Here is a 57,671-nt window from a genome sequence, read left to right as displayed (position 1 = left end):
GCGTTTAGCTAGATGGCGTAGACGATGCCGATTGGCTGCCATTAAGGCGGTTTCGGTCATTGAAAAAAATGCTGAGCAAAGAATGAGCCCAGCAAGTGTTAGTACTTGTACCCAGAGTGGAATACTATTCACGATGGCTTTGGATAGTCGCGGTGAAAGTGAGTGTGGTTAACCGTTTTAAATAAGTTTTCAATGGTTTTTAATGATTGCGATCGATGGAAAAGCGCGCTAACTGTATTAGAGAATCTTTATAGTCGCTTTCAGGCAAATGCGTCAACGCTTGTATTGCCCGGTCGCTTGCTTGTTCAGCTTGAGCGCGGCTATATGCTAAGGCACCAGATTCGGTGATAGCACTTAAAATTTCATCGAACTTGCTACTATCGCCATTTTCTATGCACTGACGAACCAATTCACACTGATGCTCAGTACCATGCCGCATTAAATAAATTAATGGCAAGGTTGGCTTACCTTCGCGAAGGTCATCGCCGACATTTTTTCCAATGTCCGCTGCGTTACCAGAATAATCCAATACATCGTCGATTAACTGGAATGCGGTTCCGAGTGAGCGGCCATATTCCGCGGCAGCTTCTATTTCTGCCTCATTTGCACCTGCAATGAGTGCGCCTAATCCTGTTGCCGCCTCAAACAACTTAGCTGTTTTAGAGCGTATCACTTGAAGATAGCGCTCTTCAGTGACATCGGGATCATGCATGTTGAGTAATTGCAACACTTCGCCTTCGGCAATAATGTTAGTTGCATCAGCCAAAATTTCCATGATGCGCATGCTTTGCAATTCAACCATCATCTGGAATGAGCGTGTATATAAAAAATCACCCACCAAAACTGACGCTGCATTGCCAAACAATGCATTGGCGGTTTTTCTGCCGCGTCGTAATGAAGATTCGTCAACGACATCATCATGCAATAAGGTCGCAGTATGGATAAATTCAATGATGGCTGCTAAGTTGTGATGCGCTGTTCCCTGATAACCATGCGCGTTAGCGAATAACACGGCTAACACAGGGCGGATGCGTTTCCCACCTGCGTTAATAATGTATTCACCAACTTGATTTACCAGGGGAACCTCAGATTGTAGCTTGACACGAATGACCGTATTTACGGCGTCCATGTCGGCAGCAATAGTGGAGGTAATCGAATTTTGTGTTTGTGGGATTGTGGTGGCTGACAAAGCGTAACCTGCAAAAAAAGCGTGATGGGCGAAATTATACGATGCTTACTCGTGAAAAAAACGATTAGATGAAAATTTTGACATGAATAAGAACACATTTTGTTGCTGAGCAGCATATACGTAATGTTGCTTATGGGGAAAATAATTATCCTGCTTGACAATAAAAAGGATTTGCCATAATTGATTTTGACTGTTTTCTATGGATTGTGTATAATCTAGGGCTTCCTTCCATTTTGGGTGGGCTTATATTAGTGCTAGCTGTAGTAATGCAGTGGTGTCGCGGTGCTTGGTACAGGCTAAGTCAAGGTAGTTGGATTTTAAAAGATTTTTTCATTTTTTTTGATGAGGTTTCATATGTACGCGGTCATAAAAACCGGTGGCAAACAATATAAAGTTGCTGCTGGCCAAAAACTTAAAATAGAACAGATACCTGCAGACATCGGCTCCGAAATCACCATTGACCAAGTGCTCGCAGTGGGTGCTGGAGATACTCTGAAGGTTGGAGCTCCATTGGTTGCAGGTGCTACGGTGGTGGCTACGGTAGTGGCGCATGGTCGTCACGACAAGGTAACAATTTTCAAGATGCGTCGTCGTAAGCATTACCAAAAGCATCAAGGCCATCGCCAAAATTACACCGAGTTGCATATCGTTTCAATTAACGGTTAATAGTTTTTTATTAACCTAAGATTAAGTCAGTATCTGATAGCACTTTGTTCGCAACTGATTTAGCTTATTTTCAGCATAGTAAGGAGTCTTAAATGGCACACAAAAAAGGCGGCGGCACCACGCGCAATGGTCGTGATTCCGAGTCGAAACGACTTGGCGTAAAAGTATACGGCGGCCAAGCAATTAACGCTGGCGGCATTATCATCCGTCAACGCGGTACACGTGTTCACCCAGGTGAAAACGTTGGTATGGGTAAAGACCATACTTTGTTTGCTTTGATCCCAGGTAAAGTTCAGTTTATCATCAAAGGCGCCAAACAAAATCAATACGTTACTATCGTTCCTGCTGCAGCTGTTGCTGCGTAATTCACGGTTTTAATGTAGTGAGGTAGTTGAAAAACTACCTCTTGCCAGGCTGAACTCTTGTGGCTTATGCAATAAGTGTGGCAGCCTTTGGCAATACAAAGGCTCTGCCATTGGTAGAGCTTTTTTTATGGCATTTTTATAAATCTGGACTAAGCTCAGATTTATAAAAGTGCCTTTTTGGTTTAAGTTGTGAAACTTAAATAGTAAATTCAGCAGCAAACTTAGCAGTAAGGGAAGGACAGTAACATGAAGTTTATTGACGAAGCACGAATTGAGATAGTCGGCGGTGATGGCGGTAATGGCATCGCATCTTTTTGCCGCGAAAAATTCCGCCCATTTGGCGGCCCAGATGGTGGCGATGGTGGTAAAGGCGGCAGTATTTTTGCAGTCGCTGACCGTAATATCAATACTTTGGTGGATTTCCGTTTTTCTAAATTGCATATGGCCAAACGCGGTGAAAACGGTCGCGGCGCTGATTGTTACGGCAAAGGTGCGGACGATGTATTTTTACGCATGCCAGTCGGAACATTGATATTTGATCGCAATACCGAAGAGTTAATCGCTGATTTGACTGAGCATGGTCAAGAAGTGTTGCTGGCCAAGGGCGGCGATGGTGGGTGGGGCAATATCCATTTTAAAACCTCAACCAATCGCGCACCACGTCAGCATGGAAACGGTAAAGAAGGCGAACGTCGGGAATTGCGTTTGGAACTTAAGGTGCTTGCAGACGTTGGTTTGTTAGGTATGCCGAATGCCGGTAAATCTACTTTTATTACCGCTGTTTCCAATGCACGTCCGAAAATTGCTGATTATCCGTTTACCACGCTGCATCCAAATTTGGGTGTGGTCAGGGTTAGTCACGAAAAAAGCTTTGTTATTGCCGATATCCCGGGTTTGATTGAAGGTGCAGCAGAAGGTGCTGGCCTTGGACATCAGTTCTTACGTCATTTGCAACGTACAGGTTTGTTGTTGCATATCATTGATTTTTCTCCGTTTGATGATGTTGATCCAGTCAAGGAAGCCAAAGCATTGGCGCAAGAGTTGCGTAAATACGATGAAAGTTTGTTCGATAAGCCGCGCTGGCTTGTGCTGAATAAACTTGATATGGTGCCTGAAGATGAGCGTAAAAAGCGCGTTAAAGATTTCGTGAAGAAATTGAACTGGAAAGGTCCAGTGTTTGAAATTTCTGCACTGAATCGCGAAGGTTGTGAAGATTTAGTGATGGCGATTTATTCGCATTTGGCAGAAAAACGCACACAAGAAATTCGTGCGGAAGAAACTACCATGGAAGAAGCTGCGCATGGAATTCTGTCCATTGAGCCAGATGACCCACGTTTTAAAATCATGGATTAACACTTATTACGTTGGGTCGTTTTCATAAGAAATGAGCTACGGTGTACGCAACATGCTTGCCAATGCGAGCATGTTGCAAACAAACAGACTGCAATACCAAGACTGCAAAATTACTTTTTTTGATACTTATTAAATAGGTTAAAGGTCATGTCCACCGAGCTTCAAAGTAGCAAACGATTAATTATCAAAGTAGGTTCCTCTCTAGTTACCAATGATGGGCGTGGTTTAGACCACGCCGCTATTCAAAATTGGGCAGCGCAAATCGCCAGCCTGCGAAATATGGGCAAAGAGGTAGTGCTAGTTAGTTCTGGTGCTATTGCTGAAGGCATGTTGCGGCTTGGGTTTGTGAAACGTCCGACTGAAATTGATGAGTTGCAGGCCTGTGCTGCAGTAGGGCAGATGGGTTTGGCGCAAATCTATGAGAGTAGTTTTCGCCAGCATAACTTAGGCACCGCCCAAGTATTACTCACTCATGCCGATCTGGCCGACCGCGAGCGTTATCTTAATGCCCGCTCCACATTACGTACCTTGTTGCGTTTTGGCATTGTTCCTATCATCAATGAAAATGACACAGTAGTCACCGATGAAATTAAATTGGGTGATAACGACACATTAGGTGCTTTAGTCGCCAATTTAATTGAAGCGGATGCCTTAATCATTCTCACCGATCAAACTGGATTATTCAGTGCTGATCCGCGTAAAAATCCCGATGCCGAATTTATTCATCGCGCTACCGCAGGAGATCCTAAGCTGGAAGAAATGGCCGGCGGCGCTGGAAGCAGTATTGGTCGTGGTGGCATGTTGACTAAAATTTTAGCGGCTAAGCGTGCCGCTAATTCTGGTGCGCATACCATCATTGCTTGGGGACGCGAGCAAAACGTATTAACTCGCTTGCTGCAAGGCGAATTAATTGGAACCCATTTAGTTGCTCAAACTGAGCCTTTAGCTGCACGTAAGCAATGGTTGCAAGATCATTTGCAAACGAGTGGCCAGTTTATTTTGGATGATGGTGCAGTCAATAAGTTACTTAACGAAGGTAAATCATTGCTGCCGATTGGTGTTTTAGAGGTGCGTGGAGAGTTTGGTCGTGGTGCAGCAGTTACTTGCCTGAATCAGGCGGGCGTTGCGATAGCGCGCGGCTTAAGCAATTACTCAAGCAGCGATGCACGCCGTATTAAACGGCATGCATCCTCAGAAATTATCAACATACTTGGATTTATGGAGGCATCCGAATTGATCCATCGTGATAATTTAGTTCTATTAAATCAGTAGCTTAGAAGTAACTTCATAGTAACTTCACAAAATTTACCGAACTATTGCATCCAATGGCTGTTTTGTTTCAAAGCGCTTGAGAATGCTTTTTAAATCACCGGAAAGCGCATTTCCTGAGCAAAAATAGCCATTCGCCAGATTGGCATGCTGTAGATTTAGGCCTGTTGTATAAATTGCCGCCCATTCTGGTGATCTCGCCCTAGACCAACTGCCATCTGAACGCCCAACCGCATAAATAATTTTTTGCCGGTTGTCGCAGCTGATACCTTCATAACTAATGTTAATCGCTCCTTGCTTGCTGGTAGCCTTTAACGTGTAGCGAACTTCTTTCTGTGCGCCGGGCTGAATCGTAATGGAGTCAGGATCAATCGCAAAATCAAGTTGTAAGCTGGAATAAAAATCAATATAGCGCTGCGCAACCGATGGTAAATTGGGCGGCGCTGGCGCATCATGAGTTTCTTGTTTTTCCTGCGCAACTGCGGCATTCATTAAACTCAAAAAGAGTAGTGTAAATATTGCTCGTTTCGTTTTATTCATGCTGATTTTTTCTTGGTTCCGTGGTTTCTTGAATTGCTTCATCCTCGCCATCAATTTTTTCCGCATGATGAGGTGATTGTTGTTGTCGCAAGTAGCGCCCGGTCTGTCGTTGCTTCGGGTGTTCAGGGCGTGATAAAAACCGTGAAAGTTCTTGTAGTGCTAATTGATACACTTCACGTTTAAATTCAATCACCATGTCCAATGGTACCCAATACTCATGCCAACGCCAGGCATCAAATTCAGGGTGATTTGATGCACGTAAATTAACATCGCAATCACGCCCAGTCATACGTAGCAAAAACCAAATTTGTTTTTGCCCGCGATAATGCCCGCGTATATCACGTTTAATGAAATGATCAGGCACTTCATAGCGCAGCCAGTCGCGGGTGCGACCAATGACTTTGACGTGCTGTGGTAATAAACCGGTTTCTTCCTCTAATTCGCGAAACATCGCTTGTTCTGGGGTTTCACCGTATTTAATGCCTCCTTGCGGAAATTGCCAGGAGTGTTCCCGCACCCGTTTGCCCCACCATACTTCATTCGTAGGGTTGAGCAGAATGATGCCTACGTTAGGCCTAAAGCCTTCACGATCAAGCATGATGTCCTCAAAACTTTCTGCGGCACCTGCACAAACCACTGTATTTCAGTATAAATCATCACATAACTGCAGTTTTGGCACGAGTTTGGATCAAAAATCTGTAAACAATGGGTGCATATGCCAACTAATCCTTTAAAATTGAGTTGATTATAACCTCCTCTATTTAAAAAGAATTCATTGTTATGCGCGCAACCCGATTTTTTATTTCAACCTTAAAAGAAGCCCCTGCTGATGCAGAAATCATTAGTCATAAATTAATGATGCGAGCCGGGCTAATAAAACGCCTTGGCTCTGGGATTTACAACTACATGCCGATGGGTTTGCGAGTTATTCGTAAAGTCGAAGCGATTGTGCGCGAAGAAATGAACCGCGCCGGTGCGATCGAAATGATGATGCCAGTCGTACAACCGGCGGAATTGTGGCAAGAAACTGGCCGTTGGCAAAAATACGGCGCTGAGTTGCTCCGTGTTAAAGATCGTCATGGTCGAGATTTTATTATTCAGCCAACTTCAGAAGAAGTTATTACTGACGTAGCGCGCTCTGATATTAAATCGTATCGCCAATTACCTATTAATTTCTATCATATTCAAACTAAGTTCCGCGATGAGCGTCGCCCGCGGTTTGGCTTGATGCGTGGACGTGAGTTCACGATGAAAGATGCCTACTCATTCGATCGTGATGTTGCTTCCATGCAGGTTTCATACAAGATCATGTTTGATGCCTATGTACGTATTTTCCAGCGCTTTGGACTGCAGTTCCGTGCTGTTGCTGCCGATAACGGTGCAATTGGTGGCACTGGCTCACATGAATTTCACGTTATTGCGGATACCGGCGAAGACGATTTGGTCTACTGCCCAACGTCTGACTATGCTGCGAATATGGAAGCCGCTGTTGCTTTGCCAACTACAACTGAACGTGTAGCGCCAACGCAACAATTAACTAAAGTTTCCACACCTGGCACCGTAAAGTGCGAGCAAGTTTCAGAGTTGCTGGGAATTTCTTTAGATAAAAATGTTAAATCGCTGGTTTTTGCGGTGGATGGTACCGAAGACGGCAGTGTTAAAAAACAACTGTGGTTGTTATTGCTGCGCGCTGACCACCAGTTGAATGAAATCAAAATGCATAAAGTGGCTGGATTGGCGAACGCCCGCATGGCAACTGAGGAAGAAATTGTGGAATGGTTTGGCTGTGTTCCTGGTTACTTAGGTCCGATTGGAACTAAGTTACCGATTAATATCGTCGCGGACCATACCGTTGCCATGATGACTGACTTTGTTTGTGGTGCTAATGAAGCTGATTACCATCTGACTGGCGTTAATTGGGAGCGTGATTTGCCGTTGCCAATGGTGGCTGATATTCGTAATGTGCAGGCCGGTGATCCTTCTCCAGATGGAAAAGGCGTATTGGCGATACAACGCGGGATTGAGGTCGGCCATGTTTTTCAATTAGGTACTTCATATTCCGAAGCAATGAAAGCCACTTTTTTGGATGAAAATGGCAAACCACAGTTCTTGCAAATGGGCTGCTACGGGATCGGCGTTACCCGTATTTTGGGCGCGGCAATCGAGCAGAATTTTGACGAAAAAGGTATCGTTTGGCCAGCAGCGTTAGCACCATTTTCTGTTGTGTTATGTCCAATGAGTTACGACCGTAGCGAACAAGTTAAAACTGAAACGGATAATTTATATGTAGCTTTGCAGGCTGCAGGCGTTGATGTGATTTTGGATGACCGTGGCGAACGCCCTGGCGCGATGTTTGCAGACTGGGAGCTAATTGGTGTGCCGCATCGGATAGTGATCGGTGAACGCGGTTTAAAAGAAGGCAAGCTTGAATATCAAGGTCGCCGCGAAACTGCTGCCACAGCAGTTTCGGTTGATGAAATGGTGGCATTCATTCAGGAAAAATTAGCGGCTTAATTTATCAGCTTAATATCGCACTACTATTTCGTTGAGATTGTTTGGAATGCAGGAGTGGGGGTGCTCCACTCCTTATTTTTTATAGACTGTAAGCATGAAATTGATTCGTTTTATTGTTGTATGTTGCTTGTTTTTTGGTTTCACGAATGCTGTATTCGCCGGTAACCAAAAAGAAGAAGCAATGGCAAATTCAGTGCGCTTGGCATTAGCCAAAGCCGTGACTGATAACCGTCCGCCTAAGCCTAGTTTTACCGTGATGGATGACAGGCTCAATTATCTGCAATGGTTGGGCGAGATGTCGGATCGTTTAAAGAAAAAAATTCCCGATAACCAAACGCGGATCGAATTTTTAGAAACAACTTGGTATGAATCGAAACGCGCAGGACTAGATCCTGCCATGGTACTTGGTTTGATTCAGGTTGAATCTGCCTTCCGCAAATATGCGACGTCCGTTGTTGGCGCCCGCGGCTTGATGCAAGTGATGCCATTTTGGTCGCGTGTGATTGGTGACAGTGATGCGCAAAAATTATTTAATATGGCCACCAACCTGCGTTACGGCTGCTCCATTTTGCGTATGTATATTGATATGGAAGGTGGAAATTTATATATGGCGTTAGGGCGTTATAACGGTAGTCGGGGACAAGCTGAATATCCAAATATGGTCTTGGCATCATGGAAGAAGTGGGAGTATAAAACGCCGATATCAGGTAATTCTTAAATTAATACACAAACAAAAACGCCCGCGCGATGCGGGCGTTTTTGTTTAGGGCATTGCCCTAAAAATATTACGACAAATGTGCAGAAATGAGTTTAGTCATTTCAAACATAGACACTTGTTTTTTACCACCGAACACAGCAACCAATTTAGCATCGCCGTTGATCATGCGTTTGTTTGCTTCGTCTTGCAGTTGATGTTTTTTGATGTATTCCCAGATTTTTTTGGTAACTTCAGTGCGTGGGATTGGTGCTGCACCGATCACTGCTGCCAAAGTTGGGGATAACGTCATTGGTTTCATGAAAGCTGTATTAGCTTTTTTTACCGCTGGAACTTTTGCTGCTACTGCTTTCACTGCTTTAGCCGGTGCTGCCTTAACCGCTGCTGGTTTTTTGACTGCGGCTGCTGGTTTTTTGACTGCGGCTGCTGGTTTTTTGGCTGTTGCCATTGTTAAGCCCCTTGAGAAATGAGTGAATAATCTAGGTTAAAAAGTAGCTTGAATACGCGGTAAAAAATACCGCACGTCACGCACCGCTTATAGTGGTGCGGATTTATTTGCTGCGCAAGTGTTTTTTGATGAATTTGTGCGTATTTTTCACTGAATTTTCATAGAAACGGTTTTTCTGTCGAAAAAAACCGTTTCATTCCTCTGTGTGGGGCTATTTTATGGGTTTTTAGCGGTTAGGCATCATGCCCTTCATGCTGCGCATCATTTTCATCATTCCACCGCCTTTGAGCTTTTTCATCATCGATTGCATTTGCTCAAATTGCGCCAACATGCGATTTACTTCTTGAATTTGCACACCGGCACCGGTGGCTATACGGCGTTTGCGAGAAGCTTTAATCAGGTCAGGTTTAGCGCGTTCTAAAGGCGTCATGGCGTTGATGATGCCTTCCATGCGTCGCACCTGTTTTTCAGCCATGCCCATATTGGCACCGGCGGCGGCCTGTTGCATTTGCGCTGGCAGTTTGTCTAGTAAGCCGGACAAGCCGCCCATTTTTTTCATTTGCGAGATTTGTGCCTTGAAGTCGTTGAGGTCAAATTTGCCTCCGCTCTTCATTTTTTGAGCTAAATCTTGCGCAGCCGATACATCCATGTTTTTCTGGGCTTCGGCAACCAGCGCCAAAATATCACCCATACCCAGAATGCGATTGGCCATACGGCTGGCATCAAACGCTTCCAGACCATCCATTTTTTCTGAAACGCCAGAAAACTTAATCGGCACACCGGTAATATGACGCACCGATAACGCCGCACCGCCGCGTGAATCACCATCTAACTTGGTGAGAATAATCCCGGTCAGTGGCAGCGCGTCATGAAAGGCGCGTGCGCTATTGACGGCATCTTGCCCGACCATGGCATCGACGACAAATAAGGTTTCAATTGGTTTGACAGCAGTATGAACCGCGGCAATTTCTTCCATCATGGCAGCATCGATACCGAGTCGCCCGGCGGTATCAATAATTAATACATCGTGATGATGTTTTTTAGCGAAATCGAGTGCAGCCAAGGCGATATCGACTGGCTTATCTGTGCTGTGACTAGGGAAAAAGTCAGCGCCTACTTGTTCTGTCACGCTTTGTAACTGCGCAATCGCGGCCGGACGGTAAACGTCGGCTGATACAGTCAACACTTTTTTCTTGTGATTTTCACGCAAGAATTTGGCTAATTTACCGACTGACGTGGTTTTACCTACACCCTGCAAGCCGGCCATTAAAATGATGGCCGGTGGCTGGGTGGCGAAATTGAGTTGTGATGCAGCCGCACCTAAATCTGCGCCCATTAACGCTGCTAATTCGCGCTGCACTACACCGACTAAGGCTTGTCCTGGGGTGAGCGAAGAAATGACATCTTCACCTAATGCTTTTTCTTTGACCTTGGCGATAAACTCACGTACCGCTGGCAAGGCAACGTCGGCCTCTAATAAGGCTAACCGGACTTCACGCAGCATTTCGGCGGTATTTGTTTCGGTTAAGCGCGCTTCGCCGCGCATGGTTTTAACTACTTTGGCAAGTCGTTGAGTCAGATTATCTAGCATGGGAATGAGTATCTTGGAAGGATGAATGCGAGCCGCAAAGTGGCATTTTACCTGATGGTGCGCTGTGTGGAGAAATTCGGGACAAATTCGGGCATTATTCTGCTGAATTCAAACACCCACCCCTTGTTTTTTTAATATATGTAATATATTAGCAATGGCTTGATTTTGTTGACAGTAGGGTTGACAACTTTGCCCACGCGTTACCTTCGATCAATCATATCCGCAATTAAAATCCATTGTTTATCAACCGTTACGCGTGGTGCCGCAGGGGTTTTGAGTGGCATGCCACTCACTTGCGTAACGTTCTGCGCGCGCAGGCACAGATTCCCTCCCTATAGGGACACAGGGGGCATGATGAACTTGTGCCCACCCGGCAGGATTTTATTTGGTCACATAAAAAATTATCGAATTATTGCCATTGCCCGCATGTTATGTTTTCATTCGTCCGATCCACATAGTGTAAACTAATGCCATGCAAACATATTTAACAATTACCGCTGCCGTACTCTACGCAAGTTGTCTGTTTTTGCCAACGCGCCTGCGCTGGCTTATCTCCCTCATCATTGTGCTTGGCTGGTCGGTTCATGGCACTGCTTTGTGGTTGGAAATCAGCTCACCCGCCGGTATTCGATTGGGCTTTGCGCTGATGCTGTCGACCGCAACATGGGTCTCTGTGCTTGCGTATTGGCTGGAGAATTGGAAATTACCATTAGAAGGCTTACGCATTTTGGTGTTGCCGGGTGCTGCTATTCAAGTGCTGTTGCCGCTCTTTTTCCCTGGGCAGTTAATTTCAATTGACGGTAAATCAATCTGGTTTACCGGTCATATTGCCATCGCTTTACTTGCATACAGTACGCTAACAATTGCCGCTTTTCATGCAGTGTTAATGGCGATGCAAGAAGCGCGTTTGCATAATCGGGCTTCGATATTTTCCGTTGGCTGGATAGGGGCGACGTTAGAGCGCTTGCCAGCCTTGTTATTGATGGAGAGAATTTTATTTCGCCTGGTATTTATTGGTTTTATTTTACTTAGTTTGACCGTATTAACCGGCGTGGTTTTTTCCGAAGATGTGTTTGGCGTGGTGTTTAAATGGGATCATAAAACCATCTTCACGTTGTTGTCATGGGGTTTGTTTGGAATATTATTGGGCGGACGTCGTTTGCGCGGTTGGCGCGGAAAAACGGCACTTGGCTTGACTTTATCTGGCTTCACAACCTTGTTATTGGCGTATGTGGGTAGTCGATTTGTATTTGAAGTGATCTTGCACAGGAGTTTTTTATGAGATGGTTGGTGTGGCTAGTGTTAGGGTTGTTAGTGTATTTAGCTGTGCGCAGTCGCGCTAAAACACTGCAAGAAAATTTCCGCAATTCAGCACGTGCTGAATTTGATGCGCAAGCCGGTGCATCTGCCCAGCCTGCTGCAAAGCCATCATCTCCAATTGAAAATATGGTGGCATGTAGTTATTGCCAGTTATACCTGCCAGCTTCGGAAGCAATTAGTGCCAATGACCATTATTTTTGTTGTGAAGAGCATGCTCAGTACTATTCAAACGCCTCCTCAAAACCCGCCGCATGAAACAACGCCGCAGTGCTCAAAACCCTAATGAAACGCTCTGGCGCTCATTAAAAACCCTCAGCATTACCCGGGTTTTAATTGCCTTGATATTGTTGATCTTGTTGGGCTTGAACAATAGTAAATATATCTGGTCGATTGATCCGCATTTATATCGTGATATTTGCCTGATTTATATATTTGGCGGACTGGGTTTTGTCGCGCTGCAAACTCAGTTGAAGCAGTATTTTCTGTGGCAGCTCAGTGCTCAAGTCACGTTTGATGTGCTGGTAATCTCAGTTCTGTATTTTTTTGCAGGCGGTATTAATAGCAGTTTAGTGATTTTGTACTTGTTCCCTCTGGCGAGCTGCGCCATTTTGGCGCCGTTAATTTGGGCCTTGTTTCTGGCGTCGGTGGTCGCATTGTATTTGTTGCTTGGAAGTTCTTTTCAAGTTTTACAGACTGGTTCTGAAATTGCCGTTTCCAGCTCTGGCTTGTATGGCGCAGCTTTTTTGGCGATAGTCTATGCCGTAAACCGTTTGGCTAATCGCTTGATACGCCAAGAAGAGCTGGCAAGGGAGCATGGTAAAAATCTACGCATACAGCAAGAAATTAATAAATTAGTTGTAGCCGATATGGGCGACGGGATTATTGTGGTTGATTCTACAAGCCGAGTTTATGCGAGTAATCCGGCGACTAAGCAGATGTTGGGAATTACAATTATTCCTGGAGTAAGCAAGTTGAGCGAAATGCCGAGTTTGCTCCCGATTGCAGACGCTTTTTACTCTTGGCGGAAACAAGTGCCCGACATTGATCCGGTCTGGGCAGATACCATCGCTTTTGCGGCGGTTGATCTGCATGATGACTCAACCATCAGCGACTCTGTAATGGTGAAAGGCGTGCGGCGCGATGTCGTCACGCATTTGAAACTACGCTTTGTGAATGTGAATGCTGAATTTGGCGCCAGTGATGAGCGTTGCATTATTTTTTTACAAGATGCATTCGAAATTGAAAATCAGGCACAGCAATTGAAATTGGCTTCCATGGGGCGCTTAACGGCAAGTATTGCGCATGAAGTCAGAAATCCGCTTTCCTCGATTTCATATGCAGCCGCCTTGTTGGGCGAATCTGATATTAGTCCCGAACAAGGCCTGCGCCTAGTTAAAATTGTGAACGATAACGTGGTGCGCTTGAATCAGTTAATTGAAGATATTTTGCGTTTGTCACGTAAAGCACAAATTAATGTTGAGCCATTTTTATTAAAGCCAGCAGTACAAGAAATTTTGCAGGAATTTCAGGAAACCCACGGATTAGCGCCTGAGGTCATTCATCTATCCGCGCCAGATGCGATGATGATACGCTTTGATCCGCTGCACTTGCGTGAAGTGCTGGTGAATTTGCTGACCAATGCAATCCGCTATGCCAGTGGCGCAGTTAGCAGTATACAACTGTTTGTGGTGGCCGATTTGGCTGATCAACTCGAATTGCACGTACGTGATGATGGCCCGGGGATTACTGCAGAGGTGCGAGCGCACTTGTTTGAGCCCTTTTACACCACATCAAGTCGCGGTACAGGATTAGGCTTATACATGGCACGCGAATTATGTTTGAATAATGGTGCATTGCTCGATTATGAATATCGCGTAACCGAACTCGGTGTTAATAATGCCAACACTAAAGCAAATGGGCGTTTTGTGATTACCTTTGTTAAACCCAAATAAATAATATGCAACAAATCAAAAATCCCTCTGCCAGTGTCCCGCGTATTCTTGTGGTGGATGACGAGGCGCATATTCGTGAGCTGTTAGAAATTACGCTCATTAGAATGGGAATGGATGTAGATAGCGCAGAAAATTTAACTATTGCCCGGCAATATTTTGCGCAAAATAATTACGCCTTAGTGTTGACTGATATGCGTTTGCCCGACGGCTTGGGTTTGGAGTTGGTTGAAGAAGTCGCAAAAAGTAATAAAAATACTCCAATCGCTGTGATTACCGCCTTTGGTAGTACCGATAACGCGGTTATTGCCTTGAAGGCAGGTGCGTTTGACTACGTTTCCAAACCAGTCGCCCTCGATCAGCTCAGAAAATTAGTCAACTCGGCCTTACAGGTTAGTCATATTAAATCGTCGGCTAATCACACTGTGACCAACGCTTCACGGCTGCTTGGTCAATCTCAAGCCATGCAAGACTTGCGAAGCCAAATAGGGCGGCTGGCGCGTAGCATGGCTCCGGTGTCGATTTGTGGTGAATCTGGCAGTGGTAAAGAATTGGCGGCGCGTGAAATTCATGCGCAAAGTGCCCGTGCGAATAAGCCTTTTGTGGCGGTTAATTGCGGCGCCATTCCTGAAGCACTGATGGAGGCTGAATTTTTCGGTTATCGAAAAGGTGCGTTTACTGGTGCAAATGAAGAGCGCGACGGCTTTTTTCAGGCGGCTAATGGCGGCACCTTAATGCTGGATGAAGTAGCCGACTTACCGCTGGCGATGCAAGTTAAATTATTGCGTGCCATTCAAGAGCGAGCCGTGCGCAAGATCGGTGCAACGGCAGAGGAAACTGCCGACGTGCGGATCATTAGTGCGACTCATCAAAACCTGGAAGAATGCGTTGCGAATAAACGCTTTCGGCAAGATTTGTATTACCGCCTGAATGTTATTGAACTTAAACTGCCATCCTTGCGTGAGCGGCTCGATGATGTTGCCTTGTTATCAGAAGGTATCTTGCAGCGACTTTCTGGAAAAGCGGTAACACTTTCGCCGGATGCTTTAAACGCTTTGTTACACTACGATTTTCCCGGCAATGTGCGCGAATTGGAAAATATTCTGGAACGTGCTTTGGCGTTTGCCAATGACGGCATCGTAGAACTCGCTGACTTAGCGTTGAAACAGGCTAAATCTACGCTAACACCGGCGGGATCATTTGCTAGTGTTGATATGTTGCTTGATGTGGCAGAAAAAAATACTGCTGATTCTGTTTCGGTAGCTCCAACACCAGCAACAGCACCAACACCAGCAACAGCACCAACACCAACTCAAGCAGCAACTCAGGCTCCAGCGCCATTACCTGAAGTTCCACCTATCGCTGTGAAGGAGGTTCCTGGGCAAAATACGCAGACCCCAGTTGCAGCAAGCATTCCTCCTGGCGGGTTTAAGCACTTTGACGATGAGCTGCCGAAATCTTTACCCGCATATTTAGAACAGGTCGAGCGTGAAATTATTCTACGTGCCTTGCAAAAAACGCGTTACAACAAAACTCAGGCTGCAGAATTATTGGGTGTGAGCTTTCGCCAGCTACGTTATCAGATTCAAAAATTAAAAATTTATGAGGCGGAGTGAGCGTGTCTAACCCATTATCACTACCATTAATAGCCATGCAAGATGGCTGGGCTAGCCAGGCAGAGCAGCAGGCTTCACCTAATTTTGATGCGCGCCCAACGGCGTGCGCGCCAGAGTTGCTGGTAATTCATGCGATTAGTCTGCCGTTGGGGCAATTTTCTGAGGCAGGTGCTCAAGCATTTTACATCGCTGATTTATTCTTAAATCAACTGGATTATTCCGCGCACCCTGACTTTGAGCAGCTTAAGGGAGTACGGGTCTCAGCACATTTCCTGATTCGGCGCGATGGTAGTCTGGTGCAATTTGTTAGCACTGATCAGCGCGCATGGCATGCGGGCTTGTCTGATTTTATGGGGCGTACACGTTGCAATGATTTTTCAATTGGGATCGAATTGGAAGGGTCTGATTTTGTTCCGTTTGAGGCGGCGCAATATGTCACGTTGACCAGATTAACGGCTACTTTAGTGCAACATTATCCAATACAACATATTGTTGGGCATCAAGACATTGCGCCTGCTAGAAAGACAGATCCGGGTCCATTCTTTAACTGGCAGCAATATCAAGACTTGTTACACCAGCACTTCCCGTTAGTACTCACTAACGCCGCAATACGCTTTCACGCTGATCGTTAAAAAAGTCAATCTCTACGGCAAAAAGTTTGTCTAAAAATACCCAACAAATAAATTAAAAAGCGGTTGCATTGTTAAATGCAGAGCACTAGAATTAGTCAAAATTATGAGGTGGCTTACTAGATATAGTGTTTTTTGCGCATTTACCCCTAAATGTCTGAGCATTGTCAAGTAACAGCAATAGCGTGAGTCGCTCTTAGTTTAGATAGTGTTAATTAGCGTTTTTGACTCGTTACTGATTCTGTATAAAGTAAGCAATACACCCCAAATAAATTATAAATATTAAAGGGACTTACGCAAAACCGCTCCAGCGGCGTTACACCTCCTTGTCGTACAAGTTTACTGCCATCGTCGGCGTGCCTTGCTGGAACAATTTTGCTTAAGTCCTAATCGAATCGAATGGCACGTTACTTATGTGCCATTTTTCACCAATGTCACTCTGGAGGCTAAATGCACTCTTCAATTGAAATCCCTGGCACATCTCACCTAACTCCAACTCAGAACACACCAGTTGGAATTAACCCTTTAGAGCCTGTTCAAACTTACGGCGAATATCGCATTATTCGCCGCAATGGCGCGGTGGTTAGTTTCGAGCCGTCCAAGATCGCGATTGCGCTGACTAAAGCGTTTTTGGCGGTAGGCGGCGGGCAAGGTGCGGCATCAGCGCGGGTGCGCGAATTAGTAGAGCAATTAACTTCTGGCGCGGTTGCCGCATTAGTGCGTCGCCAACCAGCTGGTGGCACATTTCATATTGAAGATGTGCAAGATCAGGTTGAATTAGCGTTGATGCGTTCTGGCGAACATGATGTAGCACGTGCTTACGTGTTGTATCGCTTTAAACGCATGGAAGAGCGCCGTGTTCAGCACGAAGCCAGCCACCCTGAAACAGCTGCAGCAAGCCAGATACAAGTTTTAGTAGATGGTAAAAGCCAGCCTTTGGATGTGCAACAAGTTCGCAGCTTAATTAATGCCGCTTGCGTTAACTTGAATCAATTGGTTGATGCTGAAGCGATCCTGACTGAGACCTTAAAGAATTTGTACCACAACGTGCCGGTGGAAGAATTGTACAAATCCGCTATTTTGGCGGCACGCGCCATGATGGAAAAAGAACCGGCATACAGCCAGGTTACTGCTCGTTTGTTATTGCATACGATCCGTCGCGAAGTGTTTGGACAAGAAGTTTCTCAGCAAAATGCCGCCGCGCGCTATGTGACGTATTTCCCTGAATTTATCGCCAAAGGTATTCAAGCCGAATTGCTGGATGCGCGTTTGGCGGAATACGATTTAGCCAAATTAAGCCAAGCCTTGGTTGCTGACCGTGATTTGCAGTTTGGTTATTTAGGCCTGCAAACTTTGTATGACCGTTATTTCTTGCATATTGAAGGCGCGCATATTGAAATGCCGCAAGTATTCTTTATGCGGGTAGCGATGGGCTTGGCGTTAAATGAAGCTGATCGTACCGGCCGTGCGATTGAATTCTATAACTTGCTGTCCAGCTTTGACTTTATGAGCTCGACACCAACCCTGTTTAATTCCGGCACATTGCGTTCCCAATTGTCGTCTTGCTATTTGACGACAGTGTCTGATGACCTGGAAGGCATTTATGACGCGATCAAAGAAAACGCGTTGTTAGCTAAATATGCTGGCGGCTTGGGTAACGATTGGACGCCAGTGCGCTCTTTAGGCGCACATATCAAAGGCACCAACGGTAAATCACAAGGTGTAGTGCCATTCCTTAAAGTGGTGAATGACACTGCGGTGGCCGTGAATCAGGGAGGTAAGCGTAAAGGTGCGGTATGTGCGTATCTGGAAACCTGGCACATGGACGTGGAAGAATTTTTTGAATTGCGTAAAAACACCGGTGACGATCGTCGTCGTACGCATGACATGAACACCGCAAACTGGATTCCTGATCTGTTCATGAAGCGCGTCATGGAAAAAGGCGAATGGACTTTGTTCTCCCCATCCGATGTACCGGATTTGCATGATAAATACGGTCGTGCTTTTGAATCGGCGTATACAGCTTATGAAGCACAAGCAGCGCGTGGCGAAATTAAAATCTTTAAAAAAGTACAAGCCTTAGACTTATGGCGCAAGATGCTGTCGATGTTGTTTGAAACTGGTCATCCTTGGATTACTTTCAAAGACCCATGCAATATTCGCTCACCGCAACAACATATTGGCGTAGTTCACTCCTCCAACTTGTGTACGGAAATTACGCTCAACACCAATGCGACAGAAATCGCTGTATGTAATTTGGGTTCAGTGAATTTGCCAGCGCACATGAAAGACGGCAAGTTAGACCACGTTAAACTGCAAAAAACAGTACGTACAGCCATGCGCATGTTGGATAACGTGATCGATATTAACTACTATGCAGTTGAGAAGGCGCGTAATTCCAACATGAAGCACCGTCCGGTTGGTATGGGTATTATGGGCTTCCAGGATTGCCTGCACATGATCCGTACTTCCTACGCATCTAAAGAAGCGGTGCAGTTTGCCGATACATCGATGGAAGCGGTGTGTTACTACGCTTACCTGGCTTCCACAGAATTAGCGGAAGAACGTGGCACTTACAGCAGTTACCCTGGCTCTTTGTGGGATCGCGGGATTTTGCCTCAAGATTCATTGAAGTTGTTAGCGGAAGAGCGTGGTGGCTATCTGGAAGTGGATAATAGCTCTGCGATGGACTGGAGTCTGGTACGTAGCCGTATTAAGCAATTCGGTATGCGCAACTCCAATTGCGTGGCGATTGCGCCAACGGCCACGATCTCTAACATTATTAATGTGTCGGCTTGTATCGAACCAACTTATCAAAATCTGTATGTGAAATCGAACTTATCGGGCGAATTCACTGAAATCAACGAATACCTGGTCCGTGACTTAAAAGCGCGTGGCATGTGGGATGAGGTAATGATCTCTGATTTGAAATACTTTGACGGTAGCCTGGCTAAAATTGACCGCATCCCAGCCGATTTGCGTGAATTATATGCAACGGCGTTTGAAGTGGATACGTTGTGGGTCATTGAAGCGGCGGCACGTCGTCAAAAATGGATAGATCAGGCGCAATCGTTGAACATCTACATGGCTGGTGCATCGGGTAAGAAATTAGATGAAACCTATAAAGCAGCCTGGTTGCGTGGTTTAAAAACCACTTACTACCTCCGTACGATAGGCGCTACTCATTCTGAAAAATCAACCTCCAAAACCGGTGCATTGAATGCAGTGGCAGTGGATGGTGCGCAAGGTTCCATGATGAGTTCAGGCAGCACCGCCGGTAGTTATAACGCTGCAACATCAGAAACCGATGGCCCAGCCTGCATGATGCGCCCGGGTGATGCTGGGTTTGAAGAGTGCGAAGCTTGCCAATAATTAATCTGTATTAATCTGCATTACTTAGGACTTACGCAAAACTACTCCAGCAAACGCAACGCGGCTGGGGGCAGTTTTGCGTAAGTCCCTTTACTAAAGGAAATAACATGCTCTCTTGGGATGAAGAAGTAACAACGCCAACGGCGCCCAACCAGCCAGACCGTGCGCCAGAGCCGGTGTTTACACCTGCGGCTGCTGCCGTCGCTGAAGCTCCTGCCGCAGCGGAACAAATTGCGCGCCGAGTGAACGCCGCTGACAAACGTATCATTAACGGAACCACTGACGTGAATCAGTTGGTGCCATTTAAATATAAATGGGCCTGGGATAAATATTTGGCAGGTTGCGCTAATCACTGGATGCCGCAAGAGATCAATATGCAGCGCGATATTGAACTCTGGAAGAATCCAAACGGCTTAACTCCCGACGAACGTCGCCTGGTTATTCGTAACCTGGGCTTTTTCGTTACCGCCGATTCACTGGCGGCTAATAATATTGTGTTGGGTACTTATCGCCATATTACTGCGCCGGAGTGCCGCCAGTATTTATTGCGCCAGGCTTTTGAGGAAGCTATTCATACTCACGCTTACCAATATATTGTTGAGTCCTTGGGCTTGGATGAAGGCGAAGTATTTAATGCTTACCACGAAGTTGCTTCGATTCGCGACAAAGACGAATTCCTGATTCCGTTTATCGATGCGTTGACTAATCCTGAATTCAAGACTGGTACGCCTGAAAACGACCAGACTTTGCTGAAGTCATTAATCGTTTTTGCCTGCTTGATGGAAGGCTTGTTCTTCTACGTAGGCTTCACCCAGATTTTGGCGTTGGGTCGCCAAAATAAAATGATGGGCGCGGCCGAGCAATACCAATACATTCTGCGCGATGAATCGATGCACTGTAATTTTGGGATCGATTTAATCAACACCATCAAGATGGAAAACCCGCATTTGTGGACAGTTGAATTTCGCGAAGAAATTAAAGCGTTGTTTTTACAGGCAGTAGAGTTGGAATATCGTTACGCTGAAGATACAATGCCGCGTGGCGTGCTGGGACTGAATGCACCTATGTTTAAAGGCTATTTACGTTTCATCGCAAATCGTCGCGCACAGCAAATTGGCCTAGAGGCGCTGTTCCCAAATGAAGAAAATCCGTTCCCGTGGATGAGTGAAATGATCGATCTGAAAAAGGAGCGAAACTTTTTTGAGACCCGCGTTATTGAATATCAAACCGGCGGTGCGTTAAGTTGGGAATAAAAATGTTCAACTTTTTTTAAAATAAATGAGCACTTTTTTTAAAAAAGTTTTACACTTCGAGAATTGCAGCGTATTTTGATAAATACGGAAACGAGAATTTAAAATACGCTGCTGAATTTTTCTTGAGGAATTCTAAGAAAAAGCTGGAAAGGTAAATTGAAAAAGCAGTCAGAATAAAAATAATAAAGATACTGTACAAGTAAGTGAGGCCATCATAAACAACAATGAACAGACAAATATCAACTTTGAATTTTGCCGCGCTATCTAATATATTTAACTAATATATTTAGGTAAGGCGGCTTTTTGCTTTGTTCATTCACGTTGTTTTAAAAATACTTTCCTACATGAGTCGGTTGACTGATGTAGGGCGAAACTGCAGAGTGTGTGTCAAAAAATCAGCAAAAACTAATGCTGGCGACCACCTTTATGCAGTAAAGCCGAAGTGTCAAACTGCAGAACCAATAACAATGCCGCAGTTTGACAGGTGCCCAATTCATTAGCGTATACGCAGCACGGGTTTGCGCCGATGAATAATCCGCTTTAATCATTGCTTTTTAGTGATGGCTAAAACGGGTTTTACTCTTGTATGTGATTCTTTCCAACTTTAAGTGAAGGACAAAAAATGTCTACAGCATCTAAACCAGCAAAGAAAGCGGCCGCAGCCCCTAAAAAAGCTGCCGCAGCTCCTAAAAAACCTGTTGCAGTTAAAGCAGCAGCAAAACCGGCAGTGAAAAAAGTAGCCGCTAAGCCAGCAGCTAAAGTAGCAGCCAAGCCAGCAGCGAAAAAAGTAGCCGCTAAGCCAGCAGCTAAAGTAGCGGCTAAGCCAGCAGCGAAAAAAGCAGTAGCTAAAGTAGCAGCTAAGCCAGCAGCGAAAAAAGTAGCAGCTAAACCAGCAGCGAAAAAAGTAGCAGCTAAACCAGCAGCGAAAAAAGTAGTAGCTAAGCCAGCAGCGAAAAAAGTAGCAGCTAAACCAGCAGCGAAAAAAGTAGCAGCTAAACCAGCAGCGAAAAAAGCAGCAGCTAAACCAGCAGCGAAAAAAGTAGCAGCTAAACCAGCAGCGAAAAAAGTAGCAGCTAAACCAGCAGCGAAAAAAGTAGCAGCTAAACCAGCAGCGAAAAAAGTAGCAGCTAAACCAGCAGCGAAAAAAGTAGCAGCTAAGCCAGCAGCGAAAAAAGTAGCAGCCAAGCCAGCAGCGAAAAAAGCAGCAGCTAAGCCAGCAGCGAAAAAAGCAGTAGCTAAGCCAGCAGCGAAAAAAGCAGCAGCTAAACCAGCAGCGAAAGTAGCGGCTAAACCAGCAGCTAAAGCCGCTCCTAAAAAAGCAGCAGCAAAGCCAGCAGCTAAAGCAGCGGCCAAGCCGGCAGCAAAAGCCGCAGCTAAACCTGCAGCTAAAGTAGTAGCTAAGCCAGCAGCGAAAAAGCCCGCAGCAAAAAAAGCGGCGGCTAAGCCAGCCGTAAAACCGGCTGCAGCTAAAGAAGCTAATAGCGTGATTGCACCAACTGCAGCCTGGCCTTTCCCGACAGCGACTCCGCGCCCTCAATAAGCGCTTGTTTTTGTCGCCTGAGTAACTCGGGCACACTGCCTGCTATGTGGTCATGCTGCATAGCAGGTTTTTTTGTGAGTTCCATTAAGTTTCATCAAACCGCTCTTGTTGAGCGCGTGCCTGTTTCTGGAAGCCTGACTTTCCATTTAAATCCATTTAAACGCAATTAAAAATCTATATACTATCGCCTTCATCGGCACACTTGCTGAAATACACTGAGTAGATCCAAAGGGAGTTAATTTTGCTATATAACCTGTTTAGTTTGGTGTTAGATACGGTGGCTGGTTTATTTGCCGGCGTCTTGTTATTGCGCTTTTGGATGCAAATTGTGCGGGTGCGCCCACCGCAACAGATTGCTCAATTTACGTTTCAGCTCACTGATTGGCTGGTAAAGCCTTTGCGCCGTGTAATTCCCGGTGTTGGTGGTTTTGATTGGGCTAGCGTACTGGGTGCATATGCCATCGCTCTTCTTGCGACCGCTATCAAGGTGTGGATGGTGATGGGTTATTTGCCTGCTTCGCTTTTCCTGCTGGCGTTGTTTAGTGTCTTGCAGTGGATTATTTACGGTTGGACAGCGCTGCTTGTTTTTGAAGTTATTTTTAGCTGGATTAATCCGCACGCGCCGTTAGCTCCTTTTGTGCAAGCGTTAAATGCTCCGTTGCTCAGACCAATTCGTCAGGTGCTGCCGTTGTTGGGTGGTTTGGATATCTCGCCGATGGTGTTATTTCTATTGTTGCAATTTGCAGGTAAGATGCTGGCGTATCTTTTTGTCATGAGCGGAATGATTCCGGTTTAATGAGATGTGTTATTAAGTTACGTAAAAAATCATACCCTAGTATTTATTTATAAATATTGTATTGGTATTGAAACACTCCCCCCTATTTTTCCTATCTGGAAACCCATTGGATAGGTTGAAATATCGCGAAAAATAAGGGGGAGATATGGAAGTGGCAGAAAATACGTGATTTCAGCGGTTTATCCATTCCTTTCTCCATGCATTTTTAAATATTATTCACCGCACCCTACCTCTTCTCAGCGTGCTACAGAGCCTCTGTAATGCGCATTACACTTCAAACAGACGGTGACCTCACTCCCGCTTCCTCCGCAGCTGAACTAATTACATTTTGTGATTGTTGATTTCGTTGACTATTATTAACAATCACGTGAGATTTAACCCTACAGTTGGCTAGCAAAAAAACGGTGAGCTCAACCATCGGCGATGCATCTAGAGGAACGCGCAATGAAAAAAATATTAATTGGAATGCTAGCCAGTTTGCTCGCGTATTCAGTTTGTTATTCTGTTTACGCAGATTTTGTGGTGGTGGTAAACGCAAAAAACCCAACGATCAGTATTAGCAAAGAGCAGATAGCGCAATATTTTTTAGGCAGCACCAATACCTTTTCGCCTATCGACTTGGCGGAAGGATCGCCGATTCGGGTTGAATTTTATAAAACCATTACCGACAAAGACCCTTCGCAGGTCCGGGCGATCTGGTCCAAATTGGTGTTTACCGGTAAGGCCAAACCACCTAAGCAATTCAATACCAGTGAGGAAGTGAAAAAGCAAATTGGGAGTGACATCAATGCAATTGGTTACATGGAAAAGAGCGCAGTAGATTCCAGTGTCAAAATTATTTATCCGGTTAATTGACCTGCTAAAACGAGAGGTCAATATGTTGAACAACTACCTTTTGAATAATGATGAACATAAAGGAGAGCATAAAATGAAAAAAATAGCCTCATTGCTGACGCTGATGTTACCGCTACTGCTGCTGTTTTCTGCATTTGCGCAGGCGATAGATCTGGATGGCAGCGGTTCGTTTACTGCCACCGGATTTTATAATTTAACCGGCGCTGAGGTCGTGAATGGCTCCGCGCAGGGCAGTTCTACTCCTTGGATGTATCAACAATGGCATTGCCCTTGCTCGATCCAAAACTGGGAATATGCCGGTGTGTATGAGAAGAGTAAAGGTTTTCGGCTAGACCAGGAATCCTTGTTCGGGTTGCAATTACGTAAGGAATTTACTCCGACGTTATCGGTCACCGGTCAGTTTGTCATGCGTGCGCAAAACCCGAATAACGGTTCCAGTCCTTCGGTCGACTGGCTGTATGCGTCCTGGAGCCCCGCGCCAGATTCACCTTTTACATTTCAAGTGGGGCGCTTGCGGATTCCGCTGTATTACTACAGTGATTATTTATATATCGGTTATTCGTACCCGTGGGTACGGCCGCCGCCGGATGTATATGGCTGGCCTATCTATGAATATGATGGTGGCAATGCGAGCTACCATATTCAGCTCGGTAAATCTGCCTGGACTATGAATGCCAGTGTCTGGACTGGTAATTTTAAGCAAACCTATGACGCTTACGATACCTTGATTTATGACACCAATCCGACCACGGAATCATGGAAAAAAATGTGGGGTAGTTATGTTTCCATGACTAACGGTACTTTTGATGTCAGGGCCATGGCGATGGAATATCGTGATACTACGACGATAAATAATCCTGGTGCGCCAGCTACGACAGTCGTTTCCAATCAATTCACCCGGATTGAAGGCTTGTCGGCCAATATGGATTATCAAAACTGGGTGGTGCGGGGCGAAATTGATCGCTATCAGCAGCAAAGTACTGCGCTGGGGATTAATAACGTCTATAAATATAATTTGTTAGGAGTGGGCTATAAGGTCGGTGATTTTACGCCGATGCTGACGCATTCTCAGTACACGACTGTTGCGCAGCCGATTGAGGCTCAAAAGACTAATTCGATAGTGGTTCGTTGGGATTTCCGACCTAATACGGCGTTGAAAGTGCAATACGATGTGAATATTGATGAGTCGCAATATCCGTATAAGTTCTTTGGGAATTCGCATTTGCTTTCGGTTTCATTGCAGGGGATATTTTAGGTTTGTTGGATTGTTGGGGGGGGGCGAAGCTCCTGTACTGCACTGGTTGTAGTTTGTGTGTGTTGGTGTTGATGTTGCAGTTGTTTTTGAATTTGATTTTGTAGTTGTTTTTGACTTGCCCCCACTTCTAGTTCGGCCGGTTTTTCACAGGGAAAATGGATAAGAAAGGTTCGTTGTCTGAGCCGCAGGCGAGTTTCGAACTTTTCCCATTTTTCCTGTGAAAAATCGGGGTTTCCGAAATAGTGTGGTCGCCTTTTTTGGGTTACCTTTTTTGGCGAAGTGTTTAGACGTGGGACATAGGTAACGGGTGTATCCAGACATGGGTAACACATTTAAGCCTTCGTTATATCGTCCTGGAAGCTGGAGGTACGTCAAAACCAGTTAATTTACGGATAGGTTTTGAATTGCCTGTGGTAATGATTTTAGTTCTGTAGGCCGGTGGTAGACCGGCGGCTACCTACCTTTTTTGCGTCGCCAAAAAAGGTAGGCCAAAAAAGGCGACCACGCTATTTCGGAAACCCCGATTATTTAACGAAAAAATGGGAAAAGTTCGAAACTCGCTGCGCTCAGACAGCGAACCTTTCTGATCCATTTTTCCGTTAAATAACCGGCCGAACTAGAAGTGGTGGTAGGTCAAAATCAACAGCAACAGCAACTTCAAAAGCAACTTCAAAAGCAACTTCAAAAGCAACTTCAAAAGCAACTTCAAAAGCAACTTCAAAAGCAACTTCAAAAGCAACTTCAACACTAACAAGCATTAACTAGCGCACGTTACTTCTTAATCGCCCCCAACTCAATCAAACGCTCCGTCAAATAACTTTGCGCTGTATGCCGTTCTGAAAGCACCACTTCAGGGCGCGGATGCAGAAATAAAGGCAAGGAAACGCGTGATTGTTTGGCTGCTGCTCCGGTCGGGTTTAACACCCGATGTACGGTTGACGGGTAATAGCCCTGCGATGCTTCATCCAGCATATCGCCGATATTGACAATCAACATGCCAAAATCGGAGGGCACATCATGCCATTGTCCGTCTTTGGCGATTACTTGCAAACCTGCCTGGGTTGCGGCAGGCAAAATGGTCAGTAAATTAATGTCGCCATGTGCGGCGGCGCGCATGGCACTGGCATCTTCGTCGCCATGCAATGGTGGGTAATGCAATACCCGCAACAAGGTTTGCTGACTGTCCTTAATCATTTCAGACAACGGCATGGAATAGCGAGCTTGAATTGCTGGCGGTGAATAGGTTTCTACCCACTGCAATAACTCAGCTGCCAATTCCGCGCCTAGTTGGTAATATTGCCGCGCAGCGTTAGATACCTGACTAGGAAAACGTCCCCACGGGTAGATGTGATAAAACTCTTTTAAGTCGCGCTTGCTACTACCTTTGGCTGTTTCCGACATTTCTGTTGAAAAGTAACCGTCTAATTTGTCCGGATCAAAAGTGTAGTCATGTTTCGCTTCACTTTTGAAAAACGCCAGCCATTCGGCATACACCTGCTCCACCAACGCTTGCGACAAGGGGTGATGGGTTAACACCCCAAAACCGGTATTGTGCAGGCTGGCGGCGAATTGCTGCGCCGCCGTTGGGGAGCGATAATCGATGGGCTGAATTAGCATGAGCGATGTATTAAGCTATGAGTTAATTGATGAGTGGTTCTTTTAACCAAGCGCTGCCCAAGGTGCTGTCGATTAGTTTAATACACGCGTCAACATCGACTTGCATACAAACGTGAGTGACTGGTTTTTCTGGTTCCCAGCCTGGTTGTGGGTAAAACAGCTTGCCGTGTTTATCCATCATGGTTTGGCCGTTGGCGATGCCATCGGTTGCTACCCGCACGCGACCTTCTTGCGTTTTAAATAATTCCGGTGCGACCAAATACACAAACGCCAACACGTCATGCGCAAAACAGGCGTGGCCTAGTTCCGGGCGAATTGCGCTGTAGAAATTGCAGTAAAAATGCACCGCATGTTGCAGCGTAGTCATGGCCAGATGGTTTTGTTTTGCGGCTAAGGCATCGAAAAAACTTGACGGTAAAACCACGCGGTGCGTGACATCCAAGCCGACCATGGTTAGATTCCAGCCTGCGGTAAACACTAAATCAGCCGCATCGGGGTCATTCCATACATTGGCTTCTGCGACTGGGGAAACATTGCCAGGTTCCGTTACGGTACCGGCCATTAAAACCACTTGTTTGATTAATTTGGGTAAATTGGGTTCGATTTTTAAAGCTAAACCTAAGTTAGCTAACGGGGCAACCGCTACCAAGGTAATTTCGCCGGGATAGGCGCGCGCCATTTTTACGATGTATTCGGCACCGCTGCAATTTTCGGCCTGGCCTTTGATTGGGCTGCGTTTGGTTAAGTTGCCTAGGCCATCGTCGCCGTGGATGAAGCCGGGTGGGGTTCCGGGGGGTTTGGCTAGTGGGACTGGTGCGCCGTGGGCGACGGGGATTTCATAGCCGGCTATTCTGGTTAGATAGAGGGCGTTTTCTGTGGCTTGTTCTACTGTGACGTTGCCGAAAATGGTGGTTATTCCTAGCACTTCGATGTCTGGGTGGGCCAGGGCGAAGTAGAGGGCCATTGCGTCATCTACGCCGGGGTCTGTGTCGAAGATTACTTTGTGTTTGGTGGACATATTAGCTTCCTTTTATTTAAATAGTTAACTTCGTAGCGTGGGCACAGGTTTGTGCCCACGCTTTTATTATTCGGTGAATTGCTATTGCGGTATTTTATAGGCTTGGGGCCGGTGGTAGACCGGCGGCTACCTGCCTTTTTTGCGTCGCCAAAAAAGGTAGGCCAAAAAAGGCGACCACGCTATTTCGGAAACCCCGATTTTTCTAAGAAAAAAAGGGAAAAGTTCGAAACTCGCTGCGCTCAGACAACGAACCTTTCTAATCCTTTTTTCCTTAGAAAAACCGGCCGAACTAGAAGTGGAGGTAGGTCAAAAGCACCGGCAACTTCAAGAGCAACTTCAAGAGCAACTTCAAGAGCAACTTCAACCCCAATTCACACTTTCAGTTGTTCTACCATAAACCGTTCAACTTCTGCTTTGGTCGGTATTGAGCTTTGTGCCCCGAGTTTGGTGACTGTTAATGCGGCGCTGTATTGGGCTTGTTTTGCGGCTTCTATTGTTGATAATCCTAGTCCGATGGCGGTGGCGAATGCGCCTACGAATGTGTCTCCAGCGGCGGTGGTGTCTATTACTGTTACTTTTATGGCTGGTATGTGCTGGCTGTTATGTTGTTCTGTGATACACACGCCTTGTTCGCCCATCGTGAGTAGTACACAGGCTGCGCCGCGGTTTAATAAATTCTTTGAGGCGGTTTGGGCGGTGGTCAGGTTGGTGACTTTGATGCCGCTTAATTGTTCAGCTTCGGTTTCGTTGACGATTAAATAGCTGACTTTGGCTAACAATGCGTCAGGTAGAGGAATCGCTGGCGCTGGATTGAAGACTACTTTTACGCCGTGCTCATGCGCTATTTGGATGGCAGCGCTGACTGTGGCTAATGGCGTTTCACATTGGCATAGCAGTAGTGTTGCGCTGCTGATGGCGTGTTTGGCGGCGTCGATATGGGATGGGCTTAACTGTGCGTTTGCGCCCGGGGCGATGACGATGCTGTTGTGGCCGCTGTCGTCGACAAAAATACCGGCTACGCCAGTGGCGCAGTGATTGATGATGCTGATGAAGTCGGTGACGATGTCGTCGGCGTGTAATCCGCTTAAGGATTGCTGGCCGTATGCGTCATTGCCTACGCAGGCAATTAAGGTAGTGACGGCGCCCTGACGTGCCGCGGCAACAGCCTGGTTGGCACCTTTTCCGCCTTTAATTTGAACAAATTCGTGGCCGCTAATGGTTTCGCCCACGGCGGGCATGCGCGGGGTGCGAAACACTAAATCCATATTGATGCTGCCAACGACGGTAATGTTTGGGCTGGGCTTCATGTTCGCTGTCCTTGCTTGGCTAGATTGAACTTAGGTTGAAATTTAGCATTAACTCGTCGCTTATTCTAAATTATTATTGATTTTTTTATGCTGGGGTATAGAAACTGAATTTATGCCTGAATTGAATTTAAGTATGTCGAGAATAAAATATACTGTCTGAAAAATGACTTTTCATCGGCGGGAAACCCATTGGAGTGGTCGAAAAATACCTAAGGCGGAGCTATATAAAGTCAGTGATTTTTACCTGAATAAAGCCGGTTTAAGGGTAAAAAGTCGCCACCACATAATCAGATGCTTTCACTTGATCGACTGCAAAATACAGTTTAATGGCTTGCTCTTGATTGGCGGGGAAGCCAGTTGAAACGTCGTGCGGGTTAGGTAAATATTCGTCTGGCGTAAATACGCGCCGCAATACCGCTTGTTTTTTAGCGTCTTTTAAGGTCAGTTCAATGTGCGGCCAAGCTTGCGGCAAGCTGCTGTGATTGCGCATTAATAGGCTGAACTCATAGGTATTTTCATGTGGTAGCGAATGTAGTTCATCAGCTTCGTAACTGAGCGCATCAAGTTGTGCCGGAAGCTGGATTTGACAGCGCGCGTATTGGCACAGTGTGACTAAGGTGGCTTTGCTTGGAGGGTAAACGGCGGCGATTAAATCGCGGAACTGGTAAGTTGCTTGCCCGGTCAGCAGTAGCACCAACACCAGCGTGCCGATGGAAAATAACCACGCGACGCGTTTTTTTGCATTTGCCTGACGCACAAAAGAAAGCTGCGCAATGTCACCACTGTTGGGGCTGATATCGGCGGTACTGTCAGCCTGGCTTAAAAAGTCATCGGACGTTGTGTCGCTTAAATGTGAGCGTAAGTCAGTGTGCTGCAAAAATTCTGCTGGAATAACTGTTTCCGAGAGTGGTTCCGACTCAGGGAGATCAAAACTAGGCTCAACTTTAGCGATTTTTTTAGCATCGCTACTGGCTGGCGGTAAATTTTGTATGTTGAGTAAAACGCTATTGGTTGCTTCAAGTTCAGCTAGCAGGTCGGCATCCAGCAGTGCTTGCACTTCGGCTTCAATCTCCGCTTTGGAGCGCGACTTAAAGTAGCCTTCTGCTGCATTTTCGTGCGTTTGAGCTGGAACTTGAACAGGAACAGGAACAGGAACAGGAACTTGAGGTTGGGGCGGAGCGAAATTTATATCTAAATCAGGTTCGATGCGGCTGCCGGATTCTGAACTGATTAAAAATGGTTTTACAGCGACAGTTGGTGGCGTGTCAGGTAAATCAAAATCCAGATCTGCTGTGCTGATACTGATCAAATCACTTTCAGAGGTTGGCTCAAAAATTGGATCTGAATCAAGTTCTGGATCGGATTCGGGAGTTGGTGCAGTTACGGGATCAGCAGCGGCATTAACAATCTCATCATCATCATCATCATCATCAATAACAACAACTTTATCAACAACCGGATTCGTTACTGGCTCCGGTGTTTTTAAAGGTTCAGCGACAACTGCTGTATTGCTGGCCGCAGCCAAATGCTCAATGCCGTTAAAAACTTGCTGGCAGACGCCGCAGCGTACCAGGCCAGCTTGTAATTTAAGTTGGTCGTTAGCGACCTTAAAGGTAGTGCGGCAATGAGGACATTTGGTGGCTAACAACATAAGGCGCAGCCGGGCTTAGGATGGACGACGGCCGTGCAAGGCAACCCAACCATCACGTTCTTGCCAAACAGACAGAGCTATAAATGGTGCATAAGCAGCGGTAACTTCATCCGCTTGTCGGGCTAACACGCCAGACAAAACTAGGGCGCCACCAGCAGCCACTTTGGCGGACAGCATCGGCGCCATCAGCTTCAATGGATTCGACAGAATATTCGCGACGACCACGTCGTAAGTACTTGTCGTCACTTTATTCGGCAATGAAAAGTCAATTTCGCAGTGATTACGCACAGCGTTAAATTCGGCAGAGACGACGGCTTGCGGGTCAATATCAATACCTTCGACTTGGCCAGCGCCCAGTTTCTTAGCCACGATCGCTAAAATGCCTGAACCACAGCCATAATCCAATACGGTTTTATCTAACGGTGGATTTTCTTCCAGCCATTCCATACATAAACGTGTGGTTGGATGGCTGCCGGTACCAAAAGCCAAGCCCGGATCAAGTTCCAGTACGATGGCTGTAGGGTCAGGCGCACTGTGCCAGCTAGGCACAACCCAGATACCTTTGCCGATTAACATCGGTTCAAATTGAGATTGCGTTAAGCGCACCCAATCCTGGTCGGCAACGGAACGCAAGCTGTGTTCCGGTACTGGCATTTTGCAGTGTGCTGCAGCAAGTTCAACCAGTTCAGCATGATTAAAATCGGTTGGAGTCAGCGCGATAACGCGACTGCGCTCCCAAGCCGCTTCCTTGGGTTCCATACCGGGTTCGCCAAATAATGGCTGTTCGGCGTCAGTACCTTCGTCGGCATCTTCTACCGAGACCGATAAGGCGCCCAATTCCATTAATGCATCAGAAAAATTTTCTGCTTGCGCACGCGCTACTTCAACTACGATTTCAATCCAGCTCATGCCGTTTCCTCTTGTGTTACCGTTATTTTTTACCGTTTTTTTGCGATGCTTTTGGTAAATCCGGTTTTTCGGCTAATTTATGTTCCAAATAATGAATGTTGGTGCCGCCTTCAATAAAGCGCGCATCCACCATTAATTCACGATGCAATGGAATGTTGGTTTGAATTCCTTCTACCACCATTTCAGACAACGCAATTTGCATGCGGCGGATAGCTTGTTCGCGCGTAGCGCCGTAAGCAATCACTTTACCGATCATGGAGTCGTAATGTGGCGGCACGGTATAACCGTCATAAGCATGTGAATCAACCCGAATTCCAGGGCCGCCCGGCACGTGCCAGGAAGTGATTTTGCCTGGAGATGGAATGAATTTGAACGGATCTTCTGCATTGATACGGCATTCAATCGCATGACCTTTAAAGGTGACGTCGCGCTGTTTGAAGCGCAATGGCTCACCAGAGGCCACCCAAATTTGTTCTTGAACAATGTCGATGCCGGTAATCATTTCAGTGACCGGATGCTCAACCTGAACCCGGGTATTCATTTCAATGAAATAGAACTCACCGTTTTCATACAAAAACTCAAAGGTGCCTGCGCCACGGTAACCCATTTTGCGACAGGCTTCGGCACAACGCTCACCAATTTTTTCAATCATTTTGCGCGGAATATCGGGTGCCGGCGCTTCTTCTAATACTTTTTGATGACGGCGTTGCATGGAGCAATCGCGCTCACCGAGCCAAACGGCATTACCCAAACTATCGGCCAAAATCTGGATTTCCACGTGACGCGGATTTTCCAGGAATTTTTCCATATACACTTCAGGATTACCAAACGCCGTACCTGCTTCGGTTTTGGTCATCGTTACTGCATTTAACAATGCGGCTTCCGTATGCACTACGCGCATACCGCGTCCACCACCGCCACCAGCTGCTTTAATGATGACTGGATAGCCAACTTTACGCGCGGTTTGTACGATTTCTTTTGGATTGTCAGGTAATGCGCCTTCAGATCCCGGTACGCAAGGTACGCCAGCTTTAATCATGGCGTGTTTTGCGGATACTTTATCGCCCATTAAACGGATCGATTCCGAGCGTGGGCCGATAAATACAAAGCCAGATTGCTCTACGCGTTCAGCAAAATCCGCGTTTTCGGCTAAAAAGCCATAACCGGGATGAATCGCCTGTGCGTCAGTAACTTCTGCCGCGCTGATAATAGCGGGCATATTCAAGTAACTTAATGAGGAAGGTGCTGGCCCAATACAGACCGACTCATCGGCCAACTTAACGTATTTAGCTTCGCGGTCAGCTTCAGAATGCACCACGACAGTTTTAATGCCCATTTCGCGGCAAGCGCGCTGGATGCGCAATGCAATTTCGCCACGATTGGCAATTAGAATTTTTTCAAACATGGTATTTAATGACAATCTCAGGATAAAGCGGTGGCCTAATGTCTAGGAAAGTTGATGGAGCGCCGTATCAATTTCAATTGCAGCAGTCACATCAACGGTATTCAAAGACTAAACAATTACAAATAAAGGCTGACCAAATTCTACTGGCTGCCCGTTTTCAACTAATATTTGTTTTACGACACCTGAAAAATCAGATTCGATCTCATTAAGCAGTTTCATTGCTTCAATAATGCACAGCGTGTCGCCTTCTTTAATTGTCGCACCAACTTCAACAAAAGATGGGCTGCCCGGAGCAGAAGAGCGATAGAAAGTACCAACCATCGGTGATTTGACAATGTGACCAGCAGGAACTTCGGCCACAGGAGCTGCTGCCGCCGTTGCCGTTGTAACAGGCGCAGGTGCTGCGTAATGACCTTGCTGCATATTTTGTGGCATGTACATAACCTGTTGAGGTTGCTGTGCTGACGCCTTAACAATACGAACTTTGCCTTCGCCTTCAGTCACTTCTAGTTCGGAAATATCCGACTCAGCGACTAAATCTATCAACGTTTTTAGCTTACGTAAATCCATATGAATCCCCATTTTTGTATTGGATGTGTTTTTCTGAATCGCCGCAATTATAAGGTAATTAGCGGTAGATGGAAGAATTTAATGTTTTTGCAGTGCAAAATCTATTGCTAAGCGGTAACCATCAACCCCCAAACCGCAGATCACGCCTTGGGCTATTTCGGATAAAAAAGAGTGGTGACGAAAGGCTTCGCGTTGATGCACATTGGAAATATGCACTTCAATAAACGGGATCGCGACGCCAGCCAATGCATCGCGCAAAGCGACACTGGTATGAGTGAGTCCACCGGGGTTAATAATGATTGCATCCACATTTTGTTGTTTTGCAGCATGAATTCGATCAATCAGAACGCCTTCATGGTTGCTTTGCAAACAAGATAACTGCGCACCCGCTGCCAATGCTTGCGCAGTAGCGGCTTGTTCTAACTCTTGCAGGGTGGTTATGCCATATACCTGTGGTTCGCGGGTGCCGAGTAAATTTAGATTCGGTCCGTTCAACAGTAAAAGGTTTTTTGCCATTAATGAGTTTAAAAAGTGGATGAAAATTGTTGTAGTAGCTAAAGGTTAATTGAAACTAGGCTTGATGTAGTTTTTTTAGGACTAAACAACAAGCTAAGCCAATAAAACAATTAGAGCCAACAATCTAGTTCGATTAGCGATAGCGGCACTTTGCCACTTCAAAGCACGCTTGGCAAGAAAAAATACGCAAAAAATTGCTTTTAAGAAACGATAATTACGATATGTATTGTAAGTTTAGAAATTTGTGATGAACTGGGGAAATAAACTGGGTATTTAGTTAATTAAGTTGTTGGTTTGAATTGGTTTTTAAAAAATAGTTTGGGATGCTGCGAAACTGGCCGGGTTGCTCATGTGATGTGTGTTCCATATTTAATGCTCTCGCGTCGGTGCAGAACAATCTGAATTCTTAATCTTCAATTTAATCGCTATCGTCGGAAAGCTCGTCCTCAAATTCTTGTTTGGCTTCCTCCTTGCCCTCATTTGGTTCTCTATCACGGACAATGCCACCGTCAGTCTGATGCCATTGCCCCAACTTTGGTGGAGTTATTTGATTTCCCGTACCGTGTGCAGTTTGTATTCGTCCCAGTGCCGCTGCAAGCGCATCCCAGTCGACAGCACTTTCAGCATTCAACAAAGCTATATCAATACCTGCTAACTCCTTTGATCTTGGCGTTAAACTGCCATCCGTTACGTTCCCATCAAATCCTGCACCAGGATCGGTTCCTTCGGCGCGTGCATTAACAATGGGGCCCAGTTCAAGATTTGGTGCCCAGTTTTCCAACGCTTTCTTGGGGTCCGTAATTCCTGTTTCTCGCGTAATTGCGTGTAATGCGCTAGACATTGCCGGGGACGATGCGCTTTGAAACAAGCGCAGCATTCTTTTAATGCGGCTTCTGGATAATTTATGATGCAGGCTTGTTCCAGAGGACAATAATTTATTCGGACCGGCATTTCCTATAAGAACTGCCTTCTGCTTTTTAATCGACTCGTGCATCCACTTTGCCTTCTTAGTGGTAGAAGACGTATCGCTTGAGGTTGCCGTATCACTTCTCAGAACCGAGTTGGTTGCTGCATTCATACTTTGATACAACCCCAGTGTTTCATCGTCGAAATATTCAGCATAATTTTCAATAAACCACTTTTCACCACCTTCTTCATCCGTCCAATCCTGATCGAGGTAAACTTTTAATATATCGCTACTTCCCATTGCTAACAGCATCCGTGTTGGCGTCATCTCAGGTTTCTCAACATCATTTGCATCGGCGAATAATGCTACTTTTTCCATCAGAAAATTCAAGACTGTCTCTGGCACCGTCGATTTTATGTCAGAAACTTCAATTTCCTCTTTTGCATCGGTCTCAACTCGGCGCTTAATTTCGGCATTACCCATCATTAGATCAAATGCAAATTTTTCATCAATTACGGTGGGTTTTGGGGATTTTTTCGGCATTTTCCCGGTTATCAATGGCTGATAGAATACTTTTCCCTTTGAATGTTTAACAAAGGTGACTTCAAGCACGCCATCGTCGCCAGCCCATATTTTTATGTTCGCTCCTGCTTTCGGATCTTTGCTTAACATGAGCTGCTTTGTATCGGAGACAGAAATTGGACAAGCTTGCTTTTTCGAAGGCATAAGTTGCGCATTGCTTAATGCGCGGGCACCCATCAGATCCGCTTCAGCTTCCAAGCTTGCATCATCATTTATTGGCACACCTTCTTTTAACTGCGTCGTCGGTCTGACCCGCCCTTGCGCTTGTTGCACCACATGCCAAGCCTCGTGAGGTAAATGCTGCTCCTGTCCTGGTGCAACATGAATCTCACTGCCTTGTGCATACGCATGGGCATTCAGCTGCGAAGGTTTATCCGAGTCATAGTTGACCTTTACATGATCCATGCTCATACCAGAAAGCGACTCTATGCCTGCCTTGAGTTGATTAGGCAAGCCGGTGTTATTTGGCTTGGTTGCCGTGTGCTCAATCAGTTGTACGCTGTCTTCGATAGAGGAGGGCGCTGGAAGAAAAGCGTCTTTCCCCACTCTTTGCGTAGCCCTGAAATTGTCTTGCAATCCTTCGCCGACGGAGTCCGTGGTTTTTTTCATGGTTTGCATTGCACGCGGACTATTTTGTAACATGTCACTGCATGTTTTGAGTTGTCTGGCTTGAGCGCTGTTGTCCGCAATTTTTTGCAGCTGTCTTTGCGTTGCGGCTTGCGAGCGAAAATCGACGAAATCGGCGGCCAGCTGAGTCATAGGCTGTGATGCTGACTTTTTGCGGCGTTCATTTGATTCTGCTTTGGTTTGCTGCAAAGGTGCTGCTGTGCTCATTCGTTACCTCGTATGTTCTTGAAACAATGGAGAATTAGATTGGAAAGTTTATATTTGTTTTAAATAAAGAACAAATTTATATGTGGATTTGTGATTGCTGTCGGACACAAAGCTACTGCGTCCTTTTCGAATCACAGTGAGCGATCTATCGCAAACTCACTGTCTGACGTTTCCATACCGGATCTTGCCAGCGATAAAACAGGCTCAATGAAGCAGGTTGATCGGCAAAATTTTCCACTTGTAGCGTTTCCGTATTCACCACTTCAAAGCTACGTTTAAAGCGGCCATCCACCCGCGCTTCACGTGCTACCAGCATTTTAGTGGTGCCAGGCACCCAACCAGCAAATTCGGCATAACCCAGATCCGGATCGCTGATGGCAGGTGGCAGCACATCAATTATCCAACTGCCGTTTATCTGATGAAACAGCCATAGTTCGCGCCAACTTTCCATCGGTTGCACCGCCAGCGTCAATACAGACCCATTCACATTGGCGCGTGCTGATGCAGTCCAAACCACGCCGTAAGTGCAACGTTTGATTAGGGGGTTGCGTTGGTCGTGTTTATCATCGACTAACACCACGCAGGTTTCACCTGGTTGCCCAGCACTGGTTTGTATAGTTAAACCCGATTTTGCTGTGGTTACAGTTTCAGCAGCCCAACGGCTTGCGCCAACGCGCACCCCCGCTTCCGCATAAGCTGCATTATCTTCATTGGTAAATTCTTCTTTATTTACGCCAGCTAATTCCATTAATGCGCGGTTGGCGGCATCTTGCGCTGCTTCACCTTTACGGATGCGTTGATAAGCAATGCTGGACCAGACTGCGGCACGGCGCATGCGCAAACGGTTTTTTAAATATTCAGGCAAACCGGTTGGCACCACTCTATCCAACACCTCGGCGCGCCAAGCATCCAGGCTGTTACGTTCCATCGGCCGCATAGCCGGATCACTGCAATCTTGTCGGGTCAAGGCCAATGCAGCGCGGGCTTTTTGCTCCTCGCTGGAATTCATCGCCAGTACCCGGCGGAACGCTTCCCCGTCGTAACACAATTGCATGCGGCCATCGCGCTCATAGCCTTGAATTTTGATGCCGTATTGCGCCACCACGTCCAGGTGCGCCGCGATGATTTCGTCATTTTGTTTACTCTGACGCGTGGAAGCTCGGCGTGCCAGACGTTCGGCCATCGTGCCCAGCGCATCAAATGCTTCGGGGCTAATGGCTGTTGCGGGAGCTGCTTTTAAAAACGCGGCGGTATAACTGATTCCCAGTGCTTCGGCACCCGGCGTGTCGCGCAAAAATCGTACGACAGCCATGCTTTCCGGCGCGTCATCCGGTTGCAGAGAAACCAGGCGCACTTGCGACGCTTTGATGTAGCCAGCCCGTTCGCGGCGATGATCATAGACTTGCAGATAATCGAGCTTTTCGCCGCGAATTTCCAGGCTGTCACCTTGCCATAACACCGCCTGTTGTTGTGCCTGATCTTTCGGAGCTGCCCGTAATTGCGCCTGGTCTTGGGTAACGATGGCGATGAATGCAAGTGTCGCTAACATGATTATTGACCTTCCTGGTTACTTGTTTCAACTGCAGGTGCTTGAGCCTGTTCGGTTTTATTTCCCATGCCGAGTAAAGCTGATCCAATAAAACCGCCGTTAGCTGGAGGTGCCGCAATGATGACCGAAATTTTGTCCGATAATTTATCGGCCATGGTTTTTTGAATCAGCAAAGGATGTTTGGTTAATAATTCACCGTCCCGTTCCAGCTGGGCGCTGGCGACTTTGCCGACCAAGTCTTGACGATACGCTTCGGCATCAGCCAATTTACGGCGTGAATCAGCTTCACCGGTGGCTTCAATTACGCGTGCCTGGGCGGTGCCTTCCGAGGTTTTAATCCGCGCTACTTTTTCTGCTTCGGCTTCATACTGGCGTTGTTCAATTTGCTTTTGCTTGAACGGTAAAACGTGCGTCATCGCTTCTTCTTGCGCTTTGGCTGCAATAATTTGCTCATTCCCGGCGGCTTCTGCGGCAGTTTCACGTCTGACTTTATCGGCTTCGGCTTCCAGCGCGGTTTGCTTAACCTGTTTGTCTTTCAGATCCAGCGTGTATTTCATTTTTTCTGTTTCCAGCTCGGCAGAAAGTAGCTTTTCCATACCGTTTTTATAATCTTGCGGCAGATCGATTTTACCCATCATCACACTGCGCAACAGAATGCCGTCAGCGGCCAGTTTGGGTTTGAGTTCGGCTTCAATCTGCTGTTGAATTTCCTGACGTTTGGAAGAGAAAATTTCTCGCACGGTATAGCGTGTAAATGCTTTATAAATTACGCCTTGTACTAATGGCTCGACAATTTCACCGTTAATATCTTGTGGCAGGCTTTTCGACATGCCAGCCAGCCGGCTTGAATCCAGCGCATAGCGTATCGTTAAATCCACCCCCAGGGACAAACCTTCTATTGACTGAAACGGCGCTTCACCGTCAGATTTGCTACTTTTTACCGGGCGATACAGTTGGTCTAGCAAAGAATATTGGCGCAATTCAACCACGCCCGGTACGATCACCACCATCCCTTCATGGATTAATTCGCTGCTGCCTGTGAGTTGATTAATCCGCACGCCAATCTGACCGCGCTTGATATAACTCACAGGCGGATGGTTATACACACCGTAACCGATTGCGCCAACCACACCTAAAATCACAAGGCTGGAGAATTTGCCGGATGCCAGTGAGATGACTGCACGGCTACCAGATTTAATCCCTGCTGCGCCGCTGCTGGCAGCGGAAATCAATGTAGTAGAAACAGCGTGCACCAACGGTTTTATACGGTTCAACATGACAGCGCTCCTTAAAAAGATGAATGAAAAATTACTCGATTCGGGAGCAGTGTCTGGTTGAAGTTTGGCACTGCTTTTCCCTGATACAGATCATGCCTCGCCTTGCGCGGAGCATTCAATGTAGTCGCAGGGGCAGAAACATCACTGGGCGGCTGCGCTTTATCCGGACTGTGAGGAAAAGCTCACAGCCAATTTATGACTTTTTTAGAAAAAGCGTGGATACTCCTAAAATCAGAGAACTTGCCGGAATAAAATATGCTAAAAGTCGCCGTTATTGAAGATGATCTTCCGACCAGTAATCAACTCAAATCCTGGATTGAAGCCGCAAAACCCGGCATCAAAATAGACCAATGGCATACCCGCGACGAAGCGGAAGCCGCTATTAGCCGCGAAAAATATGATTTGATCGTGCTCGATATTGAGCTTGGTCGCGAACGTCATGCCGGGGTCGCTATCATTAATGCGATCAACAAGCATCACGCCACGCCGGTACTGGTGGTATCCGCCATGCCCGCCACTATTTACCGCAGCATCATGAAAGCACTGGATGCCTGGGATTACCTGCAAAAAGCGACCTTTGAAGAGGCCGATTTTATCGATACGTTTTTAGAGATGTTACGTTCGGTAAAAGAGCGCAAACAGCAAATTGATAAGCCGGCCGCAGCAGCGGATGAGCTGAGCATGGACCCATTGCGACAGCGTTCGCCGATCTGGCGCGGTCAGCGCATCAACCTGCCATTGACTGCTCAGCGGATTTTGGCAGCTTTGTTTGCCAGTCGCGGCCAGGTGGTGTCTTATGACGAGTTATTCCAGGTCGTGAAAAGTGGCCGTAATCGTGACAATATCCGCAAGCATGTGAGCACCATACGTGAAGCATTTCGTGAAATTGACGCTAATTTTGAATGCATAGAAAACGTTCCGATGCGCGGTTTTCGTTGGGTCGATAGCGCCAATGGCGGTAACTAAGTGGAGGCAATGAATATGCTGTTGACGTCATTCGCGCCATATCGCCTGCGTCTGTTGTTTCGTGGCGCATTTTTATTATTGGCATTGGCAACCGTGGCATTGGCGCTCTCTGTTTTGCAGCAGGAAAAACAGCTTAGTTACAATAATTATCAAACCAGTTTTAAAAAATCGCAGCAGCAAATTTCTGCCACGTTGCGCCATCCGGTCGGGCAACTGGCTTTGCTTAATCCGCCTGGAGATAAAAAAGGAACGGGATTGCATCCGCTGCTACTCCCTTTTTCTGCGTTGGATTTTGATGACCAAAACAAGGTGCAACAAGCTATCACCATGTCGGGTTGTCTGGTGCAATACGGCAGCAGCGGCTCGCTCTGTGTTGGTATTGGTAATAACCCGTGGGCAGGCGGCTTCATCTACGCAGCGGGTAACTTCAATAGCGCTACGCTGGTGCCACATCAGCGCGGTGACCTGATGCTGAATCAGTCACATCGGATCAAAGTCAGCGTCACTTTACGCGGACAATCCTATCGCTGGATTGCGCCATTTGAAGTAGATGCGCCCAATAGAATGCAAGGCTTGCGCGGTAGGTTTACGGGTTTTTGGGAAGACGACGCCAATAAACCCAATGCCAGACCGGTAAAAGAATTTCGCGGTTGGGTTTGGCAAAAAGCAGTTTGCAATCAGATTGAGTTAGATGATGCTGACGCGGCGTGTAAAAAGAATGCGTTTTTCTCGTTACGGTTGCCGATTGCGGTATTACAAGATGCATTGTTTGAAAAAAAGCGCCCAGTTTGGCCGCCCGAAGATCTTGATCAGATACAGGTACAACTTTCTGTACTGGCGCCGAACAGCGACGAAGTGCTGTTTGACAGTAGCAGCGTACCGACTGCCGCGCCATTTTCATTGGGTGAGTTGCAGTCCAGCTTATTGCCGGGCGAAACATTGCGAATACGCAAATTAGCAGGTCAGAATGATTTAATTAAACTCGCCGGCATAGTTGATAACGCAGACGATTCGTGGAATTTATTGACTCGCTTAATTCGTCGCTTACCGGTAGGTGAATTTGATCAACCATTAGATAGCGTGGAAGAAATCAGCACACCGCTGGGTAATTATGAAGTGATTTTACAGGGTGACGTGCGCAGCGTAAGTAAAAGCTTGAGCGTCGTCGCCAGTCGGATTTCCTGGTATGTCGGCGGGATGTTGCTGGCCTTATTATTAGCCTGGTTATTTATCGAGATTGGCATTATTCATCGCATTACCTTGCTCACCAAACGGGCGTCGTCATTATCAAAAACGGTGAAAGGCGCGGGCGGCTTGGAGCGTTTTGATGTTAGCGATTTACGCAGTTCAGATGAATTAGGTATCTTGGCCAGCTGTTTGCATGATTTACTGCGACGGGTAAAAGAAGATGTGGAACGTGAGGCGATCCGTGCCGAACAGGAAAAAGAAATGTGGCATGCCGTTGGTCATGAAATTATGTCGCCGCTTCAATCTTTAATGGTTTTGCATGGCACTAATGAAGATCCGAGCAACCGTTACATCAATCGTATGCAGCAGGCGATTCGAGTCCTGTACGGGAGTGCTTCACCGAGCGAAGCGTTTCAATCCACCGTTTTGCAAGTTACCGAAATCGACATCACCACATTCTTGAAACATGTCGCCAGCAATGCGCCTTGTGTGGGAATTACCCAAGTAGAATTTATCGGAGCTGACCTGCCCGTGATGGTACGAGCCGATGATTATTCGCTGGAAGATGTCGTTACGCATGTGTTGCGTAATGCTGAGCGTTATCGCGTAGCTGGCAGTGCTATTACCATGAGTTTGATCACCAGTGAAACGGCCGCTAGTATCACTATTCATAATCAGGGGCCGCAAATTGCGCTGGAATTAATTGATAAGATTTTTGAATATGGCGTTTCGGATCAACATGATTCGGGCGCGAATGGTAATCGCGGCCAAGGCTTGTTTGTCGCCAAAACCTATATGGCCAAAATGGGCGGCACGATTAGTGTTGAGAATGTAAGCGATGGAGTTAGCTTTACGTTGAGTTTGCAACGGGGCGTTAGTTAAAAAATACTGGGTAATGGCATGTGTAAAGAGTGGCTAATATCTGAATCTCTATACTTAGTTCGTTAGTTCTGGTTGATTAAATTATGGACCGGTGCTGGAATGTTCGGCCTGATTCCATTTGCAAGAAGGGGAAAACGTTTACGTGGCTGATAACTAATCCTAGCAATAGGATTTAAGTAAAACACGAAATACTTAATTACCCTGAGCCTTACATTGCTCCACCGACACACCTCATGGAGCTGATCCCTTTCTTCCTTAGTAATATAAATAATTCAAAACTTAATGAAAATAGCGGTAATTTTATTTTCATTGCGACGCAGAGCGCTCGTCGACACGTAATTCCTAGTAAACGCATATAATAATTTCTTTACAAAAAATCCATTTATGTGACATTTTCACCATTAAGAATAAACAAGTTAATTTTTGTAGAAGGCGGTTTGCTCTTTAATGTAGAGAAATATTATTTTAGTTAATTAGGAATTACATGCAACGAAAAACAATAGCACCCTCCGTATTTTGGGCTTTATCTGCCAAGTAATTGAGACCAAGCCTCCGACTCCGCGCAGTCATCACCATGATTGCGCGGGTTCGGAGGCTTTGCTTTTAGAAAAAATAGCAAATCATTGTCATTTCTATTGCCAATGAATTACGCACGAATTTATCAGAGTAAAAAACATGAAATTTCCTCTAAAACCCTTTGTCATTTTTCTTGCTGCCGCACCGTTCTCAGCCATTGCGCAAGAAGTAGTATTGGATGCCATCGTCGTAACCGGGCAGAAAATTGATGTTCAGTCGTTTAGCGGAACCGATGTTGATGCGGCCAGTTTGGCATCGCAACGTCCAGTTAGTAGCGACACGGCAAGCTTGTTGCAAGACGTTCCCGGTATTAGTCTGTACGGTGCGGGCGGTATTTCAAGCCTGCCTGCCATTCATGGCATGGCCGATGACCGGGTACGGATTCAGGTGGATGGCATGGGGCTCGTGTCTGCCTGCCCCAATCATATGAATTCGCCGCTTTCCTATATTGATCCGACCAATGTGGACATCATTAAAGTCTATACCGGTATTACGCCAGTCAGTGCCGGTGGCGACAGCATCGGCGGGACGATTCAAGTTAATTCAGCCGCGCCGGAGTTTGCCCGCAGCGGAGAGGGGACTCTGTTGAAAGGGCAGCTCGGTGCCTTTTATCGCAGCAATGGCGATGGTTACGGCACTAATCTTTCAACAACACTCGCGAACGAATATCTGAATCTGACCTACAACGGTTCCACGGCACAGTCGAATAACTACCGAGCCGCGCAGGATTTTAAAGCGGCAGGGCCAGCCGCGGCCGATCGTGGCTGGCTGGCGGGAAATGAAGTGGGTTCGTCTGCCTATAAATCAGAAAATCACGAGCTTGGTCTGGCATTACGTCACGAGAATAATTTGCTTGAGTTTAAAGCTAGCATGCAGGATGTTCCTTATGAACTGTTCCCGAATCAGCGCATGGATATGACGGAAAATAATAACAAGCAATTTAGCCTGCGTTATACCGGGCAGTTTCAATGGGGTGATCTGGAGACGCGAATCTATGAACAGACGACCCGTCATAAAATGCAGTTTGGCGAAGATAAACAACTTCAATATGGCACGGCACTTGGTATGCCGATGGAAAGTTCAGGCAAAAACAGAGGCGCGCTAATTCAGGGAAATATACTTCTTTCCGCAAGAGATACGATCAAACTGGGTAGCGAAATTCAAAATTTCCGGCTCAATGATTGGTGGCCGGCGTCAATGGACACGGTTGGCGGAATGGGACCGGGTACGTTTCAGAATATTAATAACGGACAGCGCGACCGAGCAGCATTTTTTGCAGAATGGGATGCCAGCTGGAGTCCGCAATGGTTTAGTCAATTAGGCCTGCGCAGTGAAATGGTAAAAATGAATGCCGGTGCGATACAGGGTTATAACGACAGGCCGATGTATGCAGACGATGCAGCAGCGTTTAATGCACTGGATCATCAACGTACCGATCACAATCTGGACCTGACCGCGTTGGCGCGTTATACGGCCAGCCCAACGCAAACGCTGGAGTTGGGCTATGCCCAGAAAACCCGCTCGCCTAATCTGTATGAGCGTTATACCTGGTCGGCCATGACAATGGCAGCAGTGATGAATAATTTTGCCGGTGATGGTAACGGTTATGTCGGAAACATTAATCTCAAGCCCGAAGTGGCTCATACGGTTAGCGCCACATGGGACTGGCATGATGCGGATAAAGAACAATGGAATTTAAAGGTGACTCCTTACTATACTTACGTGACAGATTATGTTGATGCCCAGCGTTGCCCGCTTTCGTTCTCATCTAATTGTACGGTTGCTAATCAGACTGCCACAACCGGCTTCGTCAATCTACAATATGTAAATCAAACTGCCCAGCTTTATGGCATGGACGTTTCTAGTCAAATGAATCTGGGTGAATACGCTGGTTATGGCAGTTTTGTTGTGAATGGTGTGTTGAATTACACACGAGGCAGCAATCTGACTACGGGCGACAATTTGTACAACATTATGCCGCTTAATACCAAATTGGCTGTGGTGCAAAGTGTGGGTAATTGGAGTAATACCGCTGAGTGGCAATTGGTGGCTGCTAAAAACCGTGTGTCAGAAGTTAGAAATGAAAATCAGACCGGCGGTTATGCTTTGTTTAATCTGCGCAGTAGTTATACTTGGGGCAACGCGCGTTTCGATATCGGTATCGATAATGTGTTTAATCGCTTTTATGGTTTGCCACTTGGCGGAGCTTATATCGGTCAGGGAAAGACCATGTCGGCCAATGGCATTCCTTGGGGAGTACCGGTTCCGGGTATGGGGCGGTCTATTTCTACGGCGTTTAATCTTAAGTTTTAAGATTGGTATTGCTTAGTTATGTGGTCTGACATCCAGTTATTTTTATAGAAAAATAACTGGATGTCAGATCAGCCTCTGGCTTTTAACACGTTGTTACCAAATAGTTTTAACGTGTGCATAGGCTCGAATTTTTTCATCTTTCGTCACCAACGTGGCGGCCAATTTTCTGGCGGTTGCGACGATCATTCTGTCGGCCGGGTCTTTATGAAAATCACCTGGTAACTTAACAGAGTTCATCGCAACCTCTACATCTACCGGCATAAAGTGCAGCGCATCAATTTTTGCCACGGTCGCCAGCCAGCTTGCCACATCCATGGATAAAAATAATCTGCCACGCTCAACCAGCATGGCAATTTCCCAGGCACTGATGCTGGAAACGATTATTTCGCCATCCACCATTTCTTTGTTTATCGCGGCTTTGGCTTTTTTACTTAACAAGGGATCGCCAGTGACCCACCATATCAGCGTATGCGTATCTAAAACGATCACTGAGCCGCCTCCCATTCATCATCAGCGATTGGATCTGTCGGGTTGTCATAACGCACTACTGAGCCGCGCAAAACGTCAAGCGGCAGGTGTTCAGTACTACGATAGGGGCGAACTTCTAAGGTAGGTTTGCCGTGGTCAGTCACAATGACACTTTGCCCTGACGCTTCAACTTGGCGGAAAAACTCAAGGGCTTTGGCTTTAAATTCTGATTTTGAAACTTGGTTGCTGTTCATATTATGCCTATAGTCATATTGCTGTAGTCATATTAGTCTAATTCAGGGGCTTATACAATTAGACAAATAACGGATTTTTTCTTTGCGATTTTCATTAAGACTAATAGATGTCGCGCCGCATTGGCGATGTGCTCAAGGGTAGCAAGTTGGGTGAATTCTGGAAATACCGGGTCGGCGACTGGTATTTGATTTGTGAAATCCGCGCGAGGCGTACCGATGATGAGCGTATCGCTTCAAATCAATCCACTGGGTTGGCTGCTTCCGAAAAGGCTGGAATACTCCCCTATTTGTATGATAGTTAGACTTGATTCCTTGGTGCGTCACTTACTTCTTGCAGTTTTTGATGGGAGTAGAAAAATTCATTGTTAGCTTGAGGGTAACCGTAGCCATTTCGTTGAACAACATGCCGTGGGCAGTCAGGCTGCCGCCATCATTTGAAAATTGGCCAGACACAATCGCATTCAAATTTTCTTGAGCGTGAACCTCAAAGTTTATCTTTCCAGATTTAGGATCCAGCATCAGATTGTCTGCGACAACGACATGCGTACTCCCATCCGTGTATTCATAAATAAGTGTGTCGCCATCGATTAGTCTACGCAACGTAATGCGATTTCCGTAAAGATCGCCACTAATTGAGGATGTGCAAAAATCCGAATAAACGAATATACCGTAACGAGGTATATCTTTCGCGGACGCAAGGCTGTTGCAAAAACAAAGTAGCATGGCAAGTCCGATGAACTGAAAAACTTGACTCCTTTTACGTATATAAGATTATCTTTCTTCCAAAAAATGGGATCAACTTTAACATTCCACAACTCTCTAAACCCTCAAGGCAAGGTCGATGCACCCATTCTGCGCACGATTAAATCGGTGCGTTTTTGCAGATACGCTGAACCGCGATTCTGGTCGTAGAAACGAGGGTTGGGTAGCATGACTGCTAATCTGGCGGCTTGGCTTGCGCTTAAGTTCGCGGCGGAAATTCCGTAGTAATGGCGGGCGGCGGCTTCTGCTCCGTATATGCCGTTGCCCCATTCGACTACGTTTAGGTAGATTTCAAAGATGCGTTCTTTATCCATTACCGCTTCCAGCATGAAGGTAATGATGAATTCTTCGCCTTTGCGAATATAGCTGCGCTGACCGGATAGGAATAAGTTTTTTGCTAGTTGTTGGGTGATGGTTGAACCGCCGGATACTACGCGTCCTTTTTTGGTGTTTTTTTCGTAGGCTTTTTGCATGGCGTTCCAATCTATGCCGTCGTGCTCAGAAAAATTGGCGTCTTCGGAGGCGATGATGGCGCGTTTTAATTGGTTGGAAATGCGGTCGTAGGGGAGCCATTGTTGCTGTAATTGGGCATCAGGTTTTTTTTCTCTGATTATGGAGAGTTGGTGGCGCATGAAGGAGGTTGAGCTGGGGTTGTGGTTGATCCACCAGCAGATTTGGGCGAAGAAATAGAGTTGGATTAGGATGAGTAGTAGTAATACGCCTAGGATTATTCTTCTTAATAGTTTCATTGTTCGGGTTGTTCCAGATTTTATTTTTTGATTAAATTTACTAGCGCGATTGATTTTTGGCTTGGGGCCGGTGGTAGACCGGCGGCTACTCACTTTTTTTGTCTCGCCAAAAAAGAGTAAGCAAAAAAAGGCGACCACGCTATTTCGGAAACCCCGATTTTTCACAGGAAAAATGGGAAAAGTTCGAAACTCGCCTGCGGCTCAAACAGCGAACCTTTCTTATCCATTTTCCCTGTGAAAAACCGGCCGAACTAGAAGTGGATGTAAGTCAAAAACAACTTCAAAAGCAACGTCAACACCAACCGGAACACCCATTAAATAGCGCGGCTCATATTTCTAGTTAATAACTCACTCGTATCTGGCCTCATTCCCCGCCAAACATAAAAAGCTTCCGCAGCTTGCTCCACCAGCATGCCCCAGCCGTCACGGGTTTGTGCTTGGTGCTTTGCTGCGTGTTGCATAAATACGGTGGGCTGGTCGGAGTACATCATGTCGTAGGCTAAGGAATTGCTGTTGTATGCCGTGTCTGGAATTGGGGGGATTTGTGCTGCGATGCTGGCGGAGGTAGCGTTGATGATTACGTCAAACTGACCTTTGATTTGGGCGAACTCGCTGCTGCTGATTTGCCCGAAGCTGCTAAATTGTTCGGCTAGTTGCTGGGCTTTTTCTATGCTGCGGTTGGCGATGATTAGTTCGGCTGGCTGGCATTCTAGTAAAGGTAATATCGCGCCACGGGCTGCGCCGCCAGCACCTAATAATAATATCCGTTTGCCTTGCAATGTCACACCGGCATTCCGTACGATGTCGCTAACCAGGCCGCAACCGTCGGTGTTGTCGCCGATGATTTTTTGGCCTTCAAAGCACATGGTATTGACGGCTCCGGCGGCTTGTGCGCGTGGAGTTAATGCTGTGCACAGGTTAAAGGCTTCCAGCTTAAATGGTAGCGTTACGTTGGCACCGCGGCCGCCGTCGTTGATGAATTGTTTTACGGTTGCTGCAAAACTATCTGGCGGAGCTAACAGGGCACGATAGCAGATGGCTTGCTGGCATTGGGCGGCAAAGGCGGCGTGCAACAAAGGTGATTTGCTGTGCGCCACCGGGTTGCCTATAACCGCATACTGATCCAGCGGCTGGCTTGCCTTATTTTGCATCTTTTAACTCGGTGATTAAATCGAGATCATGGGTAAATTTAAAGCGGGTAATGACTATCCATAAATCGTCTTTGTCGCTTGAGCGCATATTTTGTGGGAAGGTGCCAAACGGTCCGGCATGTCTGACTATGCGTAACGCGGCTTTGTCCAACGCTTTGTTGCCGGATGATTTTTCAATGCGCGGGCCGCCTTCTTTTTCATAAATGGTGCCGTCTTGAAAAATGGGAATGTAGACGATTAATTCTCCATATAATTTTTCACCATTTTTTTCCGGAAACTGCATGGTGCCCATGTCTTCTATGCGCTTTTGCATGTTTTTATAGTACATCGCGTAGCCAACCGCTTTGGTGCTCGGGGTGATAAACGTTTTGCGTGGGCGCTTGTTTTGGTCTTCAATCGTTTGCGCAATTTCTGCCTGCATACGGGTGAGAGCTTTATGGGATTCAGATTGATCGTCGCCGCTAATTACGGGTTTGGGTGCATCAGTCTTGGTTTTATCCAGCACTGTAGGCACTTTAAACGACGCTTTATCCGCTTGCGATAATAAATGATCCTGAAGATTTTCTAATTCTTCAATCCGGCGTTGCGTTTTACGAATGGCATCACCGTCTTCGCTGGTATGCATATCTGGAATCGGCGACTTGGCGCGGCCATCGTCGGCATTACCGCCGCCATCCAAATTGGCTTGGGCTAAGGCTTGGGCTTTTAGTGGCGCGTGGTCATGCTTGGCATTCACCAAGATCACGTCCAAGCCGGGATCGGTGGCGACCGGAGGCAGTGGTGGTGGATCCACAAAGTGAATGAGTAGTAACACCGCATGGGCTAATAGCGATGCGATGATGGCGATAGTGAAAGTCGGATTTTGCAAGATTGGGGTACGCCTAAAGTTACAATGAGCTAAATTAATTGCACTATGGCAAACTTTGTATTTATTGTCAAAGTTCGCCAGCTAAACATTCATCAAACACGCATCACTCTGTTGCGTCTCTATATAGCAGCATGATTATGGTTCCGGTTGATGGGTATCGGTGGATAGCTCAGGTATTTCTGGCGTACTTAGACTATCATTTTCGATCTCAGTCGCTGTTTCGTCCGCTATTTCGTCACCAATCTCATCGCTACTCTCTTCTTGATCCGCTTCAGTTTCTTCTTCGTCGATAGTCAATGCCGTATCCGGGCTGGACAGTAATTCCAGGAAGCGTGCTTCCAGCGTTAAGTCGACTTCATCCCAGCCAATAATGTCGAGCATGACGCGCGAACCACGCGGCATGCTCGGCAGACCGGATAAGCGGATTACTAACGGAATATCAACCAGACGCAGCAAATCTTCTTTCATCACCAGCGCTTCTACGTGTTTAGCACGCTGCGCTTGCCATTCTTGTGCAAACCAGCGCAAGCACCAATAGCGTTCCATACTGGACTGGAAGTCGTTATAGCCGGAATACATCGCATCGAAGGCCGAAACAATCGCAAACAAGGTCGCGTCACGTGGTTTAAATGGCGCGACTAACGGTGCAGTAACACCGTGTTGAATACACGCCATGATTTGCCATTGATTGACTAAATCGGTGTAGCGACGCAACGGTGATGTGCTCCACGCGTATTGGTCTACGCCCAAATTATGATGCGGTGCTGCGTGAGTCAGCATTTTGACTTGCATGCGTGCTGCCCAACCGCCGTTACCTACGCCCTGGCTGCGGTAAATACCGGGAATGCCATGGTCGTTCATCAGTTTGCCCCAGGTGCTATTGGCAAAAATCATTAATTCAGCGACGATTTTATCTAACGGCGAGCCGCGTTTTCTGGCGACGATAGAAACGACATCGTCTTCCACATAAAAATTAAAATCGGTGCGATTATTTTGCTCCGGCTTTAAACCAAAACCAGCGCGTTTCAGGTTGCGCCCCTGCTCTAAAGATTGCGCCCATTGCCACAATACGGCAATGTCCGCTTTATGCGGATAGTCGCCTTCGTTGGCGGCTAGTGCTTCTTCTGTCACCAGTTCATCCAGCGTGTTATTGCGCAAATTTTCTGAAATTGGCACTGCTTCAATTTTGCTTACGGTGCTAATTAATGACCAGTCGGCCGGATTGACTGTGGCGTATAACGAAACGGCAGGGCGGGTCTGGCCTGCGCCCAAGGTATATATTTCTACCAGTTCGTTCGGCAACATGGTGATTTTGTCGCCTGGCATGTACACCGTTGACATGCGGCTGCGGGCGATGTTGTCAATGGCGTCTTCGCGGTTAATTCCCAAGCCAGGAGCCGCAATGTGGATACCGATTTGCAGCATGCCGTCGGCAAGCGTTTTGACCGATAAGGCATCATCGATTTCGGTGGTGCTAATATCATCAATTGAAAAAGCGGCGACATCGGCGATGGGTAAATTTTTAGGTAATTCAGGCGGCGTGACGTTGCCCATTAAGTGGCTAAAGCCAGTGCCTTTTGGGAAAAAATCAAATAGAAATTTGGAAAAATGCAGGTCTTTAGCGCTGGCAATGCCGCCGGTAGCCAACATTAAACGTTCCGGGCTGGTGTGCAATTCTTGACATGCCGCAGCCAGTGCTTTGTATTCCAGCGTATTTTTGTCTGGTTTGTACAGTAATTGCTGCGCCATCGCCTGCATACTAGACGGCAAAGTTCCTGCCTTTAATTGTTCAACGTAGTCAGCTTGGATTATTGCCTGCTGTTTTTTCTTTTCTATCCCGGCCAACGCCGCTTGCACGGACGCAGCAGGAGCGGCTTTGTAGTGGCCGCGCCCCTTTTTATAAAAGTAAATCGGTGCGCTGTGCAAGCGGAAAATCAAGCCGGCGCTTTGGGCTGGTGATAGCGTTGCGCCAAAATATTCTTTACCTAAATCGGCATAACCAAACTCTTCCAGACCGGCGACTTCCCATAAAAAATCCAGGTCGATCTCTTCGGCAATCACATGTGCTTCGCGCAGCAACTGTTCTGCGCTCGGCGCGGCGAACTGAATTAATACGTCGCGGCTTTTTACTTTGCAGCGTTTGCCGCTGGCGAGTTCCACCTGATATGAATCGGGCGTTTGCGACATGACTGCGCCAGCTTTAAAGTCGCCAGATTCTTCAAAAAATACGTTCATTAAATTCGTCGTTTCTACTTAATATGAGTGGTAAGGTCCGCAATGGCGGGTAAAAATAATTCGGTCACCAACATCACGCCGCCACGTCTGAAAAATAGCGAGCGGCGCGCAAATAAAGGCTGATCAAACTTTTTGTTTGTTAATAGTTGTGCTCTGCGCATGGCAGGGTGATTGGGCTGCAAGCGCGCAAATTGCAACGCGCCGCGCACTACTTGCGGATCACCGAACAAGGTGCTGCCTAACGATTTTTCACCCAAGGCTTTAAATAGCGGCCATTGGCTGGCGGTAGAACTTAAGGGTAAAACGGTGTGCGCATAAATTGCCGGTGCATCGTCGCAGCGCAGTAATACTTCCCGCGCATGTACTTTGCTGGCTTTGCTTAAGCCAATTTCTGTGTATTCATCCGCCCAACAAAAATCATGTTGCTGATAAACGCGCTGCACCCGGAACTTGCTGCTATGCGTGATTAATTTAGCCGTCAGTGAGCCGGCATCAGTCAGCCAATGCCGCATGGCTTTTGGCGCCTGCACATGGTTGACGTGATGATGCCATTGCGCTTTCCTGGCGGCTTGTTTGGCCAGCATTACTGAGCACCGTCCATAGCACCGTCGCAAAATTCCATCACCTGATCGAGATAATCGGCAAACTCAGAAATACCATGATCGCTGCCGGTAATAATGTGTTGTTTTGCACCGAGATAGTGCGCCACCATTTCACACCAGTCGAGCACTTCATCGCCGGTGGCGGCGAGTAAAAAATAGCGCTCTGGTTGGGTAATCTGATTAATCGAAAACTGCGATAACTCTTGCGCATATTCCTGGGTAAACTCAAACACGTCATCGCTGTGATACATGGTGGTGACACCGATGTAGGCAGCTAAATCACGCGGCGGTTTAACAGCTGGGTTTAATAACACAGCGCGGCAGGATAATTTTTCGGCCAAATAGGTAGCGTAATAACCGCCTAGTGATGAACCGATGATGGTTAATTCGGACGGATCAATCTGCTCGCATAGTTGCAGGCATAACGCTATTGCCGATTGGGGTGATGCAGGTAATTGCGGGCACAAATATTCTTCTGCGCGGCCAGTTTCCTGGAGTGTTGCGCGGATCATTTGTGCTTTAAATGAAGCGGGCGAAGAACGAAAGCCGTGTAAATAAAGAATCATGTTAACTCGGCTTGGGTTGGATGGTTAAAGGGTACAGATAAATTCGTAGCTAGACTATCCACCAATTTTTGATGGATACCGCCAAAGCCGCCATTGCTCATAATTAAAATATGGTCTCCTGGTCGTGCTTGCGCCAATAGCGCATTTTGCAATGCCGATAAATCGCTGAAAGTGGTGACGCGCTCACCTAACGGAGCCAGACTTTCTGCTAAATCCCAGCCTAAGGTATCGCGCCCTTGCAGGGCACCGTAAGCAAACACCAAATCAGCCTGCTCCAAACTGCCCGGTAAAGCGGCTTTCATGCTGCCGAGTTTCATTGTGTTGGAACGCGGTTCCAGCACAGCTAAAATGCGCGCCGTACCTACTTTTTTACGCAAGCCGGCAATGGTGGTGGTGATGGCAGTTGGGTGGTGGGCAAAGTCGTCATAGACGGTGATGTTGTTGACGACGCCGCGTACTTCCATGCGCCGTTTAACGTTTTCAAAATGGCTGAGTGCTTCCAGCGCAAGTTCCGGCGCGATGCCAACATGATGTGCCGCTGCAATCGCCGCCAAGGCGTTTTGGCGGTTATGTTCGCCCTGTATTTGCCAGACTAATGGCCCATAAGCGCGTTCTTTAAAGAGCACCTCATCGCCAACAAAATGCCAGCCATCGGCCACGCCAAAAAATGTTTTCTCGCTCCAGCAACCGCGTTGCAAGACTCTTTGCAATGCCGGTTCCTGACCATTAACGACTAATTGACCAATGCCAGGTACAGTGCGTACTAAATGGTGGAATTGGGTTTCAATCGCGGCCAGATCGGGGAAAATATCGGCGTGATCGTATTCGAGATTATTCAAGATCGCAGTTTTTGCGCGGTAATGAACGAATTTGCTGCGCTTGTCAAAGAAGGCCGAGTCGTATTCATCGGCTTCAATGACAAAAAAGTTGGAAGCCGGCTTGGTGGCATCTGCACCCAATCGAGCCGAAATACCAAAATTATTTGGTACGCCGCCAATTAAAAAGCCAGGTTCATAGCCGGCTTCCTGCAGTATCCAGGCCAGCATTGCTGACGTGGTAGTTTTGCCGTGAGTACCTGCCACAGCTAGTACCCACTTACCGGTAAGGATATGTTCACCCATCCATGCTGGGCCTGAACAATATGGCAGGCCGCGATTTAAAATGGCTTCCATTAATGGATTGCCGCGGACTATGGCATTGCCAACTACATATAAATCAATGTCTTGATTAATTTGTTCCGGGTCATAACCTTCAATTAATGTGATGCCTTGTTCGCGCAATTGCGTGCTCATAGGCGGATACACATTGGCATCGCAGCCGGTGACGGTATGGCCGGCTTGTTGGGCTAATACTGCTAACCCGCCCATAAAAGTGCCGCAAATACCAAGAATATGAATACGCATAAAAGGTTATGTCCTCGCTTCTCAAGCGTAATTGCAATCGCAATCGATTGCTCAAAAAAAATAATCCCGTCATTTTACCTGTTGTGCAGGCTTAGGTTATCATTACAAACGCTAGTTTTTGAACTGATTTTATGAAGCATCTTTCTCCGCAACCTGTGATTGTTGAATCACACACAACGCAAAAGCAAGATTTACGTAATGAAATAGCCACGATTGCGGCTCGATTCATCGCGGAAGATGGCGCAACTTATGCCATTGCCAAGCAAAAAGCAGCGCAGCAAGTGTTGGGTTCCAGCAAAATTAATCACGATAGCTTGCCTGACAATAGTTTGATTGAGCAACAAGTTCGCCTATATAACCAGTTATTCTTTGCCGATAGCCAGCCTGCGCGGTTGTTGTATTTGAGAAAGTTAGCGCTGACTCTACTGCAAGAGCTGGAGCAATTTAATCCCCACTTAACTGGTGCGGTGCTGAATGGCACGGCCGGTGAGCATAGCGAAATTTTTATCCAGTTGTTCGTCGATAACAATAAGGAAGTCGCTATTTACTTATTGAATCAACGGATTCAGTTTGAAGTGTCTGAAACGTTGCAAGGGCATCAATCGAGACAACAGGAGGCGCAAGAAACCTTGAGTTTTATGCGTGCGAATGAAGTAATACATTTAGTGTTATTTGCCAGCGATGATGTGCGTCGCTTGTCTACTAAAAAAATGCCTCGCGCTAACGCTAGCGCACTCCAACATTTAATTGAAGAAAGTTTACCCACATGAAATCACGTTTTTTAATTACCAGTCTGGTTGCAATTGTGTTCGGCGGTTTTGGACTGTATTTTTCCAGCTTGCATGCTGAAAAACCGCAAGTCAGCGACGCTTTATATGCCAGTAGCTTGCCGACTGTGCCCGCAGCACCAAACGGCGCAGCCAAGTCACTCGCTGAATATCGTAATAAGGTAGTGGTTGTCAATTTTTGGGCTACCTGGTGCGGACCCTGTGTGCAAGAGATGCCGGAATTGTCGGCTATGCAAACTGAATTGGCCGCCAAGAAAATCAGCTTTATCGGGATAGGTATCGATAGCCCGGACAGCATGGCTGAATTTGCTAAAAAATATAAAATTACTTACCCGCTATTTGTTGCTGGCATGTCCGGTACGCAGCTTGCTACCGACTTGGGAAACCGGTCCGGCGGCCTGCCATTTACCGTAATTCTGGATAAGTCCGGCGCTGTCGTTAAAACCTACCGTGGCCGTTTGGATATGACGCAATTGCGCCAAGATATTTTGGCAGTTAAATAGGGTTTTTCATTTGAGAATGTTCTTGAATTGTTTTTGCATTTGTGCGCCAGTGGAAAACTTAGCAATGGAGATAAAAAATGCTGTCAAAAAACAGCATTTTTACAATGCAAAAATCGATTGAATTCGTTAGATTTTATGCCGTTTTTACTCAAACTTTGATCTTGCAAGTATCCCAAATAACACTGCACCAACAGTTAATGCGCCGGCTGCCACGAACAGCGAAGCCGTAAATGAACCTGTCAGTGTGACTAAGTGAGTGGCCAGCGGCGGCCCGCTAATTTGGCCGATTCCATAAATTGCAGTCAATAACCCCATCAAGCGGTTAGCCGCATCGCCGCGCAAACGGCGTGCATCGCGCATTACAAAAAACACAATCGCACTAAACGGTAATCCAACAAAAATACTGCTCAAAATAAAGCCCAGCACATTCGGCAATAAAATCACAAACAATACCCCAGTTGCTTGCGTTATATAGCACAGCATTAACATGCTGCGGTTATCTATATGCATTGGGACGCGGGTAGTTAAGGCGGCACCAATCGCAATTGACGCACCAAGCATAGGCCAGAATAAATCCGGCCAAACCGAATTGGGTAGCGCTATGCGTGCCATTACCGGTAAAAAAGTAGCGGTGATAATGTAGCCAAAACCGGCTAGGCCATAGCCAAAAATCAGCCAACGGGTTTGGTGTTTTAATTGTTCAGCGCTGAGTTTTGCTGCGTGTAAATGGCGAGGTTTAATGGATGAATTCGTATCTGTATTGATTGATAAATGTTCGGAAAAAATAGGCCAGATAACGGCGCTGAGTAACAACGCCATGACCCCAAATACCAACCAGCCGCGTTGCGCTGACCAATCGGCAGCAACCATAAATGTCACTGGAATTCCGGTAATTAAAATCCCCAATCCGGGGCCTGTATAAATGATCCCACCCAAGGTAGGAAAGCCCAGTTGCGTCAAGCGCTGCATGCACCAGCCTGAAGTAAATACAAATACTAGCGCGCTGGCGATACCTGCCAAAGCCCGTAACAGAAGCAAGCACCATAGCTGAGACGAAAAGCTCATCCATAGTGTGAATACCGTGGTTGCAACAAGTCCAATGCGAATAAATCGGGTCGGATGTTTGTGAAACACCATGCACAGTAGCGCGCCAATAAAATAGCCGATGTAATTTGCAGTAGCCAGCCAGCCGCCTTGCGTGAGGTTGACTAGCTTATCGTGCAACATCATTGGCAATAATGGAGAAAACGCAAAGCGTCCAATACCTTGCGCTACCCCTATCGCCAATATGCCGCATAGCGCAATTTGCCAAGCCTGGCGGTGATTAGAATTTTGCGACACTATCTTCCGTCACGACGTCGAACGGTTACGGTTTCGCCAGCAATTCCCCAATTATCGGTATCAACTTCATCAATTGTCACAAACGTGGTTTGCGGATTTTTACCGAGGATATCGACCAATAGTTGTGTAACGCCTTTGATTAGTGCTGCTTTTTGTTCGGCGGTTGCGCCTTCGCGGGTGATTTTGAAGTTTACGTAGGGCATGGGAATCCTTAACTTTTTGAAAGGGTTTAAATTGTAAACTATTAATTAAATTGCTGTATTGCACGGGATTGGTTGAAATGTAGTGATGATGTGGGGGGCAGTTGATTTTGTAGTTGTAGTTGTAGTTGTAGTTGTAGTTGTCGTTGATCTTGACGTTGACGTTGACGTTGACGTTGATTTTGACCTACCCCCACTTCTAGTTCGGCCGGTTATTTAACGGATAAATGGATAAGAAAGGTTCGCTGTTTGAGCCGCAGGCGAGTTTCGAACTTTTCCCATTTATCCGTTAAATAATCGGGGTTTCCGAAATAGCGTGGTCGCCTTTTTTGGGTTACCTTTTTTGGCGAAGTGTATAGACGTGAGACATGGGTAACACCTGTATCAGGACATAGGTAACACTATTGGGCATCAAGAATGATGTCCAATCGGAGCCGCCATTATGACCTGGAATACAGCCAATACTATGGACTTACGTT

The 57,671-nt window shown here is 46.6% G+C and carries 53 protein-coding genes (1 of these 53 running past the window's edge); 23 read left to right on the top strand and 30 right to left on the bottom strand.

Features of this window, described 5'->3' with window-relative positions; genetic code table 11:
- Together S2091_RS19705 and ispB are read right to left on the bottom strand one after the other, a co-directional pair.
- Positions 1 to 132 carry the 5' end (the start) of an HlyC/CorC family transporter gene (locus tag S2091_RS19705; RefSeq protein ID WP_105533675.1) on the bottom strand. The gene continues 1,143 nt to the left of window position 1, outside the view, so the window shows 132 of its 1,275 coding nt (coding positions 1–132); its start codon is at positions 130 to 132; its stop codon lies beyond the left edge, outside the window.
- Between the two features lie 67 nt (positions 133 to 199).
- Entirely contained in the window at positions 200 to 1,189 is a 990-nt protein-coding gene (ispB, locus tag S2091_RS19700) for an octaprenyl diphosphate synthase (protein ID WP_105533674.1), read from the bottom strand.
- Between the two features lie 354 nt (positions 1,190 to 1,543).
- On the opposite strand from ispB, the gene rplU reads away from it, so the two are divergent.
- The 4 genes from rplU to proB all read left to right on the top strand — a co-directional run bounded on the left by rplU (position 1,544) and on the right by proB (position 4,845).
- A complete protein-coding gene (gene rplU / locus S2091_RS19695; RefSeq protein WP_105533673.1) occupies positions 1,544 to 1,855 on the top strand; it encodes a 50S ribosomal protein L21 in 312 nt (103 codons plus the stop codon).
- 92 nt (positions 1,856 to 1,947) lie between these two features.
- Entirely contained in the window at positions 1,948 to 2,220 is a 273-nt protein-coding gene (rpmA, locus tag S2091_RS19690; RefSeq protein ID WP_105533672.1) for a 50S ribosomal protein L27, read from the top strand.
- Positions 2,221 to 2,466: 246 nt separating this feature from the next.
- Positions 2,467 to 3,573 carry a GTPase ObgE gene (obgE, locus tag S2091_RS19685; protein WP_105533671.1) on the top strand — a complete coding sequence of 369 codons (1,107 nt, stop codon included), beginning with the start codon at positions 2,467 to 2,469 and terminating at the stop codon, positions 3,571 to 3,573.
- 147 nt (positions 3,574 to 3,720) lie between these two features.
- Positions 3,721 to 4,845, top strand: coding sequence for a glutamate 5-kinase (gene proB / locus S2091_RS19680; RefSeq protein WP_105533670.1), 1,125 nt, complete (start codon positions 3,721 to 3,723; stop codon positions 4,843 to 4,845).
- A gap of 33 nt (positions 4,846 to 4,878) precedes the next feature.
- On the opposite strand, the gene S2091_RS19675 is transcribed toward proB, so the two are convergent.
- Together S2091_RS19675 and S2091_RS19670 are read right to left on the bottom strand one after the other, a co-directional pair.
- A complete protein-coding gene (locus S2091_RS19675; RefSeq protein WP_165795046.1) occupies positions 4,879 to 5,382 on the bottom strand; it encodes a CNP1-like family protein in 504 nt (167 codons plus the stop codon).
- Entirely contained in the window at positions 5,375 to 5,980 is a 606-nt protein-coding gene (locus S2091_RS19670) for an RNA pyrophosphohydrolase (RefSeq protein ID WP_105533693.1), read from the bottom strand. The genes S2091_RS19675 and S2091_RS19670 overlap by 8 nt, the downstream gene beginning before the upstream one ends.
- A 182-nt stretch (positions 5,981 to 6,162) precedes the next feature.
- Between S2091_RS19670 and S2091_RS19665 the strand changes: the two genes are divergently transcribed.
- Together S2091_RS19665 and S2091_RS19660 are read left to right on the top strand one after the other, a co-directional pair.
- Complete coding sequence (locus S2091_RS19665) at positions 6,163 to 7,896, top strand: proline--tRNA ligase (protein WP_105533668.1); 1,734 nt, start codon at positions 6,163 to 6,165, stop codon at positions 7,894 to 7,896.
- A 94-nt stretch (positions 7,897 to 7,990) separates the two neighbouring features.
- Positions 7,991 to 8,614, top strand: a complete 624-nt coding sequence (locus S2091_RS19660) for a lytic transglycosylase domain-containing protein (RefSeq protein ID WP_105533667.1) — start codon at positions 7,991 to 7,993, stop codon at positions 8,612 to 8,614.
- 67 nt (positions 8,615 to 8,681) lie between these two features.
- Here S2091_RS19660 and S2091_RS19655 read toward each other — a convergent pair whose 3' ends face one another.
- A complete protein-coding gene (locus S2091_RS19655) occupies positions 8,682 to 9,059 on the bottom strand; it encodes an SWIB/MDM2 domain-containing protein (protein ID WP_105533666.1) in 378 nt (125 codons plus the stop codon).
- A 226-nt stretch (positions 9,060 to 9,285) separates the two neighbouring features.
- Positions 9,286 to 10,650 carry a signal recognition particle protein gene (gene ffh, locus S2091_RS19650; protein WP_105533665.1) on the bottom strand — a complete coding sequence of 455 codons (1,365 nt, stop codon included), beginning with the start codon at positions 10,648 to 10,650 and terminating at the stop codon, positions 9,286 to 9,288.
- 472 nt (positions 10,651 to 11,122) lie between these two features.
- Here ffh and S2091_RS19645 point away from each other — a divergent pair, with 472 nt between their 5' ends.
- From S2091_RS19645 to S2091_RS19595, 11 genes are all read left to right on the top strand, one after another.
- The gene (locus S2091_RS19645; RefSeq protein ID WP_105533664.1) at positions 11,123 to 11,932 is read left to right on the top strand and encodes a cytochrome C assembly family protein; all 810 of its coding nucleotides are present in this window, start codon (positions 11,123 to 11,125) and stop codon (positions 11,930 to 11,932) included.
- The gene (locus S2091_RS19640; protein ID WP_105533663.1) at positions 11,929 to 12,225 is read left to right on the top strand and encodes a PP0621 family protein; all 297 of its coding nucleotides are present in this window, start codon (positions 11,929 to 11,931) and stop codon (positions 12,223 to 12,225) included. Before S2091_RS19645 ends, S2091_RS19640 begins: the two co-directional genes overlap by 4 nt.
- Positions 12,222 to 13,922 carry a sensor histidine kinase gene (locus S2091_RS19635; RefSeq protein WP_105533662.1) on the top strand — a complete coding sequence of 567 codons (1,701 nt, stop codon included), beginning with the start codon at positions 12,222 to 12,224 and terminating at the stop codon, positions 13,920 to 13,922. The genes S2091_RS19640 and S2091_RS19635 overlap by 4 nt, the downstream gene beginning before the upstream one ends.
- A gap of 5 nt (positions 13,923 to 13,927) precedes the next feature.
- Complete coding sequence (locus S2091_RS19630; protein ID WP_105533661.1) at positions 13,928 to 15,535, top strand: sigma-54-dependent transcriptional regulator; 1,608 nt, start codon at positions 13,928 to 13,930, stop codon at positions 15,533 to 15,535.
- A 35-nt stretch (positions 15,536 to 15,570) separates the two neighbouring features.
- Positions 15,571 to 16,167 (top strand): 1,6-anhydro-N-acetylmuramyl-L-alanine amidase AmpD, encoded by a 597-nt coding sequence (ampD, locus tag S2091_RS19625; RefSeq protein ID WP_105533692.1) that lies wholly within the window; start codon positions 15,571 to 15,573, stop codon positions 16,165 to 16,167.
- 447 nt (positions 16,168 to 16,614) lie between these two features.
- The gene (locus S2091_RS19620) at positions 16,615 to 19,536 is read left to right on the top strand and encodes a ribonucleoside-diphosphate reductase subunit alpha (RefSeq protein ID WP_105533660.1); all 2,922 of its coding nucleotides are present in this window, start codon (positions 16,615 to 16,617) and stop codon (positions 19,534 to 19,536) included.
- Between the two features lie 107 nt (positions 19,537 to 19,643).
- On the top strand, positions 19,644 to 20,789 hold the full coding sequence (locus S2091_RS19615; RefSeq protein WP_105533659.1) for a ribonucleotide-diphosphate reductase subunit beta: 1,146 nt from the start codon (positions 19,644 to 19,646) through the stop codon (positions 20,787 to 20,789).
- A gap of 622 nt (positions 20,790 to 21,411) precedes the next feature.
- Entirely contained in the window at positions 21,412 to 22,329 is a 918-nt protein-coding gene (locus S2091_RS19610; RefSeq protein WP_105533658.1) for a transcriptional regulator, read from the top strand.
- 241 nt (positions 22,330 to 22,570) lie between these two features.
- Positions 22,571 to 23,125 carry a YggT family protein gene (locus S2091_RS19605; protein WP_105533657.1) on the top strand — a complete coding sequence of 185 codons (555 nt, stop codon included), beginning with the start codon at positions 22,571 to 22,573 and terminating at the stop codon, positions 23,123 to 23,125.
- Positions 23,126 to 23,569: 444 nt separating this feature from the next.
- Positions 23,570 to 23,980 (top strand): type 2 periplasmic-binding domain-containing protein, encoded by a 411-nt coding sequence (locus S2091_RS19600; RefSeq protein WP_165795045.1) that lies wholly within the window; start codon positions 23,570 to 23,572, stop codon positions 23,978 to 23,980.
- A 73-nt stretch (positions 23,981 to 24,053) separates the two neighbouring features.
- Entirely contained in the window at positions 24,054 to 25,235 is a 1,182-nt protein-coding gene (locus tag S2091_RS19595) for a hypothetical protein (protein WP_243405503.1), read from the top strand.
- Between the two features lie 599 nt (positions 25,236 to 25,834).
- Here the strand turns inward: S2091_RS19595 and S2091_RS24125 are convergent.
- From S2091_RS24125 to S2091_RS19540, 12 genes are all read right to left on the bottom strand, one after another.
- Positions 25,835 to 25,993 (bottom strand): hypothetical protein, encoded by a 159-nt coding sequence (locus S2091_RS24125; RefSeq protein WP_165795044.1) that lies wholly within the window; start codon positions 25,991 to 25,993, stop codon positions 25,835 to 25,837.
- A gap of 13 nt (positions 25,994 to 26,006) precedes the next feature.
- Positions 26,007 to 26,852 (bottom strand): 2OG-Fe(II) oxygenase family protein, encoded by an 846-nt coding sequence (locus S2091_RS19590; RefSeq protein ID WP_105533656.1) that lies wholly within the window; start codon positions 26,850 to 26,852, stop codon positions 26,007 to 26,009.
- Between the two features lie 22 nt (positions 26,853 to 26,874).
- On the bottom strand, positions 26,875 to 27,870 hold the full coding sequence (locus S2091_RS19585) for a nucleoside hydrolase (protein ID WP_105533655.1): 996 nt from the start codon (positions 27,868 to 27,870) through the stop codon (positions 26,875 to 26,877).
- A gap of 371 nt (positions 27,871 to 28,241) precedes the next feature.
- Positions 28,242 to 29,177 carry a ribokinase gene (rbsK, locus tag S2091_RS19580; protein ID WP_105533654.1) on the bottom strand — a complete coding sequence of 312 codons (936 nt, stop codon included), beginning with the start codon at positions 29,175 to 29,177 and terminating at the stop codon, positions 28,242 to 28,244.
- Positions 29,178 to 29,436: 259 nt separating this feature from the next.
- Complete coding sequence (locus S2091_RS24120; RefSeq protein ID WP_165795043.1) at positions 29,437 to 30,828, bottom strand: DUF3426 domain-containing protein; 1,392 nt, start codon at positions 30,826 to 30,828, stop codon at positions 29,437 to 29,439.
- Positions 30,829 to 30,843: 15 nt separating this feature from the next.
- Entirely contained in the window at positions 30,844 to 31,737 is an 894-nt protein-coding gene (prmA, locus tag S2091_RS19570) for a 50S ribosomal protein L11 methyltransferase (RefSeq protein ID WP_105533653.1), read from the bottom strand.
- A 22-nt stretch (positions 31,738 to 31,759) separates the two neighbouring features.
- Positions 31,760 to 33,142 (bottom strand): acetyl-CoA carboxylase biotin carboxylase subunit, encoded by a 1,383-nt coding sequence (gene accC, locus S2091_RS19565; protein ID WP_105533652.1) that lies wholly within the window; start codon positions 33,140 to 33,142, stop codon positions 31,760 to 31,762.
- Between the two features lie 108 nt (positions 33,143 to 33,250).
- Complete coding sequence (accB, locus tag S2091_RS19560; RefSeq protein ID WP_105533651.1) at positions 33,251 to 33,712, bottom strand: acetyl-CoA carboxylase biotin carboxyl carrier protein; 462 nt, start codon at positions 33,710 to 33,712, stop codon at positions 33,251 to 33,253.
- 78 nt (positions 33,713 to 33,790) lie between these two features.
- Positions 33,791 to 34,228 carry a type II 3-dehydroquinate dehydratase gene (gene aroQ, locus S2091_RS19555; RefSeq protein WP_105533650.1) on the bottom strand — a complete coding sequence of 146 codons (438 nt, stop codon included), beginning with the start codon at positions 34,226 to 34,228 and terminating at the stop codon, positions 33,791 to 33,793.
- 418 nt (positions 34,229 to 34,646) lie between these two features.
- On the bottom strand, positions 34,647 to 36,551 hold the full coding sequence (locus S2091_RS19550) for an eCIS core domain-containing protein (protein WP_243405502.1): 1,905 nt from the start codon (positions 36,549 to 36,551) through the stop codon (positions 34,647 to 34,649).
- Between the two features lie 145 nt (positions 36,552 to 36,696).
- Entirely contained in the window at positions 36,697 to 38,100 is a 1,404-nt protein-coding gene (locus S2091_RS19545) for a hypothetical protein (protein WP_165795042.1), read from the bottom strand.
- Between the two features lie 2 nt (positions 38,101 to 38,102).
- The gene (locus tag S2091_RS19540; RefSeq protein WP_105533648.1) at positions 38,103 to 39,377 is read right to left on the bottom strand and encodes an SPFH domain-containing protein; all 1,275 of its coding nucleotides are present in this window, start codon (positions 39,375 to 39,377) and stop codon (positions 38,103 to 38,105) included.
- 255 nt (positions 39,378 to 39,632) lie between these two features.
- Between S2091_RS19540 and S2091_RS19535 the strand changes: the two genes are divergently transcribed.
- The 3 genes from S2091_RS19535 (at position 39,633) to S2091_RS19525 (ending at position 45,302) form a co-directional block, all read left to right on the top strand.
- Complete coding sequence (locus S2091_RS19535) at positions 39,633 to 40,343, top strand: response regulator transcription factor (protein WP_105533647.1); 711 nt, start codon at positions 39,633 to 39,635, stop codon at positions 40,341 to 40,343.
- Between the two features lie 9 nt (positions 40,344 to 40,352).
- The gene (locus tag S2091_RS19530) at positions 40,353 to 42,413 is read left to right on the top strand and encodes a sensor histidine kinase (protein ID WP_105533646.1); all 2,061 of its coding nucleotides are present in this window, start codon (positions 40,353 to 40,355) and stop codon (positions 42,411 to 42,413) included.
- A gap of 675 nt (positions 42,414 to 43,088) precedes the next feature.
- The gene (locus S2091_RS19525; protein ID WP_105533645.1) at positions 43,089 to 45,302 is read left to right on the top strand and encodes a TonB-dependent receptor; all 2,214 of its coding nucleotides are present in this window, start codon (positions 43,089 to 43,091) and stop codon (positions 45,300 to 45,302) included.
- A gap of 93 nt (positions 45,303 to 45,395) precedes the next feature.
- On the opposite strand, the gene S2091_RS19520 is transcribed toward S2091_RS19525, so the two are convergent.
- Positions 45,396 to 45,791 (bottom strand): type II toxin-antitoxin system VapC family toxin, encoded by a 396-nt coding sequence (locus S2091_RS19520; RefSeq protein ID WP_105533644.1) that lies wholly within the window; start codon positions 45,789 to 45,791, stop codon positions 45,396 to 45,398.
- Positions 45,788 to 46,024, bottom strand: coding sequence for a type II toxin-antitoxin system Phd/YefM family antitoxin (locus S2091_RS19515; RefSeq protein WP_105533643.1), 237 nt, complete (start codon positions 46,022 to 46,024; stop codon positions 45,788 to 45,790). Before S2091_RS19515 ends, S2091_RS19520 begins: the two co-directional genes overlap by 4 nt.
- Positions 46,025 to 46,131: 107 nt before the next feature.
- On the opposite strand from S2091_RS19515, the gene S2091_RS24550 reads away from it, so the two are divergent.
- Complete coding sequence (locus S2091_RS24550) at positions 46,132 to 46,326, top strand: type II toxin-antitoxin system RelE family toxin (RefSeq protein ID WP_243405501.1); 195 nt, start codon at positions 46,132 to 46,134, stop codon at positions 46,324 to 46,326.
- Between the two features lie 22 nt (positions 46,327 to 46,348).
- On the opposite strand, the gene S2091_RS24115 is transcribed toward S2091_RS24550, so the two are convergent.
- From S2091_RS24115 to mpl, 8 genes are all read right to left on the bottom strand, one after another.
- A complete protein-coding gene (locus S2091_RS24115; protein WP_165795040.1) occupies positions 46,349 to 46,543 on the bottom strand; it encodes a hypothetical protein in 195 nt (64 codons plus the stop codon).
- Between the two features lie 308 nt (positions 46,544 to 46,851).
- The gene (gene mtgA, locus S2091_RS19500; protein ID WP_105533688.1) at positions 46,852 to 47,535 is read right to left on the bottom strand and encodes a monofunctional biosynthetic peptidoglycan transglycosylase; all 684 of its coding nucleotides are present in this window, start codon (positions 47,533 to 47,535) and stop codon (positions 46,852 to 46,854) included.
- Between the two features lie 314 nt (positions 47,536 to 47,849).
- Positions 47,850 to 48,686, bottom strand: a complete 837-nt coding sequence (gene aroE / locus S2091_RS19495; RefSeq protein ID WP_207769755.1) for a shikimate dehydrogenase — start codon at positions 48,684 to 48,686, stop codon at positions 47,850 to 47,852.
- Positions 48,676 to 49,554: a TonB C-terminal domain-containing protein gene (locus tag S2091_RS19490; protein ID WP_243405500.1), complete on the bottom strand. Its 879-nt coding sequence runs from the start codon at positions 49,552 to 49,554 to the stop codon at positions 48,676 to 48,678. The genes aroE and S2091_RS19490 overlap by 11 nt, the downstream gene beginning before the upstream one ends.
- 135 nt (positions 49,555 to 49,689) lie before the next feature.
- Positions 49,690 to 51,789 (bottom strand): ribonuclease catalytic domain-containing protein, encoded by a 2,100-nt coding sequence (locus S2091_RS19485; RefSeq protein WP_105533640.1) that lies wholly within the window; start codon positions 51,787 to 51,789, stop codon positions 49,690 to 49,692.
- 14 nt (positions 51,790 to 51,803) lie between these two features.
- The gene (locus S2091_RS19480) at positions 51,804 to 52,373 is read right to left on the bottom strand and encodes a chorismate--pyruvate lyase family protein (RefSeq protein ID WP_105533639.1); all 570 of its coding nucleotides are present in this window, start codon (positions 52,371 to 52,373) and stop codon (positions 51,804 to 51,806) included.
- On the bottom strand, positions 52,373 to 52,957 hold the full coding sequence (locus tag S2091_RS19475; RefSeq protein WP_105533638.1) for a YqiA/YcfP family alpha/beta fold hydrolase: 585 nt from the start codon (positions 52,955 to 52,957) through the stop codon (positions 52,373 to 52,375). Before S2091_RS19475 ends, S2091_RS19480 begins: the two co-directional genes overlap by 1 nt.
- Positions 52,954 to 54,360, bottom strand: coding sequence for a UDP-N-acetylmuramate:L-alanyl-gamma-D-glutamyl-meso-diaminopimelate ligase (gene mpl / locus S2091_RS19470; protein ID WP_105533637.1), 1,407 nt, complete (start codon positions 54,358 to 54,360; stop codon positions 52,954 to 52,956). The genes S2091_RS19475 and mpl overlap by 4 nt, the downstream gene beginning before the upstream one ends.
- 131 nt (positions 54,361 to 54,491) lie before the next feature.
- Between mpl and S2091_RS19465 the strand changes: the two genes are divergently transcribed.
- Together S2091_RS19465 and S2091_RS19460 are read left to right on the top strand one after the other, a co-directional pair.
- Positions 54,492 to 55,130 (top strand): hypothetical protein, encoded by a 639-nt coding sequence (locus tag S2091_RS19465; protein ID WP_105533636.1) that lies wholly within the window; start codon positions 54,492 to 54,494, stop codon positions 55,128 to 55,130.
- Positions 55,127 to 55,651: a TlpA family protein disulfide reductase gene (locus tag S2091_RS19460; RefSeq protein WP_105533635.1), complete on the top strand. Its 525-nt coding sequence runs from the start codon at positions 55,127 to 55,129 to the stop codon at positions 55,649 to 55,651. Before S2091_RS19465 ends, S2091_RS19460 begins: the two co-directional genes overlap by 4 nt.
- Positions 55,652 to 55,795: 144 nt before the next feature.
- Here the strand turns inward: S2091_RS19460 and S2091_RS19455 are convergent, their stop codons facing one another.
- Both S2091_RS19455 and S2091_RS19450 read right to left on the bottom strand, forming a co-directional pair.
- Positions 55,796 to 56,992 (bottom strand): YbfB/YjiJ family MFS transporter, encoded by a 1,197-nt coding sequence (locus S2091_RS19455; protein ID WP_243405499.1) that lies wholly within the window; start codon positions 56,990 to 56,992, stop codon positions 55,796 to 55,798.
- Complete coding sequence (locus S2091_RS19450; RefSeq protein ID WP_105533633.1) at positions 56,992 to 57,195, bottom strand: tautomerase family protein; 204 nt, start codon at positions 57,193 to 57,195, stop codon at positions 56,992 to 56,994. Before S2091_RS19450 ends, S2091_RS19455 begins: the two co-directional genes overlap by 1 nt.
- Positions 57,196 to 57,671: the final 476 nt, after the last annotated feature.

Source organism: Solimicrobium silvestre (assembly GCF_002976435.1).
In the GTDB taxonomy this organism is placed as follows: domain Bacteria; phylum Pseudomonadota; class Gammaproteobacteria; order Burkholderiales; family Burkholderiaceae_D; genus Solimicrobium; species Solimicrobium silvestre.
The sequence above is the reverse complement of the archived record's forward strand: the minus strand, read 5'-3'. Positions and strand labels throughout refer to the sequence as shown.

Coding starts and splice junctions, on each gene's coding strand:
- rplU (WP_105533673.1), top strand. CDS start 1,544: ATGTACGCGGTCATAAAAACCGGTGGCAAACAATATAAAGTTGCTGCT.
- rpmA (WP_105533672.1), top strand. CDS start 1,948: ATGGCACACAAAAAAGGCGGCGGCACCACGCGCAATGGTCGTGATTCC.
- obgE (WP_105533671.1), top strand. CDS start 2,467: ATGAAGTTTATTGACGAAGCACGAATTGAGATAGTCGGCGGTGATGGC.
- proB (WP_105533670.1), top strand. CDS start 3,721: ATGTCCACCGAGCTTCAAAGTAGCAAACGATTAATTATCAAAGTAGGT.
- S2091_RS19675 (WP_165795046.1), bottom strand. CDS start 5,382: ATGAATAAAACGAAACGAGCAATATTTACACTACTCTTTTTGAGTTTA.
- S2091_RS19670 (WP_105533693.1), bottom strand. CDS start 5,980: ATGCTTGATCGTGAAGGCTTTAGGCCTAACGTAGGCATCATTCTGCTC.
- S2091_RS19665 (WP_105533668.1), top strand. CDS start 6,163: ATGCGCGCAACCCGATTTTTTATTTCAACCTTAAAAGAAGCCCCTGCT.
- S2091_RS19660 (WP_105533667.1), top strand. CDS start 7,991: ATGAAATTGATTCGTTTTATTGTTGTATGTTGCTTGTTTTTTGGTTTC.
- S2091_RS19655 (WP_105533666.1), bottom strand. CDS start 9,059: ATGGCAACAGCCAAAAAACCAGCAGCCGCAGTCAAAAAACCAGCAGCC.
- ffh (WP_105533665.1), bottom strand. CDS start 10,650: ATGCTAGATAATCTGACTCAACGACTTGCCAAAGTAGTTAAAACCATG.
- S2091_RS19645 (WP_105533664.1), top strand. CDS start 11,123: ATGCAAACATATTTAACAATTACCGCTGCCGTACTCTACGCAAGTTGT.
- S2091_RS19640 (WP_105533663.1), top strand. CDS start 11,929: ATGAGATGGTTGGTGTGGCTAGTGTTAGGGTTGTTAGTGTATTTAGCT.
- S2091_RS19635 (WP_105533662.1), top strand. CDS start 12,222: ATGAAACAACGCCGCAGTGCTCAAAACCCTAATGAAACGCTCTGGCGC.
- S2091_RS19630 (WP_105533661.1), top strand. CDS start 13,928: ATGCAACAAATCAAAAATCCCTCTGCCAGTGTCCCGCGTATTCTTGTG.
- ampD (WP_105533692.1), top strand. CDS start 15,571: ATGCAAGATGGCTGGGCTAGCCAGGCAGAGCAGCAGGCTTCACCTAAT.
- S2091_RS19620 (WP_105533660.1), top strand. CDS start 16,615: ATGCACTCTTCAATTGAAATCCCTGGCACATCTCACCTAACTCCAACT.
- S2091_RS19615 (WP_105533659.1), top strand. CDS start 19,644: ATGCTCTCTTGGGATGAAGAAGTAACAACGCCAACGGCGCCCAACCAG.
- S2091_RS19610 (WP_105533658.1), top strand. CDS start 21,412: ATGTCTACAGCATCTAAACCAGCAAAGAAAGCGGCCGCAGCCCCTAAA.
- S2091_RS19600 (WP_165795045.1), top strand. CDS start 23,570: ATGAAAAAAATATTAATTGGAATGCTAGCCAGTTTGCTCGCGTATTCA.
- S2091_RS19595 (WP_243405503.1), top strand. CDS start 24,054: ATGAAAAAAATAGCCTCATTGCTGACGCTGATGTTACCGCTACTGCTG.
- S2091_RS24125 (WP_165795044.1), bottom strand. CDS start 25,993: ATGCTTGTTAGTGTTGAAGTTGCTTTTGAAGTTGCTTTTGAAGTTGCT.
- S2091_RS19590 (WP_105533656.1), bottom strand. CDS start 26,852: ATGCTAATTCAGCCCATCGATTATCGCTCCCCAACGGCGGCGCAGCAA.
- S2091_RS19585 (WP_105533655.1), bottom strand. CDS start 27,870: ATGTCCACCAAACACAAAGTAATCTTCGACACAGACCCCGGCGTAGAT.
- rbsK (WP_105533654.1), bottom strand. CDS start 29,177: ATGAAGCCCAGCCCAAACATTACCGTCGTTGGCAGCATCAATATGGAT.
- S2091_RS24120 (WP_165795043.1), bottom strand. CDS start 30,828: ATGTTGTTAGCCACCAAATGTCCTCATTGCCGCACTACCTTTAAGGTC.
- prmA (WP_105533653.1), bottom strand. CDS start 31,737: ATGAGCTGGATTGAAATCGTAGTTGAAGTAGCGCGTGCGCAAGCAGAA.
- accC (WP_105533652.1), bottom strand. CDS start 33,142: ATGTTTGAAAAAATTCTAATTGCCAATCGTGGCGAAATTGCATTGCGC.
- accB (WP_105533651.1), bottom strand. CDS start 33,712: ATGGATTTACGTAAGCTAAAAACGTTGATAGATTTAGTCGCTGAGTCG.
- aroQ (WP_105533650.1), bottom strand. CDS start 34,228: ATGGCAAAAAACCTTTTACTGTTGAACGGACCGAATCTAAATTTACTC.
- S2091_RS19550 (WP_243405502.1), bottom strand. CDS start 36,551: ATGAGCACAGCAGCACCTTTGCAGCAAACCAAAGCAGAATCAAATGAA.
- S2091_RS19545 (WP_165795042.1), bottom strand. CDS start 38,100: ATGTTAGCGACACTTGCATTCATCGCCATCGTTACCCAAGACCAGGCG.
- S2091_RS19540 (WP_105533648.1), bottom strand. CDS start 39,377: ATGTTGAACCGTATAAAACCGTTGGTGCACGCTGTTTCTACTACATTG.
- S2091_RS19535 (WP_105533647.1), top strand. CDS start 39,633: ATGCTAAAAGTCGCCGTTATTGAAGATGATCTTCCGACCAGTAATCAA.
- S2091_RS19530 (WP_105533646.1), top strand. CDS start 40,353: ATGAATATGCTGTTGACGTCATTCGCGCCATATCGCCTGCGTCTGTTG.
- S2091_RS19525 (WP_105533645.1), top strand. CDS start 43,089: ATGAAATTTCCTCTAAAACCCTTTGTCATTTTTCTTGCTGCCGCACCG.
- S2091_RS19515 (WP_105533643.1), bottom strand. CDS start 46,024: ATGAACAGCAACCAAGTTTCAAAATCAGAATTTAAAGCCAAAGCCCTT.
- S2091_RS24550 (WP_243405501.1), top strand. CDS start 46,132: ATGTCGCGCCGCATTGGCGATGTGCTCAAGGGTAGCAAGTTGGGTGAA.
- S2091_RS24115 (WP_165795040.1), bottom strand. CDS start 46,543: ATGCTGGATCCTAAATCTGGAAAGATAAACTTTGAGGTTCACGCTCAA.
- mtgA (WP_105533688.1), bottom strand. CDS start 47,535: ATGAAACTATTAAGAAGAATAATCCTAGGCGTATTACTACTACTCATC.
- aroE (WP_207769755.1), bottom strand. CDS start 48,686: ATGCAAAATAAGGCAAGCCAGCCGCTGGATCAGTATGCGGTTATAGGC.
- S2091_RS19485 (WP_105533640.1), bottom strand. CDS start 51,789: ATGAACGTATTTTTTGAAGAATCTGGCGACTTTAAAGCTGGCGCAGTC.
- S2091_RS19480 (WP_105533639.1), bottom strand. CDS start 52,373: ATGCTGGCCAAACAAGCCGCCAGGAAAGCGCAATGGCATCATCACGTC.
- S2091_RS19475 (WP_105533638.1), bottom strand. CDS start 52,957: ATGATTCTTTATTTACACGGCTTTCGTTCTTCGCCCGCTTCATTTAAA.
- mpl (WP_105533637.1), bottom strand. CDS start 54,360: ATGCGTATTCATATTCTTGGTATTTGCGGCACTTTTATGGGCGGGTTA.
- S2091_RS19465 (WP_105533636.1), top strand. CDS start 54,492: ATGAAGCATCTTTCTCCGCAACCTGTGATTGTTGAATCACACACAACG.
- S2091_RS19460 (WP_105533635.1), top strand. CDS start 55,127: ATGAAATCACGTTTTTTAATTACCAGTCTGGTTGCAATTGTGTTCGGC.
- S2091_RS19450 (WP_105533633.1), bottom strand. CDS start 57,195: ATGCCCTACGTAAACTTCAAAATCACCCGCGAAGGCGCAACCGCCGAA.